Raw genomic sequence first — 57,671 nt, 5'->3', positions numbered from 1 at the left:
ATGTATTGCACGGGTTTTTTCTTGTTATTTTATTTAGGATTTCAAAGTGTAAAACAAGGAATTTTCGACTCGAATATGGAATATAAAAAAGAAGAGGTAGGTGGCCTTAAGCAATCGTTTATGGCAGGATTTTTAATTGCGATATCCAATCCATTAAATCTTGTTTTTTGGTTTGGTATATACGGAAGTACACTTAGCTCATTACTTACGAAGGTAACGAAACAAGAAGCTTTTTTGTACAGTCTTTGCATTATTGTTGGTATTATTTTATGGAATTTAAATATTGCTTTTTCTGTACATTTTGGAAGAACTTTATTAAAACCAAAAGCGCTTGGCTACATAACAGCCGGAGCAGGTATTATTTTAGTAGGTTACTCTATACATTTTGCATACAAAGCTTTACAGTTGTTCACATAAGATTGAAGGGGAGATTTTTATGTATCGAACCACTATTGACGGAAAAGAAATTATAATTACGTTAGCGCCAAAAATCCGAAAAGAAATTACTGATAGAAATCCACTATATGAAGCGGTATTTCATAATGCTGCAAGATTGTTACAAACAAAGCAACCGACGTTTGCAGTAAATCATGAAATATTTGGGCTCATTATTGGAGAAGTGCAAAGAGGAGAAGTAACAGTGTTTGCAGTGGAACATATTATTCCGAAGCAAAATATATTTGGACCAAACAATTTTTTCTCGACAATAGAACAGCAGGCAAATTTGTAAAGTGAATAGAATAAGAATAGAAAAGAAATAGTCGTAACGATATGTTGCGGCTGTTTTTTGGGAAAAGGGGGAAACAAGATGAAGAAAGTGGGGAAAGAGTTCTTTTTACAACATGATATCGTTATTATGTATAGCATTCTATTTGTTTTCATTATTATTTTAAAAATGCAATTTTTTACGTGGTTTGGCATGTTAGCATGTATGTTTGGGATTGTTTTCTATACACTTAATGAATATATGACACATCGTTTTTTATTCCATATAAAGCCACCTAAAAACACATTTCTATTAAAAATGTTAAGAAGATTGCATTATGATCACCACGTATATCCAGATGATTTAAAACTTTTGTTTTTACCTGTATGGTTTAGTATACCTAGTTTTACTATATATTTACTTATAGCATATGGTATTACAAAAAGTGTTACTATTACACTTTCATTTGGAATCGGAATGATTATTATGCTGCTCGTTTACGAATGGAAACATTATATTGCTCATAGACCGATTCGTCCCGTCACTAAGTTTGGAAGATGGCTAAAAAAACAACATATATTACACCATTATAAAAATGAAAAGTTTTGGTTTGGTGTTTCAAATCCAGTATTCGATTTTATATTTGGAACACTGAAAGACGGAAAAGATGTTGAGCTAAGCGAAACGGCTCGTAATTTAGAAAAGGAAAAAAAGACAAAAGTAGTGCGTTAAGCACTACTTTTGTCTTAATGAGGATAAATAAGTAAAGTGTCACTTTATTTTGAAAAAGTATATTAAAAATTTAGGGGAAATTGCCGAAAAATGTCTATCAAAAAATCTTTGCATGAATGCATGGATTGTCTAAAATGAATATAAGTTTCTGGATATTTATAAAATTTAGTCTTTAGGTATGCAAGGGGGAAGTGTATTTCAAGTAAGAGAGGGGATCGGTTAATGAAACGAGACGATACGTCAGCACGTAAGTTGCAAAATGAGGTGAATTATACAGAGGTCGTTCAGTCGGAAGAATTTCAATTGTTATTAAATACGAAAAAGAAGTTTATCATTCCAATGAGTATTTTCTTTTTTAGTTTTTTTATCGCATTACCTATTCTAACATCGTATTCAAAGGTGCTTAATACACCTGCATTTGGAGACGTTACATGGGCGTGGGTATTTGCTTTTTCCCAATTTATCATGACATGGGCACTATGTATGATTTATAGCAAAAAAGCAGAATCATTTGATGAAATCTCCCGAAAAATTCTGCAAGATATGCAAAAAGGGAGGGGCTGAACTTGAATACTACTGCATTTGCACTATTTTTAATTATTGTTCTTGGTACGCTCGTCATAACCTATTTTGCATCGAAAAAAACGAAAAATGCGAGTGAATTTTATACGGCTGGAGGGGGATTAACTGGTTGGCAAAATGGTCTGGCCATTGCTGGAGATTACATGTCTGCTGCTTCATTTCTCGGTATAGCTGGAGCAATCGCATTAACTGGATTTGATGGATTCTTTTATAGTATCGGTTTTTTAGTTGCTTATCTAGTTGTACTATATCTTGTTGCAGAACCGCTTAGAAATTTAGGAAAGTACACTTTGGCGGATATGATTGCAGCACGCTTTGATGCGAAAAAAGTTCGCGGAGTTGCAGCTCTTAATACGATGACGATTTCTATCTTTTATATGATTGCACAATTAGTTGGCGCGGGTGCACTTATTAAATTATTATTAGGGATTGAATATACGACATCTGTATTAATCGTTGGAACACTTATGACGGTGTATGTTATTTTTGGAGGTATGACAGCAACGAGCTGGGTACAAATCGTAAAGGCTGTATTACTTATGGCTGGTACGTTTATTATTTCTGTTATCGTTTTCGCAAAATTCAACTTCAGCGTGACTGAAATGTTCGCTCAAATGAAAACAGCTACACCTTTAAAAGATTCATTTTTAAATCCAGGTGTAAAGTATAAGGATGGTCTTGATACACTTTCTTTAAATTTAGGACTAGTACTTGGTACAGCTGGATTACCACATATACTTGTCCGCTTTTTTACAGTACGTGATGCAAAAACTGCACGTCAATCTGTCGTATATGCGACGTGGTTAATTGGTGCATTTTATATTATGACGATTTTCTTAGGATTTGGTGCGGCAGCGTTTGTAGGAAATGAAGCGATTATTAAAGCAAACCCAGCTGGTAATATGGCGGCACCTTTATTAGCCAAAGCGTTAGGTGGAGACTTCTTATTTGCTTTCGTATCAGCAATTGCTTTTGCAACGATTTTGGCTGTAGTGGCAGGTCTTGTATTAACAGCAGCATCAGCATTCGCTCATGATTTTTATAATGAAATCATTCGCAGAGGGAAATCAACAGAAAAAGAGCAAGTATCTATGGCTCGTTATGCATCTATTGGAGTAGCGATACTATCTATCATACTTGCATTATTTGCCCAAACATTAAACGTAGCATTTTTAGTATCATTAGCATTTGCAGTTGCAGCGAGTGCAAATCTACCAGTGATTTTATTTACAATATATTGGAAGCGTTTTAATACAACGGGTGCTATTTCTGGTATGATTGTAGGTCTCGTATCAGCTATTGTTCTCGTAGCGTTGAGTCCGAATGTTTGGAACCCTGTAGCTGGAAAAGCTATTTTTGTTGGGGAAGCGATATTTCCATATACAACACCAGGAATTATTTCAATTCCGCTCGGATTTCTTGCAGCATATTTAGGAACGGTTTTATCTAGTAAGAAAGAAGATGAAGCGAAATTTGATGAAATTCTAGTGAAATCTAATACTGGTCATGGCATTAGCGATGCGTCTTCACATTAAATAAAAGAGGAGCTTTTCGATAGATAAGAAAAGCTCTTTTTTCTTTTGTCATTTTCTTGTAAATATTACTGATTTGTAAGTAGGATTTGTCTTAATTTTGTGGAATGAAAATAGCAGGGAGAAATTTAAGTCATCATGGCACCAGCGCAGCTTTTGTGAAAAATAAGTTGTTATGGAAGGTGGAAGTAATGATGAAAACGAAGCAAACTGATGAATTATTAGCAAAAGATGAGCAATATGTTTGGCACGGAATGCGTCCCTTTAGTCCAAATAGTACAATGGTAGGGGCAAAAGCTGAAGGGTGCTGGGTTGAAGATATACAAGGAAAAAGATATTTAGATGGTATGAGTGGCCTTTGGTGTGTCAATAGTGGATATGGAAGAAAAGAGCTCGCAGAAGCGGCTTATAAGCAATTACAAACATTATCATACTTTCCAATGTCACAATCCCATGAGCCAGCTATAAAGCTTGCTGAAAAGTTAAATGAGTGGCTTGGGGGAGAGTATGTTATTTTCTTCTCAAATAGTGGTTCAGAAGCGAACGAAACAGCTTTTAAAATAGCAAGGCAATACTATGCTCAAAAAGGTGAACCACATCGTTATAAATTTATGTCACGTTACCGTGGGTATCACGGGAATACAATGGCGACAATGGCAGCGACGGGACAAGCGCAGCGTAGATATCAGTATGAGCCGTTTGCTTCAGGTTTTTTACACGTAACACCACCGGATTGTTACCGTATGCCTGAAATTGAAGGGCAGCATATTTATGATGTAGAATGTGTGAAAGAAGTCGATCGTGTTATGACGTGGGAATTAAGTGAAACAATTGCTGCATTTATTATGGAACCTATTATTACAGGCGGGGGCATATTAATGCCACCACAAGACTATATGAAAGCTGTTCATGAGACGTGTCAAAAACACGGTGCCTTGCTTATTAGTGATGAAGTGATTTGCGGTTTTGGACGTACAGGAAAAGCATTCGGATTTATGAATTATGATGTGAAGCCAGATATTATTACAATGGCAAAAGGTATTACGAGCGCATATTTACCATTATCTGCAACAGCTGTGAAAAAAGAAATATATGAGGCTTTTAAAGGTAAAGGAGAATATGAATTCTTCCGCCATATTAATACATTTGGTGGAAATCCAGCAGCTTGTGCATTAGCACTTAAAAACTTAGAGATTATGGAAAATGAAAATTTAATCGAGCGATCTGCGCAAATGGGTTCCCTTTTATTAGAGCAACTAAAAGATGAAATTGGGGAACATCCGCTTGTTGGGAATATTAGAGGAAAAGGTCTATTAGTTGGAATTGAATTAGTAAATGATAAAGAGACGAAAGAGCCAATTGATAACGACAAAATTGCAAGTGTTGTAAATGCTTGTAAAGAAAAGGGCTTAATTATAGGACGAAACGGTATGACAACAGCAGGATATAATAACGTTTTAACATTAGCGCCGCCTCTTGTTATTTCAAGTGAAGAGATTGCTTTCGTTGTTGGAACGTTGAAGACGGCGATGGAACGTATTTAATAAATAGAGAGAGGAGCGAGCTTTAATATAAGGCTCGCTTTTGTTTAGTAGGAGGGGACTTTTAATGGATAAATATGATCCGAACAAACATTATCACATCGGATATTATGAAGACGGATATGATTTAGAAGTGATGGCGTACAAAAGAATAAATGAACCAGTTTGGGATGCTTATATTCCGCACTATGAGGCAGACGATTTTTATAAGAAAGTGGAGGGAATGAAGCTAGGTAAATATATAGATGATTATGGCATTATGGTGTATTCATTTGGGAATGATATTGATGATGATGAAGCACGAATTATTTTTGAAAAATGGTTAAAAAAGAACGGGATTGTTTAAAGATAAAACAAAAAGGAGATTGCTATCTTATAAAATAGCAATCTCCTTTTATTATAGTAAATTTATTTACTTGCTTTCATTGCTTTATCTTTTGCACCAAAAGTGTATTTTAACATTGGTGGTGTAATCATTGTAGTTAAAATAACGACAATAACGATTGCTGTAAAGTAATCTTGTGCCAATAGACCTGAAGAAAGTCCTGTTCCTGCAATGATAAGTGCAACTTCACCACGAGAAACCATTCCAGCACCGATAATTGCAGAAGACTTAGCGTCAAATCCAGTCATTCGTGCACCGAATCCACAGCCGATTAATTTCGTTAATACAGCGATAACAGTTAATGCTAAGATGAACCAAATTTGATTGCCGATACCGTCAAATGTAATATTCATACCGATACTAACGAAGAATACGGGAACGAACATAGCGTAAGCAATTGGTTCTACTTTCTTTTCTACTTCATGTTTGTAGTTTGTTTGAGAAATTGCAATACCAGCAGCGAAAGCACCGATAATACCAGCAATTCCTAATAATTCGCCAAAATATGCGAATGAGAAACAGATGATAAGAGCCGCGCTTACGATAGACTCAGATACGCGCAGTGGTGATAACCAGCGCATAATCGCAGGAACACCTTTCCATCCGATTAAAATAATAGAAGCGAAGAATACTACTTTCTTCAAGATAACCATTGTTAAGTTAACATCATCAGTACCTAAGAAGCTCATTGCAAATGCTAATAAAATAACAACAAGAATGTCATCAAATACAGCGGCTCCAAGCATCGTCGTACTTTCACGTGTTTTCATTTTACCTAAATCACGAAGTGTTTGTACGGAAATACTAACACTTGTCGCACATAGAAGTAATCCTAAGAATACAGCGTTTCCTTGTTCCATTCCCATCACAAGACCGGAAACGTAACCACCTACGAATGGAAGAATGATACCTCCGAGTGCAACTGCTAAAGAAGAATTACGATTTGCGTTTAATTCTTCTAAGTCTGTTTCAAGTCCAGCCATAAACATTAAAAGAATAACCCCGACATTACTTAATTGAGTTAGAAGCTCTGAATTTTCAATCCAACCTAATACAGCTGGACCGATAACGATACCGACAATTAATTTACCTAGTACAGAAGGTTGACCTAATCTAACACTAAGATCACCAGCAAGCTTTGTACTTAATAAAATAAGTGCAATTTGAAAGAAAAATTCGAATTCCATCTGATCCTCTCCTCGTCATTTTTAATTTTATCATACGATTTCTCGGAATTTGCCTAATGAAAATATGTAAAACCCATTAAACAAAAGGGTCTGATTACAAGTTCTTTTGAACTCGTAATTTGAACCTGTAATTAATATATAATAGATTTTATAAAAAATCAATGAAAAAATGGGAGCTTTTTGAGGAAGAAGCTGCCTTATTGGGATATAGGTGTAAGAGTAGTGTGTGAATTTTATATGTATAAAATAGTATGAAGTCCTTTTCCATTACAAATAATAAATTCTACATACTATTTCACGAACTATAACTGTGAAAGGGAGGATTTATAATTTGAAGGCATTAAAAAATAACTTGTCTATTGTTGCTTTAGGTGGAGTAAATGAAATAGGAAAAAATATGTATGCTATCCAATATGAAAATGATATTGTCGTCATTGATTGTGGATCTAAATTTCCAGATGAAAGTTTATTAGGGATTGATTTAATAATTCCAGACGTCACATATTTGCAAGAAAATAAAGAAAAAATTCGCGGTTTAATAGTAACGCACGGGCATGAGGACCATATTGGCGGAATACCATATTTTTTAAAACAACTAAATGTACCAATCTATGCAACAAAGTTAACGTTAGGTTTAATTGAAATTAAATTAAAGGAACACAATCTTCAAAATGATACGGAATTAATCGTTATTCATTCAGAATCAGAAATTGATTGTGGTTCTATTAAGGCAACTTTTTTTAAAACGAACCACAGTATTCCGGATTGTCTCGGTATTGTTTTTCATACACCAGAAGGTACTGTAGTACATACAGGTGATTTTAAATTTGATTTAACACCAGTAAATAATCAACATCCTGATATTCATAAAATGGCTAAAATAGGAAGTGAAGGTGTACTAGCTTTATTATCTGAAAGCACAAATGCAGAACGTCCAGGTTTTACTCCATCAGAAAGGTCAGTAGGAGAACGGATAGAGGAAATATTTATGAAAGCAAATAGAAAAGTAATTATTTCTACGTTTGCTTCTAATGTGAATCGTGTTCAGCAAATAGTTGAAGCATGTATAAAAACAAATCGAAAACTAGCTTTGCTAGGGAGAAGTATGGTAAATGTAGTAGAGGTTGCTCTAGAGAAAGGTTATTTACATATTCCAGAAGGTATGTTGATTGAAGCAAATGAGGTAAATCGTTTAGATCCAAAGCAGGTTGCAATACTTTGTACAGGAAGTCAAGGAGAACCAATGGCAGCTTTAGCGCGTTTAGCTAGTGGAAACTATAGACAAGTGGATATTTTACCAGAAGATACGGTTATTATAGCCGCGACCCCTATCCCAGGAAATGAACGTAACGTTTCTCGAATTATCGATAATTTATTTGCATTAGGAGCAAAGGTGATTTACGGATCAGGTAGTTCTACTGGAGTGCATGTATCCGGTCATGCATATCAAGAAGAGTTGAAGTTAATGCTTACATTAATGAAGCCAAAATATTTTATTCCAATTCATGGAGAGTTTAGAATGCTACATCACCATAGTTTGTTAGCAGAATCAATTGGTATTGAAAAGGAAAATATCTTTATCGTACGTAATGGAGATGTTGTAGATATAAGTAATGAAGTGGCAATTCAATCTAGAAGAATACAGGCAGGAAATATATATGTAGATGGATTAGGAATTGGAGATGTTGGAAATGCATTATTACGTGATCGTAAACAACTTTCAGAAGATGGAATGCTCGTTATAGTTATTACTTTTAATAAAGTGGATGGAGAAATAATTTCAGGTCCAGATATTATTTCTCGTGGATTTGTCTATGTCCGTGATTCAGAAGAATTTCTAAGAGAATTAAATAAATTAGCTGTTATTACGATTAATAATTTAAAGAAAGAGAATGTGAATAGCTGGGGTATTTTGAAAAGGGAGGTAAGAGAAGCATTAGGGAAGTATATTTATACAAATACAAAACGAAAGCCGATGATTCTTCCTATAATAATAGAGGTCTAATAGTAAAAAAGAATTCTCGTATGGGAATTCTTTTTTGTTTTGAAGAGAAAATGAACATATAATGAAATAAATAGAAATGGAAGGAAATAAAAGATGTTATTAAATAAACGTTTTACAATTGGAGAAATGGCGAAAATGCATAATATCGCAGAATCTACATTAAGGTATTATGATGAAAAAGGAATTTTTCATCCGTCCATTGTGGATCCTCAAACGAATTATCGTTATTATACAATCGATCAATTTTCACTGTTAGATACGATTAAATTTTTACGCCAGTTAAATATTCCGTTAAAGGAAATTAAGAAATATATTGATGAAAGAAATCCAGCATACGCACTCAATTTACTGGAAAAACAACAAGAGATGATGCTGAAGAAACAAAGAGAAATTGAGTATGCTTTGGCGAAAATGGAGCATAGAATTCATTTAATTAAGAAAGCAACAAAAGCAAAAGCTGAACAAATGGTAATTAAAGAGATTCCGCAGCGAAAAATAACAGCTATTGCGGTTGCCCCGAATACGACGGATGATATGTTTGAGTACTACATTCATTCGTTGCAAAAAAATATGAGGCAAATGGATGATAGTCTATTTTCAGGAGATATAGGTGTGACAATTTCCAAAAAAGCATTAATGCAAAAGGAGTTTCAAGCATATAGCAGCGTATTTATTCTTTTGGATTATATGCCGTATGAAGTGCATACTTCAGATGAAATTAAAGAAGGTTTATATGCTTGTTCTTATCATCATGGACCGTATGAAGAAACAGATGCAACGTACAAGGAGTTACTTACATACATTGATAAAGAAGGTTACGAAGTACATGGAGATTCGATTGAGATTGGATTGATTGATTGGTCTGTAACAGAAAATCCAGAGGAGCAAGTAACAGAAATTCAAATTCCTGTAGTAAAAAAATAAGATGAAAACCTTTGAATTGATTACAAATTTACATTCATTAATATAATTCAGTTACCTATTTTTTAATTCTCTCTTGACCTTCAAGTTACTTGAAGGTTTAAACTGTGAACAGAGAGTTGAAAAAGGAGCATAATAGTATGGAAGCAACAGAAAAATTAAGAGAAAAACCAATTAAAAGTTTATTTATTTCATATTTAATACCAGCCGTTCTTGGAATGGTATTAATGTCAGTGAATATTGTAATTGACGCGGTCATGATTAGTAGAGGAGTTGGGGCGAACGGTTTAGCAGGAGTAAACGTGGCTATTCCAGCGTTTTCGATTTTCTTCTCTATTTCATTATGGATTGGAATGGGCGGGGCAACGTTATATTCCATTGCATTAGGTGAAAATAAACGAGAAAGAGCAAGGTCTATTTTTACTCAATCCATGACGGTAGCAGTTGTTATCGTAGGGATTTTAGCAGCGATTTGCTTATGGAGAATAGAAGATTTAGCATATTTATTTGGTGCAAATGAAGTGATTCTACCATATGCGTTAGACTATTTACACGTATTATTAACATTTGGAATGATATACGTTTTAGAAAATATTTTAAGTACATTCATACGAAATGATGGAAATCCTAATTTAGCAATGGCTGGTCTTGTTGTAACAGCTGTATTAAATATAGTGTTTGACTATATCTTTATTTTTATCTTTGGATGGGGTGTAACAGGTGCTGCTTCAGCGACTATTCTTTCGGCAGCGATTGGTTTCCTTGTATTATTAACTCATTTCTTTAGAAAAAATAGTATTTTAAAGTGGACGAAATTCCATTTTGAATGGGATACTGTCAAACAAATTATGGTGATTGGTTTCCCAAGTTTTACAGCAGAAAGTACGGTTGCAATCGTAACGATTGGTTTTAATATCGCATTCGTCCAATATGCAGGAGAAGTAGGAGTAGCTTCCTATGCGATGGTGAATAGTATTCATGCAATGACATTACTATTATTCTTTGGTGTTGGAGCAGCATTACAGCCAATTGCTAGTTTCCATTATGGGGCAAATTTATCAGAGAGACTTCGTGAAGGATTGAAGTTTGCTGTGAAAATTGCAGTTGTCCTCGGAGGCATTGCGATAATTGTCGGATTATTCTTCGGGAAATATATCATTGGTTTATTTGATGTTCAATCTCCAGAATTATTGGAGTTAACCTTAACAGGTATTAGCTTATTCTTTATCCAATACGTATTTTTAGGTTATAACATTGTGTATGGAGAGTATTTCCAATCAGTACGACAAACGAAGAAATCAGTACTTATTATAATGAGCCGAGGATTACTATTTATTATTCCATTGTTATGGATTATGCCGAAATTATTTGGTATAAATGGAATTTGGCTCGTTATGCCAGTTGCTGAAGTAATGACAGCAATTATCGTATTTACGATGAATCGCATGAAACATCCTGTGCCATTAAATATGGCAGGAGAGAAAGAAGCGATATGATGAAGAAAATCCCCTTAAGCAATTAAGGGGATTTTTTATTCCTTTAAACTAATCGCAAAAGATCCATCTGTTTCTTGAACAGAAGCAAAGGCAACGTTTTTAATATTTGTAATTCCTTTTTCTTTTAATTCTTTATATAACCATTTTTCATCTTTATGTATTAACTTTAAGTTATCGTATTGAATTTGTGAATCGACGATAAGTGCAATTGGTAATCCAGCATACTTAACTTCTATGTTTAAATCTTTTGGAGTTAATGGTACAAGTTCTCTTTTTGGTAAAATACTAATAGCGCCGTTCGCTTCTAAAATAGCGTATTCAATTTCATGAACACTTGGATATCCTGCAACGCGAAGATTAGAAAGTAGTTCTGCAATGGGGTATCTACTTTTTTGTAAGTTCTCAAAAATAATATCACCATGTTTAATTAAAATGATAGGGTGTCCAAGAATAAAACGATTTAGTTTGTTGAATAGGCTTAATTTTGTAAGAAGTAAATGTAAACATGTGATAACAACCATACCGAGAAATGCTTGTAAAGCACCAGAGACGGGTATGGCCTGGAAAGCTAAATAAGATAAAAAGATTATAGCCCCAAAATCATGAGGAGTTAGTTGTGCTAACGCGGATTTACCGAGTAACTTAAGCGATAGTAAAAATAAGATAAAAAAGAACGACACGTTACATAAAAAGAGAAGCAATAGAGACACTCCTTCGTGTAAAGTTGTACTTACTATTCCCGAAAGTAATATAAATATTACCTTTCAGAGGATAAATTAGGGTTTATTGGAATCTGTCTGTATACAAACAAATAAATGGATATTATCATGAAGGAAGTAAAAGAAAATAGGAGTATATGAATATGAGAAAGAAGAAAATAATGAAGGGCATTTTAGTTGTTATAATGATTTGCGCCGTGTATGCGGGTTTTTTACAATATCACATTTATAAGCATGGGCATATGAATGCAACCTACGATGCTGATTACATAATTGTACTAGGATCGAAAGTAAATGGGACGAAACCATCTTATTCATTGCAATATCGTATTGATAAAGCAGCTGAATATTTAAAATCACATGAGAAAACAATCGCTATCGTATCTGGAGGACAAGGAAAAGGCGAAGACATTTCAGAAGCATTAGCAATGAAACAAGGACTAATAAAACAAAATATCGCAGAAGACCGCATTATAATGGAGGACAAATCTACGAGTACAGATGAGAATATTACATTCTCAAAACCGTTAATTCCAGCCGATATGAAAAAAGGTATGATCGTAACAAACGATTTTCACATGTTTAGAGCGAAAAAAATAGCGGCAAAACAAGGTTTACAATTAGAAGGTCTTCCGGCAAAAACACCGAAACCAATCATCATTCCATCGAATGTACGAGAATATTTAGCAATCACACAGTATTGGTTTATGAATCGAATATAGTGAAAGTGATCCCGTCTGAAACTTCAGGCGGGATTTAGTTTGAGGAAAATCTTACAAATATGTCACGTTCGTGAAAGGTAAAGCGATAGTTTCTAGAATGATTTCCTGACATAATGAAGGTAACAAAAACTATTTAGAGGTGAATCGGATGAAAGGAAATAATATTTTATCTTCGTTATGTTACTTTAGTATCTTTTTTGCACCATTTTTACTACCAATTATCGTGTACTTTGTTGCAGAAGATGAAGTGAAGTATCACGCGAAAAAAGCATTTTGGTCACATGTTTTCCCATACGCAATCTTATTTGGAGGACTAGCAGTATCAGGCATGTACGGTTTAGGTTTCAATCAATCTGACGGTGCTGGAATTGGAATGGCTATCACATATGCAGTGTTCATTCTTGTAGGGATTTACTACTTCATTTGGAATATCGTAAAAGGTATTAAAGTTTTGAAAACGGCGTAATAAGATAAGTATAATTTCATTTACCGTATCGATAAACGTTTTAAAAAAGAGTAATTCAAAAAGAATTGCTCTTTTTGTGCTTATAAGTTGTGAAAATTGAAAAAGATATGTTAATTTTTCATTATGAAGAGAAAAAAGGAGTGATTTTCATGAATGAGATCATACATAAGATGGAGCAACATGTTTCAGTTCGTAAATATAAAGAAGAATCAATTCCGAAAGATGTAGTAGAAAAGATGGTGCACGCTGCGCAACATGCAGCTTCATCACATTTTGTACAGGCGTATTCTGTTATATATGTAACAGATCAGGAATTAAAGGCTAAACTAGCAGAGCTATCCGGAAATCGTCATGTGAAGGACTGTGCAGCATTTTTTGTTTGTTGTGCAGATTTAAAACGACTTGAAATTGCATGTGAAAAACATAGTACAGAGATAAAGCATGAGGGAGTAGAAGACTTTATCGTTGCGACGGTAGATGCTTCACTTTTTGCGCAAAACTTAGCACTAGCAGCAGAATCGTTAGGATACGGTATTTGTTATATTGGTGGTATTCGTAATAATCCGAGAGAAGTGAGTGAACTGCTTCATTTACCGGATAAAGTATATCCTGTATTCGGAATGACAGTCGGTGTACCAGATGAAGAACATGGAGTTAAACCACGTTTACCAGTAGCAGCAGTTCTTCATGAAAATGGATATGATGAACAAAAATATGATGAATTACTAAACGAATATGATGAAACGATGAACGCGTATTATAAAGAAAGATCATCAAACAAGAAAAACGTAACATGGACGGAATCAATGAGTTCGTTTATGTCTAAAGAAAAAAGAATGCATATGAAAGAGTTTTTAAGTGAAAAAGGATTAAATAAGAAGTGAGTAAAGAGGCAAACCTGTGATGCAGGTTTGCCTTTTTGAGAAGGAGAAATACCTAAGGCCAGAAAGTTGTTTATTCTTTCTGAACTTAGGTATTTTGTTTGTTATCATGTACATAGAAATAAAAATTAATAATTTTTTACAAAAGTGATAGAAAATGAGAATGAAATACCAATAGTAAGTAAAAGCGGCATAATAGCCGCTTTTTATCGTTTTATTTAGTATTTGATTTGAAATATTTTCCTTATGAAAGAAAGATTATTGCTAATTGTAAACTGTCAATAAAGTTATTTAAGTTTTGATATGGAATACCCCGCCGGAAAATACAGCAATAATTTCGTTTGAACATATCTGTTATTGCACGATCTAAAGCATCTTCTATAACAAGTTCAAACTTTCAATAAGAAGATAACCCCCTGTACAACTTAAAAGAATGTACGTAAATATTTTAAAAATCCGTTGATTAAGCCATTTAAAAATAATTTGACCTATAAACAAACCTAAAAATACAATTGGAATGGCATAAAAACTTGATTCCCAAATGGTTTTGTTTGTGCCAGTAAAGAGTATTTGAGTTACTAGACTAATGAAATATATAAACAGATAAAAAGCTAATGTAGTTGCTCTTAACTTCTCTTTTTCAGTATTAGTTCCTGTAAAATAAAGTAACAGGGGTGGACCTGGCATACCGATACTTGTCGTTAAAAGACCAGATAATCCGCCAACTATGAAATCTCTAGATTGTGTTGATCTAACCTTAACGTTGCATATTAGCAACAATGTTAATAGTAAGAGTAGGATGCTAACTGCTAATTTAAAAGTGTTTATGTTAACGGAAATGAAAATTAAAATGCCAAAAGGAACACCAACTATACTTCCAAAAATAAACCTTTTCAGTAGAACAAAATCAACGTCCATTCTTATTTTCCAAATGAGTGAAATGGAGATAATTAAAGATAAAATAATGTTTATTTGTATAGCTTCTTGTGGTAGAAATAACATAAGTAAGAAAGGGGTTGCCATTATGGAAAAGCCAAAACCTGTACTTGCTTGCAGAATAGAAGCCACTAATATAATACATATGAAAAAGAATGTGATACCCAAAACAGCCCTCCTATTTAATCAAGTTTAACTAGTTAAAGTCTATTATTTAAGTGCAATGTTTCACAAACTTATTTGTATTTTAACATAAATATCTAGTTTTTTCTCAAATAGTGTTGCCATATAAGGCTCTTTAACTAAAAAATCTGACTTGTATTTTTAAACAATTTTATTATGGGGAAACAAATAATGAATGGGATCAAAATGTATTGATTATCATTAAATTATTCACTGAGATCCCCGCGATAAAACAAGAACAGCCATATAAAACTTACAAAAATACAGCATGTAGCTAATAAACAGCCAATCATTTGAGGAGAAAGAATTTCTAACAGCCCTCCTGTAAAAAACATCGATAACTGAATAAGAGATCCGTAAATGGAATAATGGAATGAAAAAACTTTATCTATCATATTTTCGTGTATGTAAGTTTGAAGTAATGTCGTATCAAGTGGAACGATGATTCCTCCTGCTATGCGCATACAGAATAAAGTAATGATACCGATAATAAGTTGATCGGATAGAATGAGTCCGAGAAAGAAAATTCCTTGTAATAAGTAGGCCCAACCGAATACTTTTTTCATTTTTTCTTTATTATGGGATATATAAAGATTAACGAGAAGGCTTCCTATCATAAGCCCAGCCCCTTGAACCGTATATAAAATCCCAATGTTCGTATGGGAAATTTTTTCGGCATAGATCGTTAGAAGTAGTTGATAAGCACCTCCAATAATCCCCCATGAAATGCCGACAAGAATTAATGTTAAAATGATTTTTGTTTGTAATATGTATGTATAACCACCTTTTATATCAGTGAAAAATGCTTTGTTCTTGTTACAAGTATCATGAGCAGGAATACTCGTGTTATAAATAAAATAGGCTGAAATAAAGTATGATAGGCTATTTACTAAAAAAGCGAACTCAATATGTAAAGATTGTGCAATTACTCCGCCCAAAGAAGCCCCCATAATAGACATAAAACCATTAATTGTACTAGAAAGAGAGTTAGCAGTTACGAAATGATTTTGGTGTACGATATTTTTTAGGGTTGCTTGTTTAGCCGGTTCAAATAAACAAGAAAGTACAGATAAACATATATTAGCAATGAAAATAATCTCAATTTTATAGCCTGCGAGTAAGTATGTAAGGACTAGAATTCCCCGTGTAATATCGGTAAAAATCATAATATTCTTTAGAGAAACGATCTACAATTCCGCCTATGAATGGACTAAGAAGAAGCTGTGGTAAACTTTTACTTATAAAAGTAAGTACGATCATAAACGGCGATTCCGTTATGCTGTAGACAAATGTTAATAAAGCTACCGTATGGAACCAATCCCCAAGTACACTTAATGTTTGCCCATAAAATAGTTTATTGAAGTTTTTATTTGTTTTAAGAAGTGTGGAATAAGAAACTGACATAAATAGATTAATCCTTATGTATTGATGATGCTTGAACTTGTTTTTTCCATTCGCTTACATGCACTTTCTCCTCTGTAGGAAGTCCAACAGGTAATTGTGCTTCGTAAAGACCTTTAATCATTGTAATCCTCCTTAGTAAAATGTTTCTTCCTCCATATTAAACGATATTTTATTAGTTGAAATCGCAAATAAGAGGGATATAAATTCATACGAAAGTATGAAAAAAAACAGCTCATATTTGAGCTGTTTTTCTATAGTTTTTCGTTCATTTTTCAAGGATAGGATATATTAATATCCGTATCCGCCGCCACCCCAACAGCTACATCCGATGATGATTAGAAGGATGAATAGTACGATAAGCAAAGCAAATCCACCGCCGAAACCAGCGCAACTTCCACCATAACTCATATGTTTTCCTCCTTTTTAGTAAGTTAATCTATATGGTTCATGGACTACTATATACAGTATGTTTTTTGTATAGAAAACGAGCCAGTCTCATTTATAATTAGACAAATGCCTGTAGATTCATTAGGATTGCATGTTAGTGATTTGTAAATAAACCTTTACGTAATTCATAATTTAGGCATAAAAAATAAAAAATTGTAAAAAAAACCATTTTCTTATTTTTTTATGAGAGAATATGTACTATAATTTTACAAGTAATATTATGGGAAAAGGGAGTTTTAGTATAGAGATGGAGATGGGACAATTAAAAAATAAAATAGAAAACAAAAAGAAAGAGTTAATTCAACTTGTTGCGAGACACGGATTGGATCATGATAAAGTTTTGTTATTTAGTCGTGATTTAGATATACTTATTAATAAGTTTATGAACATAAAAGACAAAGTGCATAAATGAAATTTATAGTTTTTTATATTAAGATGTTTCACAGGAAGGAGAGGAAAGTAATTGGAACATTTACAGGAAGAATTGTATAAACAAATAAAAGAAGAAAAAGGTACAGTTACAATTTTCTTAAAGAGTGGCGTTAGAATAGTAGGAGAAATTGTTGGAGTGGATAAATTTACAGTTTTAATCTTAGTGGATGGAAAACAACAGCTTATTTATAAGCAGGCTATATCAACAATAATGAAATAAGACACTCTTGTTGAGTGTCTTATTTCATTATTGCTTGCATGCCTCAACATCAATGCCGGCAGCAATTAACTTCTTTTCTCCATCTTGTTCAATAATTTTTTGTAATTTAGATAGGAAAGAATCAAAGTTTGTATGCTTTGCTACTTGGAACGTCATTTTATGTTCAATTGGTAGCCACGTATCAATATCAGCTTCGTTATGCTGGATTTTCACCTCAAGTTTATCGAGTGCATTAGCAACTTGTGCTTCGTACGTTTCTTTCGCTTCAAACTCCATCCATAAGTCATATAATTCCTCGCCGAGAGAACCTGTTAACGTTTGTTTAATATTTAAAATAGCCTCCAGTTCATTTTTTTGTTTTTGTAGCTGTAATTCATGACTATTCATTGTATCAAATGCAGGGATATCACCAGCTTCGGCTTCGACTAGGTCGTGAATAATAACCATTTTAAGTAATTTCTCAATATTTACTTTTTGATCCAAATAAGGTTCAACTAAAATGGCCATTAGAGACATACGCCATGTATGTTCGGCAACACTTTCTTGACGTCCGTTGGAAAGCCAGCTATGTCGCATTTCATATTTTAGTTTTTCTGCTAATGCAATGACTTGTAAAATGTTGTGTTCCATCGTGATCCTCCTCATTTATTCATAATATAATTCTAATATAGAAATGAAATGTGTCAATTTCATGAGTATATTGCGATAAACAGATGATAAGCGTATAATACATGTTATATGTGAAAACGTATTATTAAAATAAAAAAATGTTATATAAAAATGGAAAGGAAAGGGCAGAAATATGGGAGAGAAAAATCAAGTATTAGCTAGACCACAAAGAAGAAAAAGGAAGTTTGATATTTCTAGCCCAGTGGGCATTATAGTAGGTTTCATTATAGTGATAGCGGCAATTATGCTTGGCGGCGGTGGAATAAAAGCTTTCAAAAACTTTTTAGATGTTTCATCTATTTTAATTGTCATAGGGGGAACAACAGCGACAATTGTTGTGGCATATCGATTTGGAGAAATAAAAAAATATACGAAAAGCATTTTTACTGTTTTACATAGAAGAGAAGAAGATTTAGAACAGTTAACGGATTTGTTTGTCGATTTTTCGAAAAAGTCTAAAAAGCACGGCTTGCTTTCTTTAGAGGTAGATGGAGAGCAAGTGGATAATCCTTTTATTCAAAAAGGAATTCGATTAATGTTAAGCGGTTACGATGAAGATGAATTAAAAGAAGTGTTATTGAAAGATATTGAAACGGAAGTGTATGAGTTAAGAAAAGGAGCAGCATTATTAGATAAAATTGGTGATTTTGCTCCAGCTTGGGGCATGATAGGGACTTTAATTGGTCTTATCATTATGCTCCAAAACTTACAAGATACATCGCAAATTGGTACAGGGATGGCAGTTGCGATGTTAACGACATTATATGGGTCTGTACTTGCGAATATGATTGCAATCCCTCTTGCGGAAAAAGTATATCGTGGTATTGAAGATTTATATACAGAGAAGAAGTTTGTAATAGACGCAATTTCAGAATTGTATCGTGGACAAATCCCTTCTAAATTAAAGTTGAAACTGGATACATACGTATACGAAACAAAGGTAAAAAAGGTAAAAGGAGCAGCCTAATATTTCAAGGAGTGGTATGATGAGTAAAGGACCGCAAAAGGGATCGCCTCGTTGGATGACGACTTTTACAGATTTAACGATGTTATTATTAACTTTCTTTGTATTACTAGTTGCTACATCAAAGCAAGATGCAGTAAAATTGTCAAAGATGCTTGAAAAGTTTAGTGATACGGGGCAAGTAGATGCAAAAGTAATGGAAAATACAATACCAGATATTTCACATGAAAAAAATGATGAAAAAATGATCTCAAAAAAGAGAATGGATGAATTATATAAGAAGTTAAAAGCGTATGTAGATAATAACGGTATTAGTCAAGTGAATGTATATCGGGAGGATACAGGGGTAAGCGTCGTTATAGTAGATAATTTAATATTTGATACAGGCGATGCAAACGTTAAGCCCGAAGCGAAAGGGATAATAAGTCAATTAGTTGGATTTTTTCAATCCGTACCTAACCCAATTGTTGTAGAGGGACATACAGATAGTAGACCTATTCATAACGAGAAATTTCCTTCTAATTGGGAGTTATCTTCAGCACGAGCGGCAAATATGATTCACCATTTAATTGAAGTGTATAATGTGGATGATAAAAGGCTAGCTGCGGTAGGATATGCAGACACAAAGCCAATTGTACCAAATGATTCACCGCAAAACTGGGAAAAAAACCGTCGCGTTGTTATTTATATAAAAGAGTAGTATATTATTATTTTAATAATAAAATAATAAAAATACGAAAATTCTTTTAAAAAAATATTAAATTTTATCATTTTATTTTGTATAATGAGTGAGAATGATAAGGTGAAATATTAAGATATATTTATACATAGAAGGAGAGAATTAAAAAGAATGGCACATAAAATTTTAGTAGTAGACGATGCGATGTTTATGCGAACGATGATTAAAAACTTATTAAAAAGTAATGCTGACTTTGAAGTTATCGGCGAAGCAGAGAATGGGGTAGAAGCGATTCAAAAGTATAAAGAACTTCAACCTGATATTGTAACATTAGATATTACTATGCCAGAAATGGACGGGCTTGAAGCATTAAAAGAAATTATTAAAATTGATTCAAGTGCAAAGGTTGTTATTTGTTCTGCAATGGGACAACAAGGTATGGTATTAGATGCAATTAAGGGCGGGGCAAAAGACTTTATTGTAAAGCCATTCCAAGCCGATCGTGTAATTGAAGCTTTAACAAAAGTAGCAAATAGTTAATATAGAAGGGGTGCCACAAGGAATCAAAACAGTGATAGCGGATCGACGTGTGGCCCCCTTTTTTCTCATTATAAAACACTAAATTGTTATACATAAATGAAATGTTTGTTAGACAGGTAGGGGATAAAAATGCAAACAGATCTATTAAATATATTTTTCGAAGAGTCAGAAGAACATTTACAGTCGCTAAATGAAAATGTGCTAGTGTTAGAGCAAAATCCTGCTGATATGGATGTTGTGGGAGAAATATTCCGCTCCGCTCATACATTCAAAGGTATGTCTGCGAGTATGGAATTTACGGAGATGGCTGATTTAACGCATAAGATGGAAAATGTGTTAGATGAAATTCGTCATGGAAATATAGTTGTAAATGCGGATATTATTGATGTGATTTTTGAGTGCATTGATAATTTGGAGAAGATGGTTGCAGATGTGCAACAAGGTGGAATGGGCAATATTGATGTAGCCTCAACTAAACAGAAATTAGAAGCGTTATTGAACGGCAATGTAGAAACTCCTACGGAACATATAGAGCAAAATCATATAGACAACGATGATGCAGTTTCGCATGAAGTGCATATAACAGTTGAACAGCAAGCGATTTTAAAAGCAGTACGTGCCATTATGTGTATTGAAGCATTGCAAAATGTAGGGAATATACAAAAAACAGCTCCGAGTATTGAAGAAATTGAAGCAGATGCTTTTGGATTTGAATTTACAGTATTTATGGATACGGATTGTAGTATAGAAGAATTGAAACAAGTAGTACTTCATGTTTCTGAAATTGAGAAAGTGGAAGTAAAGCAAGGAGAACCTATATCGAAGGAAGTAGCTTCTAAAAAAGTCGTTACACAAGAAGTTGTGCAAGTAGAAGAAAAGCTACAACCAGCTGTGGCTACGCAGGTAGAATCACCAATAGAGGTAATGAATCAACCTTCAAGTGCTATGCCAGCTAAAAGTACTACAAAAACGAAAAATGCTAAAGTGGAGAATCGTTCAATTCGTGTTCAATTAGAGAAAATCGAAAGATTAATGAATATGTTTGAAGAAAGTGTAATTGAACGTGGGCGCATTGATGAATTGGCTCAAACGATTCAAAACAAGGAGCTAATTGAACATTTAAATCGATTAGGCGATATTTCAAAAGATATTCAAAATGTACTATTAAATATGCGTATGGTGCCGATTGAAACTGTGTTCAATCGTTTCCCGCGTATGGTACGTATGTTAGCGAAAGATTTAGGGAAAAAAATCGATTTACAAATTACAGGTGAAGATACTGAAGTAGATAAAATTGTTATTGATGAAATCGGTGATCCGCTCGTTCATTTAATTCGAAATGCAATCGATCACGGTGTTGAAACTGTTGAAAAACGACGTGATGCAGGTAAAAATGAGACAGGTACGATTAAATTAGAAGCCTTTCATAGTGGAAATCATGTCGTTATTCAAATTACGGATGATGGAAACGGTATTAATAAAGGGAAAGTATTAGAAAAAGCGATTAAAAATGGCGTTGTAACTGAAGCAGATGCGAATAGATTAACAGATCGTGAAGTGTTTGATCTTATTTTCCAACCAGGATTTAGTACAGCTGAAGTTGTATCAGATCTTTCTGGACGCGGTGTCGGATTAGATGTTGTAAAACATACGATTCATAGTTTAGGTGGACATTTAATTATTGATTCTGAGGAAGGAAAGGGAAGTACATTTAGAATTGAACTTCCATTAACGTTATCTATTATTCAATCTATGCTTGTTCAAACTAATGATAAGCGTTATGCTTTACCTCTTGGAAATATCGTTGAAGCAATTCGAATTAAGAGAGAAGACATCCAATCCTTACAAGGAAAAGATGTGTTAAATTATCGTAATCAAATTATTGAAGTGAAACATTTAAGTACTGTATTTGGTGAAAAAACAGTAGATGAGGCGTTTGCGTCATATGATGGTCAAATGGTTCCTGTGTTAATTGTTCGTAATACACATCGCAGCTATGGACTTATTGTAAACACAATTATCGGTCAAAGAGAAATAGTCTTAAAGTCATTAGGTGACTTCTTTGCAGAGAGTTCTAACTATTTCTCTGGTGCGACGATTCTCGGTGATGGACGAGTGGTCCTCATTTTAAACCCAGAAGGTTTATAATAGGAATGAAGGAAAGCTCCCCACTTGTATACAATTGGGGAGCTTTTTGGCTAATCGCTACGAATCTAATAATGGGAATACATACATATTAACGTTTTATATAATAAGTTTGTTAAAATTAAATGAGAGTTTATATTATTTGATAGAAAAACAGAAATGAGGAGGCAGGGAAAATGCCTGAGCAACACACAAAAGGGGATACGAGCACGATTGTGCTAGAAAAAGAAAATGAGCATTTAACGCCTCAAGAATGCGATATTCTTGGCGAAATTGCAAATATATCATTTGGTTCAGCTTCGACTGTATTATCAACAATTTTAAATAGGCAAGTAAGCATTACTGCTCCTCGCATAGAGTTGGTAGATTTATATGATTCAAGAGATGTCGAAGTTCCACATGTTGTATTAAACATTCATTTTACAAAAGGATTAGATATGGAAAACCTTCTTGTCCTTAAGCAAGATGTTGCATTATCCATTGCTGATTTAATGATGATGGGAACAGGTGAAGTGGAGGACGGAAAAGAACTTGGTGAATTAGAGCTAAGTGCTGTACAAGAAGCGATGAATCAAATGATGGGATTCGCAGCTACATCTATGTCGGAATTCTTCCAAGATACAGTAGATATGTCTCCGCCGACGATTAAAGTTGTAAAGTTATCAGAAGAAATGGAGAAAATTTCTGAAATCGATGGGAATCATACGATTGTTAAAGTGTCGTTTGATTTAAAGATAGATAATCTTGTAAACTCTAAACTTGTACAAATTGTTTCAGTTGATCATGCGAAACAAATGGTAAATAAATTAATGCAATTATCTGGTGAAGTAGAAGAAACAGTCGAACCAGCAGAAGTAGTGGAAACTGAGATTGTAGAAGAACAAGTTGAAAAAGAGCATTTAACACAAGAAGAGAAAGATGTACTTGGTGAAATTGCAAATATTTCAATTGGTTCCGCTTCAACAGTATTGTCAACGCTTTTAAATCAGCCAGTTACAATTAGTACACCAAATGTGGAAGCAATCAATGTTCGTCATTATGATGGAGTACCAGTGCCATTTGTTATTTTAAATGTTGACTTTGTTGAAGGGCTAAAGAATGAGAATGTATTCGTATTTACGAAAGATGTCGCCTTAACAATGGTAGATTTAATGATGATGGGAACAGGGGAAGTTGATCCGGAAAAAGAGCTTACTGAATTAGAACTGAGCGGTATTAAAGAAATTATGAACCAAATGATGGGTCACGCTGCTACGGCGATGTCAGAAATGTTCCAAGAAAAAATGGACATGACGCCGCCAAATGTTAAATTTGTAACGTTAAAAGAAGAAATGGAGTATTTGGGAGAGTCAATGGAAGTGGACGAACTCGTTCAAATTACGTTCAATCTTGAAATTGGTGATCTGCTTCAATCGAAAATGTATCAAATTTTACCAATTTCTGAAGCGAAAGAAATGGTAAGGCGACTTCTGTATCCAATGGTGGAAGAAGAAGAGATTGCCACAGAAGAAATTGAAGAAGAAAAAATTGTAGAACCAGTTGTGCAACCTATTGAATTTAAAGAAGTAAAACAAATGGAACCAGTATATATGGACACGTCCATTCTACAAAATGTAGAAATGAACGTGAAATTTGTATTTGGAAGTACAGTGAAAACGATTCAAGATATATTAAGTTTACAAGAAAATGAAGCAGTTGTACTAGATGAGGATATTGATGAACCAATTCGTATTTATGTAAATGATGTATTAGTGGCGTATGGTGAACTTGTAAATGTAGATGGATTTTTCGGAGTAAAAGTGACGAAATCACTATAAGGCATTGAAATAGGAGTTTGAACTAGTAGATGAAAAACGTAAAGTTTTTTCTAATGAGTTGGCTATGCATACATGTGTGCTTGTTCTTCCCCTTGCAAAGTCAGGCTGAGGAACAAATTGAGTCAGATCAAAAAATAAATGAAGTGAATGTACAAGAAGAAAATAAGGAATCTCAAGAATCGTCAGAACAAGTGGAAACGAAACAAGATGAAGAGAAACAAAAAGAAGAGAAACAAAAAGAGGAGAAACAAAAAGAAGCAGAACAACAAGAAGTAGTAAATAAACAATTGAGTGAAAGAAAGATAGAAACAGAACAGGGAATTATTACAGTAAATAAGCCGGAGCTTAAAGTTGGCGAAGAGGTGCGAATTGCTGTAGAACCAAATGGGAAAAACATTCAAAGTATGGAAGGTATATTGCAGTTACAAAAAAATGGGGAGCAATATGCGCAAGAAAGAATGTTATCTTTTGAGTATGATGAAGAAACGAAGAGCTGGGTTGCTAACTATAAAGCAGGGGATTTTGATTTGCAAGGTGATTGGAATCTTCAGCTCGTTCAAAGTTACAAAGAGAATGAGAAAGAAGAGCTCATAAAAAATGAAGTGAAAGTCCCGCTCATTCGTATTAAAAATGAAACGCCAACTATAGATAAAGAATTGCCAAAGTTACAGAAAGTTACTATTGATGAAGTAAAAGAGAACTTAGTTGAACGAAAACAGGGAGATTCTATACATATACGAGTAAAAGCGTCAGATATAGAATCGGTTGTAAAAGAAGTGCGCGTTACATTAAAAGGGAAAGAAAATAAAGAGCTTTCCTTTTTATTAGACTACAACAAGCATGATATGGATTGGCAAAAAGTATTTGAAATAACAGAAGCATTGCCGGTTGGGCCATACGAATTACTTGTAGAGATAATAGATGCAGCAGGTAATAAACTTGTTGAGGAAAGTGAATATACCATTTCTGTTTTGGTGCCAAAAAACGAAGATGATAAAAAGATAGAAGAGAAAGAAAAAGAAGAAAAATTAGATAATAAACTAGAAAATGAATTAGAAGATAAGAAAGAAAATGAGAAACAAGAAGATTCGAAAGTCAAAAACCCGCTTCCAGAAGAAAATTTGCCAGTTGTTCAAATTCCGACGCAAGATGAGATAGTAAATAAGTTTATAAAAGAACCGTTGAAAGAGAAAGAGGAATTTACTTACGTTATAAAAGAGCCGTTCGAAGACAACAAGGAAGTACATAAGGGGAAGGACCAAAAAGAGAAAAATAACAAACAAGTTGCCTCTAAAAAGAAAGAACAAAAAGAAGAACCGAAAGACAAGAAAGAAGAAAAAGGTGAACAGGGAGTGCAAGCTTCTGATGTGTTTACTATCATGTCAGGTTTATTCGTACTGTTTTTAGTTTTAAAGAGTAATAAAGAATGGGGCTAATTATTTCATAGTAGTGGAGGCGCCTAAATGGAGATTAAACGTACGACAATTGAAGATAAGGCGTTACAACCATTAAAACAGCCTGCAGCTATTTCGGAGCATGAAATCCAGAAAGAACGAAAGCGTAGCAATTTAGTGTTTACTGGACAGTCTAAAATTATTTCGAAAAATAATGAAATAGGTATTTTACTTGCAAGTTTAAGTGATGGAAAGATTATGAAGGAAATGCTTTCTAAAGAGATGGATACAGTGTTACAACTTTTTAAAAAGTTACACATGTTATCTGGAGAAGGTAAGCAAACAGAAAAAATATTTGAACAAGTAATTAGAAGCCTACAAGGGCTTGTTAAGCAGGCGCATATAAAAGAACTTCCTTTGTTAGATGGAACATATGATTTCGCTGAAGTACAACTATCATTTGGTAGAAAAGTACATATTCCGTTACTAGATGTGAGTGCACTTATCTCTAGAGTGGAAAGTGATTCTTCAGAAGAAAATATAAATTTGATGGTAACGGTTATTACTGCTTATATAACGAAACTGTCTAACGAAACAATTTTAATTAGCGTTACAGACCGTATTGCTAAAAATCGGGATGTAAGTGTATGGAGAGCGCTTGCGGAAATGAACATGACACAATTGTCACAGGCGTTGAAACATACGGTGCAAGAACATAAATGGTCTATGACGTTTCTTTTTCTCTTTATATGGATTGTCGGTATTATTTTAATTCGAGTTATGTAAAAAGGTCGTCACTCCATTGTGACGACCTCTTTTATATTTTTTCGTAGAAGAATGTATCAAATCGCTGAAGATTGTAACGTTCGGGTGTTAAAATTTGTTCCGTACTACCAACAAATAGTACACCGCCTTTTCGTAAAGAACGACTAAATTTTTCATAAAGTTTTACTCTTGCTTCTTCTGTAAAATAAATCATTACGTTACGACAAATAATCAAATCATAATTTGTATCGAACGACTGCATTAAAAGGTCGTGCTGTTTGAACGTAACGTTTTGTTTAATGTTTTGATGCAATGAATATATATCATTCTCTTTTGTGAAATGACGTTCTTTCAAATCATTAGGTAATTCCTTCAGAGAACGTTCTGTATATTGACCGCGTTTTGCGGTTTCTAAAATATGAAAATCAAGATCTGTTGCTTGAATTTCAAAACGAAATGGAGCTAGATGCTTTGATAAAATTAAAGAGAGTGTGTACGGTTCTTCACCAGCAGCGCAAGCGGCACTCCATACCTTTAATTTTCCGCTATTTTGTTCGAGTAATTTTGGTAGTGCTTTCGACTCTAAAGTTTGCCAGCGTTCTTTATTTCTAAAAAACTCTGAAACGTTAATTGTAATATAGTCAATAAAATTTAAAAATAAATTTTGATCAGCGCGTAATTTGTTTAAAAAATTAGTGTAGTTTTCGAAGCCTTTTCTCGAAATGAAAGCATCGATTCTACGGCGCATTCTATCTTGTTTATAAGAAGCGATATCCATATTGAATTGTTGTTTAAAACTCGCGATAAAATGATCATAATCTTGTTCAATTATCATATTTACAATGGGCACAATAATGATATTGTGCCTCCCCCTTTACATCATACGAATTTTTTGTTCAAAGCTTTTTTTCATTTGCTTTTCATGTAATCCTGGTAAATCATAAATGACAGCATCAATACCTGCTTCTTTTGCAACATCGACAGGGATAACAGATGTATGTTTGTCCCCATTATAAAAACAGAGAACTAAATCAGTGTCTTCAATAATTTGTTTAACAAAAAACATATAATCTGATCGGTAAATGGAGTCAGAAGGATGATCAAAAGCAACATATTCGGCTCCGTGTTTTTTTAAGTAATCAACGACTTCTTGAAATTCATCTGTTATTGCTTGCAATGGTTGCAGCGTGTAAAGGCATAAATTTTGAGCGAGTCTTTCATTCTCAACGAAAAAACGAAGAACCTCATTTTCAATAGATTTATAACATAATATGTAAATTTTATGTTTGTGAGCATAGTCAGTTAGAAATTTTTTAATTTCTTCTTGATCTAATGCTGTTAATTGATTTGAACCACAAAGGAAAATATTCATAGAATTGTGCCACCTCATGCTAAATTGTAACATATCTTTTATAAAAAATAACTGCAAAATATTACTGTTCAGAGTATAATTATAAATAACTGGATTTTACGATTAAGTTTAGGAAGAAATAAAAAAATAAATAGGTGATATATATGCTACGTTCTATCTCGCATAATCCAATTTTATCGCATATACCGCCTGCTACTCAAATGCCGAAAGAAGCAAATGTCAGGACAGGACTTGCATTTTCGGATAATTTGCATGCAGATCCGAAAAAAGATAAATTACTAGAACAAATGGAAGCGTTTGTCGATAATATTGGAGAAATTAAAGAGAAAATTGAAATGGAATTAACGCTTGATAATGTAATGGAATACAAAAATACAGTAAAATCATTTTTGAATTTTTACGTTGATAATGTATTGCAGTATAAAGATGTCATGTCTCGTCACCCACGTTACGGATATTCACAGAAAATGACGATTGTGAAACAGGCAGAAATGGGATTGAATGAATTAGAAGATGTGATGAATTTAATTAATACGAAAACAGGACATTTAGAAATGTTAAATCAAATTGGAGAAATCCATGGTTTAATTGTGAATTTAGTCTTGTAAAAGGAAGGAAGCTATATGTACATACAATTATATGAAAAACTCGTTATTATTCAAAAAGCGTATGAAAATATTCAAGCGCTTGGAGAGCAAATATATGAGAATTTAAAAAATAAAAATGTAAATGCAGTTCAAAAGTTGCAAGTAGAGCAATTGCAGTACATTGATGGTTTAAAAGGGTTATCAAGCTCATTTGAAGAAATGGTTGTTCAGTTCTGTAAAGAACAAGGAGTTGAATCGTTTCGTGTAAGTGCGTTATTTTCGTATTTTTCTCAAGAAGAAATTGAAAAAATGGAAGAATTACAAAAAAACGTAACTGAATTAGAAGAGAATGTAAAAATGATTCTTTTGAAAAATCAATATTACTTAAACGTACTATTAAAAACTACAGAAAGTATTGTGGATTCTGTTTCTGAATATAACTTAGAGCGAAACAATAATTCGCAAATCTTTATGAACGAACTATTGTAAAGGAGAAGTGAAGCTTTATGAGATTATCTGATTATAATACACCGCTATCGGGCATGTTAGCGGCTCAAATGGGGTTACAAACAACGAAACAAAACTTGTCTAACATTCATACACCGGGTTATGTGCGTCAAATGGTGAATTACGGATCTGTTGGAGCAAGCAATGGTCATACGCCAGAACAGAGAATTGGTTACGGTGTACAAACGCTAGGTGTTGACCGTATTACTGATGAGGTAAAGACGAAGCAGTTTAATGATCAATTATCTCAGCTCTCTTACTATAACTACATGAATTCGACTTTATCACGTGTAGAGTCTATGGTTGGAACGACAGGAAAGAATTCATTATCTAGTTTAATGGACGGTTTCTTTAATGCCTTTCGTGAAGTGGCGAAAAATCCAGAACAACCAAACTACTACGATACATTAATTTCTGAAACTGGGAAGTTCACAAGTCAAGTCAATCGTCTTGCGAAAAACATAGATACAGTGGAAGCACAGACGGCAGAAGATATTGAAGCGCATGTTAATGAATTTAATCGTCTTGCTGCTAGTTTAGCAGAAGCGAATCATAAAATTGGACAAGCAGGTACACAAGTGCCAAATCAACTTTTAGACGAACGAGATCGCATCGTTACAGAGATGTCTAAGTATGCAAATATAGAAGTATCTTATGAATCTATGAATCCTAATATCGCGAGTGTTAGAATGAATGGTATTTTAACAGTAAATGGACAAGATACATATCCACTTCAATTAAATAAAGAAAAAGACCCAATGTCAGTTGAGATTTACGGTTCAGAAATCAATGTAACTAGCGGAGCGATAAAATCAGCGATTGACACGAAAGCGAAGATAGTTGATTATAAAAAAAATCTTGAAGACTTAATGAGTTCGATGAAAAATCAAGTGAATACAGTGATGGGAAAAGATTTCTTCGTTGGAGATCATGCGAAAGATATGAAGTTAAATCCAGAATTCCAAAAAGATATTTCGAAAATGAAAATATCTGCTGAAACAGCAAATAAACTAGCAGCAGTTACAGAGGACGATTATAAAGAAGGTCTTTCTTATAAACAAGCATTAGATCAATTTATAGTTCGTGTTGCATCTGATAAAAGTGCAGTAAATGGTTATCAAAAAATTCATGGCGACTTACTAGAAGGTATTCAACAAGAAAAAATGAGCGTTGAAGGTGTAAATATGGAAGAGGAAATGGTAAATTTAATGGCCTTCCAAAAATATTTCGTCGCAAACTCTAAAGCTATTACTACAATGAATGAAGTGTTTGATAGTCTATTTTCGATTATTCGATAAGTGATAATAATTGATTGGAAATATATAAGGAGGAGATAGAAATGAGAGTATCTACATTTCAAAATGCAAACTGGGCAAAGAATCAGTTAATGGATTTGAATGTGCAACAACAATACCATAGAAACCAAGTAACTTCAGGGAAGAAAAATCTTCTTATGAGTGAAGATCCACTAGCAGCGAGTAAATCATTTGCGATTCAACATTCATTGGCGAATATTGAACAAATGCAGAAAGATTTAGCTGACTCAAAAAATGTATTAACACAAACTGAAAATACTTTACAAGGTATTTTTAAATCTTTAACGAGAGCAGATCAATTAACGGTACAGGCATTAAATGAGCCAAATGGTGAAAAAGAATTGAAAGCCATTGGTGCAGAGATTGATCAAATTTTAAAACAAGTTGTATATTTAGCGAATACGAAAGAGCAAGGTCGTTATATTTTCGGTGGTGATAGTGCAGAAAAGTCACCATTTACAGAAGATGGTACGTACCAGGGCGGAAAAAATGATGTGAACTGGCAATTAAATGATGGTTATGAATTAAAGGCATTTCGTAACGGAGAAGCATTATTATCACCGGTTATAAAAACGTTAAAACAGATGAGCGAAGCGATGCAAAAAGGTGACCAAAAAGCGTTACAACCGTTATTAGGAGAAAATAAGAAAAACTTAGATGGCATCATTAACCGTACAACTGAAGTTGGTTCAACAATGAACACAATGGAGACGTTTAAAACAATTTTAAGTGAGCAAAATTTAGCGCTTCAAGAAAACCGTAAAGAAATTGAGGATGTCGATTTAGCGGTCGCGATTTCTGACTTGGCATATATAAATGCAACGTATGAAGCGACGCTTAAAGCGGTTAGTACGATGAGTAAAACAAGTATTTTAGACTACATGTAATCTATAAGGAGTGAGAAAAATGGCAGGAACAACGATGACAGGTATTGGTGGTAGACAACAAATTTGGAACCTCGGAAATAATATAATCGATACTTCTAATCTAGTAGAATTAGAGATGCAAGCGTTAGATATGAGGAAAACACCGTATGCTACTGAAAAGCAAAAACTTACGCAAGATAAACAAGTATATGCAAGTTTAAAGACACAATTTAATCCTTTTACTCAAGTGTTTAAAGATTTAGCAGCTTTTAAAGGGAATGAGAAAAAAGTAACGACAACACAAGAAGGCTACATTAATGTGAAAGCTGATGGTGGGGCGATTGCAGGAACTTTTAATATGACGATTACACAGCTTGCACAGCGTCATCAAATAGCTTCAAATGACATTAAAGATATAAATGCGAAGCTTCCTAAGGATGAAACATTAAAACTAGGCGGTAAAGAATTAAAAGTAACAACTGATATGACATATAAAGATTTAATTAATAAGATTAATGATGGAGATTATGGCGTATCAGCTTATACACTTGGAAATAAAATTTTCATGACCTCGAAAAAAGAAGGAACAGATGGAGTAATTAAGTTTGAGGGGAACACATCTACACTATTTCAAGATATTGGTTTAGCTAATGCGGATGGCCTAGCGCTTAATACAATCAATGAAGCACAAAATGCTAAATATAGTATTAATGGTATTACAGATGAAAGTTTTACTAATACAATTGAGGCTCTTCCGGGCGTGAAAATTGAATTGTTAAAAGTAACTGAGCCGAAAGTAGAAGGGACACCAGATACCGGTACAACCACAGATCCAAAAACAAAAGGTGTAGAATTAAAATTTACGGTAAGTGATTCCAATGTAACAGACACAGCCAATATTATTAAAAAGATGGTAGCAGAGTATAATAAAGCAGTTTCTACAGTTGACCTTTTTGCTGGGAAAGATGGAGTTTTCCAAGGGCAGGTAATTATGCAAAGCGTACGTCAAGCGATGAACAATGTTGCAACATTTTCTCAAGATGGTAATTATTTATTCACATTTGGTATTCAATTAAAGCAAGATGGAACGATGGAAGTTAATGATGAAAAATTAACACAAGCACTAAAAGAAAAACCCGATGCAGCGAAGCAATTTTTCTTTAGTTCTAACGGTTTAGGAAAAATGATGGAAGAACCACTTGATAAAATATTCGGTGATAAAGGTGTAGTTGGAGAACGTGTAAAAAACATTGATTCGCGTGTAAGTGATTTAGATAAAAAGATTAAAGATATTGAAACGCAAAACTTGCAAAAGCAAGATGAAATTGTGAAGAAGTATCAAAAGCTAGAGAGTACATTAGCAGCGCTTGATAGCCAACTAAAAACAATTAAAGCAATGACAAAACAAAAAAGTGATGATTAATGAAAGTTGAGGAAGTGATCGTATGCAAGCATGGCAACGTTATATGCAAAATGATATTATGACGAGTAATCCGATTAAAAATACAATTTTTATTTATGAAAGATGTATTGTAGAGTTTCGTAATTTAGAAGAACTTTTACATACTTTTAAACTTCAAGAAGGGGACGCACTTCTTGAAAAATTAGAACGTATTTTTGAAGAACTAAAGCTTCAATTAAATCCTGAGATTACGAAAGATTTATATGATAGTCTCTATGGTTTATATGATTGGATTAGCATTCAAATTCAAACGATGAAAGTAACGCGTGAAGCGAAAGATATTGATGCAATTGTGAAAGTGTTACAAGATTTAATAGACGGTTACCGCGGAGCACTTGAAAATGAACAATGATATTTATCGGACGTTTGTCAGCTGTTTTAATGAAATCGGTGAATTGCAAGTGTCAGACAGAGAGTTTGCTGAGAAGAGTGAGATGTTAAATCGCTGGATGATGACATTGGATGAAGAAACGCGTGCACAAGTTGCAGCAGAAGTAAGCCCGTTCATTATTAAGGCAGCACAGCATATTCGGGATAAGCAAAAGATTTTGGAAGAAATGATTATGACAAATGATGGGCGAATGAAGGCTAATTCATTTTACGGTAAATATTAATAATAACGTCTGGAAACAGGTTCCCCTTTTAAAAGGGGGTCTATTCCTTCGTTTACATAAAGAACCCGCTGATTGAGGTTTCATTTTATGACTGTGATGAAATAATAATTGTAATCTAAATAATAGAAAAATGGACTTTAGTTTATATATTGAAATGTTCTATAGATTACTGTGTGTATACAGTTTTTTGCATTCTTTTTTATATTTTTATATTTTTCTAAAGACAACAATGAAAAAATGGAATAAAATATGTAAGGGTACATAATAGTAAATATTTTAATAAATGCATATAAGAAAATAAATAATGAAGTGAAACTTCTATCAGTGGATCATTAAGTTAGAAAAGGAAGGGTGTGGAATATGCCAGATTTAGTGAGTGATGTAAGCCATTATATGAATTATTTAGTGACGAAACGAAATACGGTTTCTAGTAATATTGCAAATGCGAATACACCTGGCTATAAAGCACAAGATGTAACATTTGCTGAGCAGATGAATAAAAGTAGTGCGTTATATAAAAACAATGCGGCTGATTTAAAGAGTAATCCAGATTTATATCAAACGAATGAAATGCACTTGCCGACAGTAAATACGAAAAATACATATGCAAAGATTCAAACAAAATCAATGCAAACAAATAAAGACGGAAATAGTGTGGATGTAACGACAGAAATGCTAGATTTAATGAAAGCAAATCAGTTATACGGTATTTCAATTAACGCAATTAATACACAATATGCAATTAACCAAGCGGCACGCGGACGTTAAAAGTAGAAGGAGAGACAACGGATGTTTCAGGCAATTAATGCAAGTGGCTCAGGACTAACGACAGCGAGAAAGTGGATGGAAGTTACTTCTAACAATATTGTAAATGCAAATACGACGGCGGCTCCGGGGGCAGATTTATATGAGCGTCGTAGTGTGGTGCTAGAATCAAACAATAGTTTTGCAAGTATGCTAGATGGGGCTCCTACTAACGGAGTAAAAATAAAAAGTATTGAAGCAGACAAAACGGAAAATTTAGTGTATGATCCGACGCATCCGCACGCAAATGAAGAAGGATATGTACGTTATCCCAATATTGATGTAACTGCTGAAATGACGAATGTAATGGTTGCTCAAAAAATGTATGAAGCGAATACGAGTGTATTAAATGCGAATAAAAAAATGCTTGATAAAGATTTAGAAATCGGCCGAGGATAAGGGGGAAGATAGTAATATGAAAATTCAACCAATGTTACATACACAACCATTTGGAGCAATTCAGTCAATTGGTGCACCGAAAACTTCTCAAACATCTGTAGTTGAGGGGGAAAAGTTTATTGATTTATTGGAAGATATGAATCAAACGCAAAACAATGCACAAACAGCAGTATATGATTTATTAACTAAAGGGGTAGGAGAAACACATGACGTTTTAATTCAGCAAAAGAAAGCTGAATCTCAAATGAAAACGGCTGCTCTCGTACGTGATAATCTTATTGAAAATTATAAGTCACTAATTAATATGCAAATTTAGGAAAGTGGACGGGTGTGTTTAAATGGAAAAGATGAAAAATGTTATCCAATCGTTAAAAACGTGGCATAAGTTAGTAATCGGTGCTGCGCTTTTAGCGATTGTAACAGGAGCACTTTTATACTTCACCTTGCCAGATAAATATGTTGTTGTATATCAAAATTTAAATGATGCAGATAAACAAGAGATTACAGCAGAATTATCGAAGTTAGGTGTCGATTACCAATTAGCGGCCGATGGTTCAATTCGTGTGCAAAAGAATGATGCTCCATGGGTTCGAAAAGAAATGAATGGGATGGGCTTACCGTTTAATTCGAAAAGCGGTGAAGAAATTTTATTAGAAAGCTCTCTCGGTTCAAGTGAACAAGATAAAAAAATGAAGCAAATTGTCGGTACGAAGAAGCAATTGGAACAAGATATTGTAAGAAACTTTGCGACAGTTGAAACGGCAAATGTTCAAATTACATTGCCTGAAAAAGAGACAATTTTTGATGAAGAAAAAGCGAAAGGAACAGCGGCGATTACGGTTGGAGTGAAACGTGGACAATTGTTAACAGCTGATCAAGTTGCAGGTATACAGCAAATGATTAGTGCAGCGGTTCCTGGTGTGAAAGCAGAAGAAGTAAGTGTTATTGATAGTAAAAAAGGTGTTATTTCAAAAGGAGCAGATGAAGCACATTCTAGTAGTTCCTCTTCTTATGAGCAAGAAGTAGAGATGCAGCACCAACTTGAAGGTAAATTAAAGCAAGATATTGATGCAACGTTAATGACGATGTTTAAACCGAATGAATATAAAGTGAATACGAAAGTATCTGTAAACTACGATGAAGTTACACGTCAGTCAGAGAAATATGGTGATAAAGGTGTACTTCGTAGTAAACAAGAGCAAGAGGAAAGCTCTACTGCGCAAGAAGGGGCAGATACGAAGCAAGGTGCTGGTATTACAGCGAACGGTGAAGTGCCAAACTACGGTACGAACAATAATCAAAATGGTAAAGTTGTCTATGATAATAAAAATGGCAACAAAATCGAAAACTATGAAATAGATAAAACAGTTGAAACAATTAAGAAACACCCAGAATTAACGAAAACCAATGTTGTTGTATGGGTAGATAATGATACGTTAGTAAAACGAAGAATTGATATGACAACTTTCAAAGAAGCAATCGGAACAGCGGCAGGACTTCAAGCTGATCCGAACGGTAACTTTATAAATGGTCAAGTTAACGTTGTAACTGTTCAGTTCGATCAGCCGAAAGCTGAAAAAGAGAAAGAGCCAGAAAAAAGTGGTATGAACTGGTGGTTATTCGGTGGAATTACAGCTGGCTTATTAGCAATCGGTGGTCTAGTATGGTTCTTATTAGCAAGACGTAAGAGAAAGAAAGAAGAAGAGGAATATGAAGAATACTTAGCAGAAGAGGAAGTGGCTGCAAGTAATGAAAGTATCTTGGAAATTCCTGAAGAAAAAATAGTGCCAGAGCCAAAACCTGAACCAGAAGAACCGAAAGAACCAACGTTAGATGAACAAGTGCAGGATGCTACGAAAGAACATGTAGAAGGTACTGCAAAAGTAATTAAAAAATGGTTAAACGGACAGTAAGGGAGGAACAACGATGTTAGATGAAATCTCCTCCAAAGAAAAAGCTGCCATCCTCATTCGTACATTAGACGAAGGGGTGGCAGCAAAAGTCATTGAATATATGACAGCTGAGGAAAAAGAAGTATTACTTCGTGAAATTGCGAAGTTTCGTGTATATAAACCAGAAACGTTAGAGAATGTACTAGGAGAGTTCTTATATGAATTAAATGTAAAAGAATTGAACTTAGTCACTCCAGATAAAGAGTATATTCGTCGCATATTTAAAAACATGCCAGAAGACGAACTGGAAAAATTATTGGAAGACCTTTGGTATAACAAAGATAATCCATTTGAATTCTTAAATTCACTTACAGATTTAGAGCCACTTCTTACAGTGCTTAATGATGAGTCACCACAAACAATTGCAATTATCGCTTCTTATATTAAACCGCAACTTGCGTCTCAATTAATTGAGAGATTGCCAGATCATAAGCGAGTAGAAACGGTAATGGGTATTGCGAAGTTAGAACAAGTTGATGGTGAATTAATTAATCAAATTGGTGAATTGTTAAAAACGAAATTAAATAATATGGCATTTAGTGCAATTAATAAAACTGATGGCTTGAAAACAATCGTAAACATTTTAAATAATGTTTCACGAGGTGTTGAAAAAACAGTCTTTCAAAAGCTGGATGAAGTCGATTATGAGTTATCTGAGAAAATTAAAGAAAATATGTTTGTCTTTGAAGACTTACTTGGTCTTGAAGATCTTGCGCTTCGCCGTGTATTAGAAGAAATTACAGATAACGGCGTTCTTGCGAAAGCACTTAAAATTGCAAAAGAAGAAATTAAAGAGAAATTATTTACATGTATGTCTTCAAACCGTAAAGAGATGATTCTAGAAGAATTAGATGGCTTAGGACCGCTTAAGATGACGGATGCTGAAAAAGCGCAGCAAACGATCACTGGTACAGTGAAAAAGCTAGAGAAAGAAGGAAGAATTATCGTTCAAAGAGGTGAAGAGGATGTCCTTATTTAAAAACAGAATTCCGAAGAATTCTGTTTCTTTTTCTGAAGAAACGTATGAATTACAATTTCCAAAACCAGCTTCAGTCCAAATAGAAGAGGAAGAATTACAAGCTGATCATGCAGAGCTTCGTGCCCAACAAGAATCATTACATATGGAAATGAATCAGCTAAGGCAAGAGCAGCAAATGCTAGAACGAGAGCGTCAGCAGTTATTACAAGATAAAGAACAATTTCAAATGCATATTCATGAACAAATGGAACAGATGGAAGCAGCGCGTGTGCAGTTTCAAAAAGAACAACAAGAAATAGCGTATGAATGGACAGAGTTATTATGGGATCAATCATTTCATTTAGCAGAAAAAATCGTGAATCAAGCGGTAGATTCACGATTGCTTGATGTGTTACCTATTTTAACTGGCATCGTGCAAACATTGCCAACTTCGTTTGAAAAATTAATCATTACAGTACATCCAGAAACGTTTGAACGTATTCAAGAAGAGAAGGAGAATACGAAAGAATATTGGTTACTACAATTAGTAGAATGGAAATATGATTTCTCCCTGCAGTTTGGTGAATTTGTTCTGGAAGAAGAGAAAGAGTTCTTTGAATTTAAATTTGCACCTATATTTGCGAAACTTCGTCAGAAATGGGAAGAAGAGAAGTTATTTGAGGAGCAAAATGTATGAGCCGCCTGTTAATGAATGAGAACGAAAAATGGAATAAGTTCATTGAAACACCGCTGTATACAAAAGTAGGCAAAGTTCATAGTGTACAAGAACAGTTTTTCGTAGCAAAAGGGCCGAAAGCGAAGATTGGTGATGTTTGCTTCGTTGGAGAACATAACGTCTTATGTGAAGTGATTGCCATTGAAAAAGAAAATAATATGCTACTTCCATTTGAACAGACAGAAAAAGTATGTTATGGAGATTCAGTGACATTAGTTTCAGAAGATGTTGTTGTACCACGTGGTAATCACTTGCTCGGAAAAGTGTTAAGTGCAAATGGTGAAGTGTTAAATGAGGAAGCTGAAAACATTCCATTACAGAAAATCAAACTAGATGCACCGCCTATACATGCATTTGAACGTGAAGAGATTACCGATGTATTTGAAACAGGAATAAAATCAATTGATTCTATGCTAACAATTGGTATCGGTCAAAAGATTGGTATTTTTGCTGGGTCAGGTGTTGGTAAATCAACTTTACTTGGAATGATAGCAAAAAATGCAAAAGCTGATATAAATGTTATTAGTTTAGTAGGAGAACGTGGCCGGGAAGTAAAAGACTTTATTCGAAAAGAGTTAGGCGAGGAAGGTATGCGAAAAAGCGTCGTTGTTGTAGCGACTTCAGATGAAAGTCATCTTATGCAACTTCGTGCAGCGAAACTCGCAACGTCTATTGCTGAATACTTCCGTGATCAAGGTAATAACGTATTACTTATGATGGACTCTGTTACTCGTTTTGCCGATGCACGAAGAAGTGTTGATATTGCTGTTAAAGAGTTACCGATTGGTGGTAAAACACTGTTAATGGAAAGTTATATGAAGAAGTTGTTAGAGCGGTCCGGGAAAACACAAAAGGGATCTATAACAGGTATTTATACGGTACTTGTTGATGGGGATGATTTAAATGGCCCTGTACCAGATTTAGCACGTGGTATTTTAGATGGACATATCGTATTAAAGCGTGAGCTTGCAACGCTTAGTCATTATCCTGCAATTTCAGTATTAGATTCAGTAAGTAGGATTATGGAAGAAATTGTTTCACCACATCATTGGCAACTTGCAAATGAAATGAGAAAGATTTTATCAATTTATAAAGAAAATGAATTGTATTTTAAGTTAGGAACGATTCAAGAAAATGAAGAAAATGCTTATATTTTTGAATGTAAAAATAAAGTAGAAGGCATAAATACATTTTTAAAGCAAGGCCGATCGGATAGTTTCCAATTTGATGATATCGTTGAAGCGATACAGCATATAGTATAAGGCCTCTGCCCAAGAGGTCTTATTTTTTTGTTTTTTAATATTTCACAGATTTTTTTGGAAAAAAACTATATAATAGAAAAAGAGAACGTTATAATAGGAAGGGGCTATGAAAACAGGTGGATAAACAGCAGTACGACACAATAAAATTGCAAATAAATCAAGAAAAAGAACATATTTTAAAAGAAGTGTATGAATTAACAGCTGAAAAAAGAAAAATAGAACAAAAAAAAGAATATGATTTATATGTTGTGAAATCGCGTAGTAAAGTCGTACAAACTGGGCAACGTATTATGGCTGGCATGCTTTCTTCACATACGTTTTCACCTGAAAGAATAGAAGAATGGAATCGAAAAATTAAAAAAACGGAAGGTTTTATTCAAAAAAATGAAAGCCTTTTAGAGCAAGTAAAAGAAAAAGAACGTGTCATTGATGAGATGTATCAAGAAGATTGCAAAAAGCTTGCGAAAGCACAAGAAAAGCTGGAAGAAAAAATGCTTCTGGATTTGAAAATGTGTATGAATGGATGAGGTGAATGTAGTGATACAGTCTGTATTACCGGTGCAACAAAGTTTACCTCCGCAAAAAGAAAAAGGGCTAGAAGTACAATCGAAAAATGAAGATTCTTCATTTGATCGTACGATGAGAATGGAAAATAAAAAGCAGCCGAAAACGGAGAAAACGAAACGAGAAGAAGCACCAAAAGAAGAGAAAAAAGAATATAACCTTTCTAAACCATCGGTAACGAAAGAAGAACCAATTGTAAAGAAAGAAGAAAAAAAAGAGACAGAACAGTTGTTATTAGCTGTATCTGAGCAAATGGTTGCAATTGAGCAATTACATGTGCAGCCGGAATTGTTATATCAATACATACAAAAAATACAAGAGCTATATAAAGAATATGGCAATATTAAACTTAATGAATTACCTGCAGCTGAATTACAACAATTACAAGAACTTCTTTCAAATATGAATATCAAAAATGCTATATGTTTAGAAGATACAATGCAAATGGTATTAGACAAAATGAAGATGCCAGAGCAAACGATGCAAGCATTGAAGGTTGTAGAAACAGAAACTTGTAATATTGCAAAGGAACAAGAAGAGTCTAAAGAGGTAGATCTTCCGAAACTTGAGAGCGATGATGCAAAGGTAGAGTTGCCAGAAGTTGATGCATTAAACGATTCGAGCTCTGCAGGTGCAGAATTATTAAATAAAACGACGAGTACCGAACAAATAGGGAAATCAAATAGTGGTGCTGAGAAAGTTTCATTACCTGACTTAGGAAAGAAAATGGAAGCGCAAGTAGAAGCGCTGCAAAAATTTGTAGTGAAACAAGAACGTGTTTTATTCCAGTTAAATCCAGAAAAACTTGGTACATTAACAGTGTTTATGAAAAAACACGGAGATCAAATTGACGTTCACGTAGAAATGGAAAAACACGATGCGAAAAAACGTGTTGAAATCATTTTTGATGAATTGAGATTAAAGTTAAAAGAAAAAGAAATCAATATTCAAATTAGCTATTCAGATAAAGATGAAAATCGCAAAGAACAGCGAGAACAAGAGCAAAGGCAAAAACAGAAATTAGCAAATACAAATCATGAAAAACAACAATCAACAGAATTTGCGGGATTATTGGAGGAATAAAGCGTGCCAACAGTTGGATTAAATACAACGAGTACAAATCATATTCCGTTACAAGCAGGAGCGCAAAAAAGTAATGTACCTATTAATGGAGTACAGTCGCCAGTGCAACAAAGTAATGGAGTTTCAGCAGGAGCGCAAAAGACTCCTGGGGTAATGGGGAAAGATGATTTCTTAAAATTGTTTTTATCAAGTTTCCAACATCAAGATCCATTTAATGCGATGGATATGAATCAAATGATGAATCAGACAGCGCAGTTATCTCTTATGGAACAAGTACAGAATATGACGAAAGCAGTAGATAAGCTGCAATCAACGATGTATTCAACAGCACTTGATGGTGGAATGAAGTTTTTAGGGAAATACGTAAGAGGTGTTGACGGTGACGGAAACAAAGTAACCGGTCAAGTAGAAACGGTTCGTCTTGCGGAAAATAACGATGTACAGCTCGTTATTAATAATAAAGTTGTCTCTCTTCGTTTCGTTGAGAGAGTGTCTGATAAACCGATTGGGGAAACGAATCCAGAAGACGCAAAGAAAGACGATCAAAAAGTAACTGAAGAAGTAAAAACTACAAATTCATAAGGAGTGTCCATACGTTATGATTAAAGCGTTATATACAAGTATTACAGGGATGAATGCAACACAAAATGCATTAAGTGTAACTTCAAATAATATTGCCAATGCACAAACAGTAGGTTATAAAAAACAAAAAGCAATGTTTGATGATTTACTATATAACAATTCGATTGGTGCAAAAGGTGACGGTAAATACGCAGGAACGAATCCGAAAAGTATTGGTAACGGTGTGAAAATGAGTGGTACGGTTACGGATTATAGTGATGGTACAATTACGTTAACAGGTGGCAAAACACAAGCAGCAATGGAAGGTAATGGTTTCTTCGTTGTAGGTGATTCAAAAGGCGGAAATATGGAATTTACTCGTAAAGGTACGTTTGGGATATCTTCAGATTACTATATTACGAATACTGAAGGTCAATACGTGTTTGCATACCCTGCAAATGAGGCAACTGGTGAAGTTGATTTATCTGGAATTCCAGGACCGTTGCAAATTCCAATGGGAACAGCAATTGGTGGTATTCGAACATCGAAAGGGACAATTAAAGGGAATATTCCAACTGGTGAAAAACAAATTACACAAGATTTACCTGTATATGATAATGCGGGGAATACATGGACAATGCGTGTAGAGTTTAAACAAACGAGTGAACATAACTATACATATAAAGTACAAATGCGCAATGACTCGAAAAAAGAAACAGAGTTTAAAGATGTTCCAGGTGCAGGTGGTAATATGACATTTGATGCTGTTGGAAATCCAAATCCGAAAGAGCAAGGAGCCAATATTCCATTTGATGGCGGCTCTATTAAATTAGACTTAAGTCATTTAACAAACCATCCAACAGATAAAACATTATCAGTAACAGACGTAGATGGTAGAGCAGCAGCGACGGTTAAAGATTGCTTCATTGCTGACGGTGGATACGTAATGGTAAAATATTCTGATGGAAGTATGAAATCTGCAGGTCAATTAGCTGTTGCAATGTTCCCGAACGAAGGCGGACTAATGAAAACAGGTAATGGTAACTATACAGCAACGAATACAACAGGTATTTTAGCTCTTGGTACATCTGGTCAAAACGGTGCAGGTAAAGTACGCGGTGGTGCACAAGAAGGTGCTAACGTAGATTTATCTGTAGAATTCGTTGACTTAATGTTATACCAACGCGGATTCCAAGGAAATGCGAAAGTAATTAAAGTTTCAGATGAAGTATTAAATGAAGTTGTAAACTTAATTCGATAATATATCGCATGGAAAAAATGTAATGGAGTAGAAAGGGTTTTTTATTCGTATGACAAGACAAGAGCGAATTTTACAATTGCCTTTTTTCGAAAATAAACGTGAACTTGCCGAGCAAGTATTAAAAATAGAACGAGAAGAGCATGTATATTTACCAGATCAATTTGAAATTAAGCAAGTGCCTCCGTATTCATTTGGTGAAAAACAAGCAATCATTGGCCGTATCCATGAGTTTTATTTCATAAGTGTTGGTAGCGATAGCGTTTGGAAGTATCAACTGTTTAAGGATGAGATGAAGTGTCGTGAGTTTTTTGTTATGTTGCCAAATATTACGGATCAGCAAATAGCGTTTTGGTTTAATAACATAGAGTTATTGAAAGGTTCTTAAAAGCACTTTTTAGGTTTTGAGAGAGGACCTGGCGATGTTTTGGAGCGGTTAGTGCCTAATAGAGTCCCGACCGATGTGTAAGACCAGAGATATGTAGCGTTACTAGAGTAGTATGGTAGTGTAAGAAGTGGTAATATAAAATAGTTTTAAGTTAATTTAAGGTAGTTTTAGTATACAATTAGACTGAATTTCTATAAAAGGAGAGGTGAGGAGGATGGCGCAAAATAAGTATCGCGTTACATTCATTTCGCCGAGTGAGGTTGAGCAGCGGACTGTAATGGCGGCGAATAGTTTGCCAGATTTAATTCGTAAAGTAGAGAGTATTATTGCAGATCCAAACGGTTATTTTGTGAATGATAAAAAAAATAATTGTTATTTTAAAGTGATTAAAGAAAATGTTACGTTTATTCAATATGAGTTACTATTTTCGGATAAGGAAATTCATATTGAAAAATTAAAACATATAGCACCGGTAGTATTAAAACGATTATTCGAAGAAATAAATGACCCGGAATTATATGCACTTGCGCTACTTGATGTTGATATAGCAACGAAAGAATATGTGCTAGCAGAAATGAATTCTGAGCTGAGAATAAGAGTAGAGACGGAGCTTTCGAAAAAATGGGAAGCAATGCCGACGGAAATTGTAGGAGCACAAGAAGTGTTATTAGAGGCACTTGCTTCGTTTATACAAGATTAATTGTTTTTGAATAAAATGAATCGTTCGACTATCTATATTTTTTATATAGGTAGTTGACTTTTTCGCTTTTATAAAGCTTAATAATTAGATATACGGAATTAATGGAAGGGGAGCGACACCTTTATGTCACAAGCACAAAGTATTTTATTAGAAAGCGGAACAAATGAATTAGAGATTGTTACGTACACTGTTGGTGAAAACCTATTTAGTATTAATGTAATGAAAGTACGTGAAATCATTAATCCATTCCCTGTTACAACTGTGCCAGAATCTCATCATGCAGTTGAAGGTGTTGTTCAAGTACGTGGTGAAATTTTACCTGTTATTAACTTGGCAATGGCTCTTAATTTAAAGTCAACAAAGCCACTTGATCAAACGAAATTTATCATCTCAGAATTAAACCAAATGAAAGTTATTTTCCGCGTTGATGAAGTGCATCGTATTCAACGTATTTCGTGGGAACAAATTGATGAACCAGCTTCATTATCTATGGGACTAGAAGAAACGACATCTGGTATTGTAAAACTAGATGGAAAAATCATCTTACTATTAGATTATGAAAAAATTGTATGTGAAATTAGCGGCACTGGTTATGACAATAAATCAATTGCAGGATTAGAACAAAAAACAGATCGAGCTGAAAAAGTAATTTACATTGCAGAAGATTCAGCGATGCTTCGCCAAATATTAGAAGAAACATTATCATCAGCTGGATATACGAAAATGAACTTCTTCAGCAATGGTGCAGAAGCGTTAGCACAAATTGAAAAATTAGCGAAAGAGCAAGGCGAAAAAATGTTTGAACATATTCACTTGCTAATTACGGATATTGAAATGCCAAAAATGGATGGACATCATTTAACGAAAGTGGTTAAGGATAGTGAAGTAATGAATCGTTTACCAGTCATTATTTTCTCTTCATTAATTACAAATGAATTATTCCATAAAGGTGAAGCTGTAGGAGCAAATGCTCAAGTAAGTAAGCCAGATATTCAAGAGCTAATTGGTTTAGTTGATAAGTTAGTACTTTAAAAGTTTCTATTTAGCCGGAATAGAAGCTCTAGCCAAGTGTTGAGCGATCAGCGCTTAATAGAGCCCTATGCGATGTTGAGAACAGAGATATGGAGTGGTTATAGGTAAGTAGAAGAGCTGGTGTATAACATTTTTCTATTTAGTAGGAATAGAGGAACTACTTATGTAAGAAAGTTTTCAGTGCTTAATAGAGTCTCATGCGATGTGAGTTCAGAGGTATGAAGTAGTTTTAGGTAAGAAGAAGTGAGACTTCGATTGAGGATTTGAAGACTGGGTTTATAACTCTATTCTGTTAGAGAGAGGAAGGAATTAGCCATGTGTAGCATTGGCTAGTTCCTTTTTAGTATTCTATACTTTAAGCTGGCAGAAAAATAAAAGGTTTCTGAGGTGTTTGTCGCTGAATGTAAGTAAAATCTTCATTTGAAGATTTTTGATTTGAAAATATAAGAGAACGTATTTTTTGGATTATTTTAGTAATATTTTCGTGGTAACGCAAATTTTTTCGGTGAAAAAACATTTAAAATACCATATAATATAATTAAATGTAATTAATATGCAATTTTACATATTAATTAAAAAATATTTTCCAAATTTTTATACTTTCTATACATTTTTGTATGTTTATTATTTGACAGATAATTTCGAACTGTTATAATATGGATATGTAAAAATTGCTATTTTCTTAAAAGACATGGGAGTCAGATGAGAATTGTGAAAGGATGAGGGGGAGTGGCACAGATTATGTATCACCACACAGCAATTAATGTATTAGGTCTTTTACAAAACATGTCAAATAATAAAATGAACGATATGCAACTAGAGGCGGAATTAAAAAAAATAGAAAAAGAATTCCAAGTAAAGTATGAAGAATTAGTTGATTTACATAATAGAATGGTATTATTCCAAATAGATATAGAAAAAAATGGCGGGATGCGAGCATATGAAAAATCAACAATTACATGGCTGAAGTCTGAACTAGAGCTACTGTATGAAGTGTATCAATTTTGTCAACGTCACGGTTTAAACATTTTAAATATTTCAAAATACGTAAGTAAAAATGAACTAAATCTTTTTCCTAAAACGGAAAGTCAATTGCAAAATACGTATTATAAATTGAAAAAACGTGAAATACCGTTTGAAAATATTGAAAAACAAAAACCGGGACGAAAGCGAAAATATATACCAGTAAAAGAGACAATCGTTGCAAGAAAACAAGAAAACGAGTACGAATTAAAAGAAGAAATCCAGCATAAAGAGGATGAAAAAAATCTTGTAACAGTTATATCTGGTATCGTTGATAACTTTGAAACAATTAATCAATGTAGTGAAAGGAAAGAAGACGAACTACATCAGTTTATGGAAGGTATTTATAAGCTTTCTAGCATGGCGGCAGGGCGTTCTAGAGAAGCAAAGAATACACGTAGCTTAGAAGGTGAATTGCAGTCGTTACAACTAGAAAATGAAAGGCTAAAACGAGAGAAAGAAGAGCTTGTACAAGATATTAAAGGTATGACGCAGCTTTTAATTCATTTCATTACAAGTTCTGATATCGATCAAATTCGTAAATTACCAACTTTCGTACAAGATTGTAAAATGGAATTACATAAACTCGGGCTATATAATGCACAAGACGGAAAAATGAAAATAATGGTTGACCGTAGCGGACAAGTTATGACGGTAACACAGTAATAAAATTTGGGTACAAAATAAAAGGGAGATACATAGTTTATATGTATTTCCCTTTTATTTTGTATGGAATCGTTCCAAAGAAGGAAGATGAATTTTTATGATTGTAGTAGTTTAGAGACTATTTGTGGAATTTGGTTCGCTTGTGAAACCATACTAGTTGCAACTTCAGTCAATAATTTGAACTTTAAAAAATCACTCATCTCCTGCGCCATGTCTGTATCTTCAATTAGAGATGCAGCATCTGTTAACGCCATACTTTGGCTATTTAAATTTTCAATATTAAACTGTAAACGATTTATCATAGAGCCAAGGTCGGCACGATGAAGTGACACACTTTGCAAAGCCTCTTCGATTTTACGAATTGTCGTTCTTGCTTCTTGTTCCGTTGAAATCTTGATGTCATGTTGTGTAGGGGAAGGGGGAATAGATTTTGATATATGTACCGTATGACCGATATCGTCTAATGTAACACGGCGGTTTTGACCGTCAAATACAGATAAATCATTAAACTCAGTCGTCTCGCCAATATAGCCAATTTGTTCTGTTAAAGACTGAAACTCTTTATTCAGCGAATGACGGTTTTTATTTGAATTTGTACCGTTCGCAGATTGAACGGCTAAATCACGCATACGCTGTAAAATATTTGTCACAGTTTGAAGGGCAGCTTCCGCCGTGCGAAGCATCGATATCGCATCTTCATTATTACGAATCGCCACACGCATACCACTTGCTCTCGCATGCATCCGAGTAACAATTGCGATATTTGCGGGATTATCCGAAGCGTTGTTCAACTTCTTACCAGTCGCCAAATGCTCCATTGCAACATTCATATGCTTCTCATTCTCATACAACGACTGCCTAGCATTCATACTCAAAACATTCGTACCAATACGCATAATAGACACTCCTTATAGATTGATATAATCAATATTCAAAAGCTAATAAACGGCTATGAAGAGAAAAAGAGACTTATTCTCACTTTATCTTTTTGTTTTCATACACCGAACGAGAATAAAATAGGCCCTGACCGCTACTAAATATGGCTAGAGCTTCTCTTTAAGTTAAAAAATCTTTCAATCTATCTATATAGAAAAAATAAACCTCTCCGCAAGCAGAGAGGTTTATTCAGGAAACTAACTCAAATGGCTTATTGTAATAATTTAGAAACCATTTGTGGAGTTTGGTTTGCTTGAGAAAGCATGCTGATTCCAGCTTCGTTCAAGATTTTGAACTTAGTCATTTCAGACATTTCTTTCGCCATGTCAGCGTCTTCGATTTGAGAAGCAGCTGAAGCCATAGAAGAAGATTGGCTCTTCAGGTTGTTTACGTTAAAGTCTAGACGGTTTAATGTAGCACCTAGAGTTGCACGGTTAGAAGCAATATTTTTTAATGCTGTATCGATAGATGCGATTGCACCAGAAGCATTAGCTTTAAGATCTGTAGTCTCAAGTTTTGTTAATGTAGCAAATTCTTTACCAAGTGCTTGTGCAGCAGCTTGTGCACCAGCATCATTTGCTTTATTGTAGTCTTCAAGTTTCGTTTCAATTTTCTTTACATCGTCTGCAGACATGAATGGTTTAACCTTATCGAATTCTTTCATAGCAGCAGTTACATCTGCATCAAATGCGGCCTTATCAGCACCTGTTTTTGCTCCAAGATCAGCAAATGCTTTTGTAGTTGCATCATATACTGTTTTTTCTACTTTATCAGTTCCAATAGATAAAGTATCAAGTCCTAATTCTTTAGTAGAAACATTAGATAAGTTGATGTTGATTTGCTTACTTGTATCAGCATTATCTAATGTTTGAACTGCGATAGTTTTATTTGAACCATCTAATAATTTTTTATCATTGAACTCAGTGTTTGTAGAAATATAATCGATTTGTTCTTTTAATGCATCAAACTCTTTGTTTAATGCAGCTTGGTTTTCGTTAGTATTTGTACCATTTGCAGATTGGTTTGCAAGGTCACGCATACGAAGTAAGATGTTAGATACTGAGTTCATTGCTGAATCAGCAGTACGGATTAATGAAATACCGTCTTGCGTGTTATTAGCTGCTACTCCTAATCCACTTTCACGAGCACGCATACGAGTTGCGATTGCAAGACCTGCTGCATCGTCAGAAGCGTTGTTGATACGTTTACCGCTTGATAAACGGTCCATAGCGTTGCTCATTTTAGCTTGGTTTTGGCGCATGTACTCTTGAGTACGCATGCTGTTAATGTTTGTATTAATTCTCATGTTAAGAAACCCCCATTTTTTTATATTGACTTTTCTGCAAATTGAAAAACGATAATATGCGAAAAAATCAATTTCGAGATTTATTGTAATCCCTGTCATAGCGGGTGTCAACTAAAAATTCGAATTAATAAATATAAAAAAATAACAGTTTAACAATATATTCATTTTTTTATTACATAATTATTAAAAGGATTATTGCAAACTTTAAAAAAAAACTCTAATATTAGATTATCTTTGTTTTCCGAAAAGGTGATATTATGATAGTTGGAAATATAGTAAAAGAAGTGCTTGCATATAAGAAAGGGCAAATTCAGCAAAAGCTAAGTAGTCCACAAGCATTTGTTAGTAGTCGTTTTCAAGAGAAGTTGCAGAGTGAGCCTGCGAAGGAGACGAAAGAAACTACGCAGCCGGCAAAAGTAGAGGATATGAGTCAGCCGGTACAATCTACGAAAATAGAAACGGTTGTTAATAAGCCGGAACAATCTATTAATAAAGTAGATGAAGCGAGTAAGCCCGAAGAAAAGGGTGAAACGAAGAAAGCAGATGAAGTGCAAGTTGCGCAAAAAGAGTTTGAACGACGTTTCCCAGAAACGAAAAATGAGGCTGCTGATACGTGGGGATTAACGAAGAAGTATAATATTCAAAAAATACGTTCTTCCAATGAAGGGAAGTATGAGGATATTATTGATCGTGTAAGTCGTACATATGGAATTCCAAAAACGTTAATTCAAAAAATGATTGAAGTAGAGTCTAATTTTAATCCAAAAACGGTGTCACATGCCGGTGCGATGGGTCTTATGCAGCTTATGCCAGCGAATGTGAAGGAGATGGGTGTGAAGAATCCCTTTTCACCAGCTGAAAGTATTGAAGGTGGCGTGAAAGAGTTAAGCGGTTATTTAAAGAAAAATAACGGCGACTTAGTATTGGCGCTTGCTTCTTATAATGCTGGTCCTGGTAATGTGAGAAAGTACGGAGGCGTACCGCCATTTAAAGAAACGCAAGGATATATTAAAAAAATATTAAATATCGACGTTTCAAAATAAGAAGTTTCATATATAGAGAGAACATGAAATTTTCGTGAACATGATATGGGAGTTGGCTAGATTTGAAATTACAAGATGATATTCCGTTAACAATTTATTTTGAAATCGGAAATACGAAAAAGAAAATTGAAGATCTGCTTCATATTACGAAAGGTACATTGTATCGTCTTGAAAATTCAACGAAAAATACGGTGCGTCTTATGCTTGAGAATGAAGAGATTGGAACCGGAAAGATTTTGACGAAGAATGGAAAGATGTACGTTGAAATCGTTGAATTGAAAAGGTAGGGAAGGGGATTGTCATGAGTGGCGAAAAATTAAGCCAAGAGCAAATTGATGCCCTGCTGAAGGCGGTAAATGAAGGCGAGGAAATGCCAGCTTTCGCACAAGAAGCAGGAAAGCAAGAGAAATTTCAAGAGTATGATTTTAATAGACCAGAGAAGTTCGGTGTTGAGCATTTACGTAGTTTGCAAGCGATTGCTTCTACGTTTGGGAAACAGACGTCACAGACGTTATCAGCGCGTATGCGTATTCCAATTGAACTAGAGCCTTCAACGGTTGAGCAAGTTCCATTTACGAGTGAGTATGTGGAGAAAATGCCGAAAGATTATTATTTATATTGTGTAATTGATCTCGGTTTACCAGAGCTTGGAGAAATTGTTATTGAGATTGATTTAGCATTCGTTATTTATATTCATGAATGTTGGCTTGGCGGAGATAGTAAGCGTAACTTTACGATGCGCAGACCGTTAACAGCATTTGAGTTTTTAACGCTTGATAATATATTCTTGCTTCTTTGTAAAAATTTAGAGCAATCATTTGAAAGTGTTGTTGCGATTGAACCGAAATTTGTAACGACAGAAACAGATCCGAATGCACTAAAGATTACGACAGCGAGCGATATCATTTCATTACTTAACGTAAATATGAAAACAGATTTTTGGAATACGACGGTGCGTATCGGGATTCCATTCTTATCTGTTGAAGAAATTATGGATAAGTTAACGTCTGAAAATATTGTCGAACATTCTTCAGACAAGCGTAAAAAGTATACGTCTGAAGTGGAAGTGAAAGTAAATCAAGTGTACAAACCTGTTCACGTTGCAATTGGCGAGCAGAAAATGACAATGAGTGAGATTGAACAAATTGAAGAAGGCGATATCATTCCGCTTCATACGAAAGTTTCGGATGAATTACTTGGTTATGTAGATGGAAAGCATAAATTTAATTGTTTTATTGGAAAAGATGGAACGCGTAAGGCGCTCCTATTTAAAAGTTTTGTAGAGTAGGAGGATCCATATGAAGCATGAAGTATCTCCCGTGTCATTAATGGGATTAGAAGATTTTGCAGGAAAGCGAAATGAAGCAGGCAAAGCACATATTGATACTGTTTCAGATATTTCGATTGAACTTGGTGTAAAGCTTGGAAAGTCATCTATTACACTTGGTGATGTAAAGCAGTTAAAAGTTGGTGATGTTCTTGAAGTAGAGAAAAACTTAGGACATAAAGTAGATGTGTATTTAAGTAATATGAAAGTCGGCATCGGTGAAGCAATCGTAATGGACGAGAAATTCGGTATTATCATTTCTGAAATTGAAGCTGACAAGAAACAAGCGGCGCTTATGAAAGCGCAAAGTCAAATGCAAGATAAAGAGTAGAGGAGGAGTCATATGTCGTATATGACGACCTTATTTCAAGTCGTTTTACTGTTTGGTGCGCTCGGTTACGGTGCATATTATATGACGAAAAAGACGCGCAAACAGCAGTTTTTTAAGCAGGGTGAAAATGGCCATATACAAGTAAAAGACGGCGTTTATTTAAATCATCAAACGAGTGCCTTTTTATTTGAAGTGGACGGCAAGCAAGTGTTCACTGTTATTAGTAATAACGGTGTACAGTCTGTGCAATTAACCGGAACAGGAAATCAGTTTCAACAAGCACTAGAAGACGCGGTGAAGAGTGAAACGAAAAAAGTAGAGGATCCATCATGAGAATAAAGAAACAGTTATCATTATTAGCCGTTATTTTCGTATTTTCTATCGTTTTTTCAATTATTTTTGTAAATCCAGCGTATGCAGCACCGAACGGTTTTATTAATTTCGAAAATGGAAAAGAGTTTACGAGTAATTCAAGTGTACAACTATTTGCGCTCGTTACCCTTTTATCATTATCTTCTTCTATCGTTCTATTATTTACACATTTTACTTATTTTATGATCGTTCTAGGGATTACACGTCAAGGACTTGGGGTAATGAATTTACCACCAAACCAAGTGCTTGTTGGACTTGCATTATTTTTATCACTCTTTACGATGCAGCCTGTACTTGGGCAACTGAAGAGTGATGTGTGGGATCCGATGACGAAAGAGAAAATAACAGTAAGTCAAGCTGCGGAAACGACAGCTCCTATTATGAAAGAATATATGTCAAAGCATACGTATAAGCATGATTTAAAAATGATGTTGAAAGTACGCGGAGAAGAGTTGCCGAAAGATTTAAAGGATCTTTCACTATTTACGCTCGTACCATCCTTTACGTTAACGCAAATTCAAAAAGGTTTACTAACAGGGATGTTCATTTATTTAGCGTTTGTATTTATAGATTTGATTATTAGTACACTTTTAATGTACCTCGGGATGATGATGGTACCGCCGATGATTTTAAGTTTACCGTTTAAAATACTCGTTTTCGTATATTTAGGTGGATATACAAAAATCGTCGACATTATGTTTAAAACGGTCGCCTGAAGCGTTTGATGCTATGTGATAGGAGTCATATAAATGAATACGTCACCAATTATAGATATTTTTCAAACCTTTTTTTATAAAGGGGTTATGATTTTAATGCCGGTTGCCGGCGTAAGTATGATTGTCGTTATTATCATCGCTGTCATTATGGCGATGATGCAAATTCAAGAGCAAACGCTGACGTTTTTACCGAAAATGGCGAGTATTGTCCTCGTTATTATCATTTTAGGTCCGTGGATGTTCCAAGAGTTAACGACGCTTATTTTAGATTTATTTGATAAAATCCCATCGCTATTGCGTTCGTACTAAGATAGGTGAACTGAAATGAATATGGAATTATGGGCGGCAACGTTTTTTGCGTTTTGCCGCATTACTTCATTTTTATATTTTTTACCGTTTTTCTCAGGACGATCCATTCCAGCAATGGCGAAGGTTACAGTTGGACTTGCTCTTTCAATTACAGTGGCTGATCAAGTGGATGTCTCTCACATCAAGACAGTTTGGGACGTTGCAGCTTATGCAGGAACGCAAATTGTAATTGGATTATCACTTTCAAAAATTGTAGAAATGCTGTGGAACATTCCAAAAATGGCCGGGCATATTTTAGACTTTGATATCGGTTTATCACAAGCAAGTTTGTTTGATGTAAATGCGGGCTCACAGTCTACTTTACTATCAACCATTTTTGATATATTTTTTCTCATTATTTTTATTTCACTTGGCGGCATTAATTATTTCGTTGCCACGATTTTAAAGTCGTTTCAATATACAGAGGCGATTTCAAAATTGCTGACGACTAGTTTTTTAGATAGTCTACTCGCAACGCTATTATTTGCGATCACATCAGCGGTTGAAATTGCTCTTCCGCTTATGGGAAGTTTATTCATCATTAACTTTGTTCTAATTTTAATTGCAAAAAACGCTCCGCAATTAAACGTTTTTATGAATGCATACGTAATTAAAATTACGTGCGGTATTTTGTTTATTGCGATGAGTGTACCAATGCTCGGTTATGTGTTTAAAAATATGACGAATGTATTACTTGAAGAGTATACGAAACTATTTAACTTTTTCTTAACGAAGTAGGGGGACGCGCATGGCAAAGGATAATAAAACAGAAAAGGCCACCCCGCAGAAGCGTAAAAAATCGCGTGAAGAAGGGAATATTGCCCGGAGTAAAGATTTAAATAATTTATTTTCCATTCTCGTATTAGCAGTTGTCGTTTATTTCTTCGGAGATTGGCTAGGGTATGAGATTGCAAATTCCGTAGCGGTGCTGTTTGATCAAATTGGAAAAAATACAGATTCAACCGAGTATTTTTATTTAATGGGGATTTTATTACTGAAAGTATCGGCTCCGATATTAATACTCGTATACGCTTTTCATTTATTTAATTATATGATTCAAGTCGGCTTCCTATTTTCTTCTAAAGTCATTAAACCGAAAGCGTCACGTATTAATCCGAAAAACTATTTTACGAGACTGTTTAGTCGTAAAAGTTTAGTAGATATTTTGAAATCACTATTTTATATGGGATTAATCGGTTACGTCGCTTACGTTCTCTTTAAAAAGAATTTAGAGAAAATTGTCAGTATGATTGGATTTAACTGGACTGCATCACTTACTGAAATTATTAGGGAAATTAAATTTATTTTCTTAGCAATTTTAATTATTTTAATCGTTCTTTCTATTATTGATTTCATTTATCAAAAATGGGAGTACGAGCAAGATATTAAGATGAAAAAAGAAGAAGTGAAACAAGAGCATAAAGATAATGAAGGGGACCCGCAAGTTAAAGGAAAACGAAAAAACTTTATGCATGCAATCTTGCAAGGAACAATTGCGAAGAAGATGGATGGCGCAACATTTATTGTAAACAACCCGACTCATATTTCGGTCGTACTTCGTTATAATAAACACGTTGATGCAGCACCAATTGTCGTTGCAAAAGGGGAAGATGAGCTCGCGTTATATATACGAACGCTTGCCCGTGAACAAGAAATACCAATGGTGGAAAACCGTCCGCTTGCTCGTTCTTTATATTATCAAGTCGAGGAAGATGAGGCGATTCCAGAAGATTTATATGTAGCTGTAATTGAAGTTATGCGCTATTTAATTCAGACGAATGAACTTGAAGTATAATAGCGCGTTTGGAGGAGATCTCTTTGTTTAAGATAGATTCTGCAAGAACCTATTTTTCTATCTTTTTAGCAGCGTCATTCGTAGTGGCGCTCTTAATTCCACTTCCACCATTTATACTTGATATTATTATCGTTTTTCTACTAAGTATGTCAGTGCTTATTTATATGCGAGCGACAAGTATTAACGAGTGGGATGAATTAAAGTCATTTCCAACGATGCTGTTATTAATCGGGATTTTCCGCGTATCGATTAACGTTTCGACGACGCGAGCGATTTTGACAGATGGAAATGCTGGTCATGTTATTGAAGAGTTCGGTCAGTTCGTAATTGGCGGAAACTTATTAATTGGTATCGTTATTTTTACAGTATTAATCATATTTCAGTTTATCGTTGCAAACGGTGCGTCTCGTACAGCTGAAGTAGCAGCTCGTTTTACACTTGATTCTTTACCAGGGAAACAAATGTCTATCGATGCTGATTTAAACCAGCGTATTATTTCAGAAAAAGATGCACAAGCAAAACGAAAAAAATTAAATATGGAAACAGAGTTTTACGGGGCGATGGATGGTGCCGGAAAGTTCATTAAAGGGGACGTTATTTTCGGGATTGTCATTTTATTCGTAAATATTATTTTCGGTTTAATTGTCGGAATGATGCAGCAAGGGATGAGCTTTGCAGATGCGGCTCTTCATTATACACAGTTAACTGTCGGTGACGGAATCGTAAACCAAATTGGATCGCTAATGCTTGCAATTTCAACAGGTATTATCGTAACGCGTGTATTTGACGGCTCACCGGATACAGTAACAGAAGGTATCTTTAAAGAGTTATTAGCGCATGAAGTCGTTGTATATGCGCTCGGTGGTTTATTTATCGCAATGGGTATTTTTACTCCGCTACCGTTTCTACCATTCGCACTCGTTGGCGGAACAATTATCTTCTTAGGTATTCGTAATAAAAATCGAATAAAGAAAGAAAAAGAAGACGAGCTTCAAAAAGAAATAGAAATGATTCAAGGCGAAGATGAGCAACTGCAACAAGTGGAAGATTCATTCGGAGTATTTACGGATAAATATCCAATTATAGTAGAACTCGGTTTAGATTTAGCAGCACTTGTAAAGCAGAAAATTAACGGGGAAACAGCTCGTGATAAAGTTGTTCTTATGAGGAAGTCGATTATTACTGACCTCGGTATTAATGTTCCTGGAATTAACTTTAAAGATAATACGAGTTTTAGACCACGCGGACGTTACATTATTCGAATTAAAGGTGCGAAGGCGGCTGAGGGTGTTTTAAAATCAGGTTATTTATTAGCATTGAAAACACCAAACGTAATGGCTGATTTAGATGCAGAGCCAGCGAAAGATCCAATTTTCGGTGAAGATGGATATTGGATTTTAGAGCATATGGTGCAAGATGCACAAATGAAAGGCTATCAAGTGTTAGAGCCACTTAGCATATTAATTACACATTTAGATGTTGTCGTTAGACGTAATCTTCACGAATTAATTCAGCGTCAACATGTAAAAGACTTAATTAACTCGCTTGAAAATGATAATGGCGTTCTATTAGAAGAGATTAAGAAGAAAGAAATTGATTTATCACTCGTTCAAAATGTTATTAAACAACTTCTAAAAGAAGGTATTTCTATTCGTGATTTACCAACAATTATTGAAGGTATTATTGACGGCAAAGAAATTTATCAAAACCACGTTGACGGTGTGACATCATTTGTTCGTGAATGTATTTCAAAAGTTATTTGTGAAAATGCGAAAAATCCGGACGGAAAAATATATGCAGCGCTCTTCTCTGATTCAATTGAGTTAGATGCGGATGTTGTGAATAATTCATATCAAGGTTACTTATTAAACTGGGATTTAGATTTAGAAACACGTGTCGTTGAGCAAGTGCAACGCGTCTTTAAACAAGCACGTTTAATGGGAAGAGAACCAGTGTTATTAACACGTAGAAAAGATTTTAGATTTGCGATTGTAAGACTGCTAGAACGTTATCAAGTGGAAGCACAAGTACTTTGTATTAGCGAATTAGCACCAGAAATTGTTGTGGATCAAATTGCCTATATTGAATAGTAGGGGGTGAAGTAATGGAAAGTACAGAAAAGAAAGAAGCGTTAATGCGAATAAAAGCAGCTTCGAAAAATGAATTGTATCGAAAGTTATTTGACCAATATGGTACAGATTATTATTACGTTGTCGATGAAAGTGTAAAACGAAATATACCGTTTTTTTGGAAAAAGGATTATGAAATGTTAGTTGCTTTTCCAGAAGAAAAACAGGAAGAAGTGAATGAAGGTACAGCTCAATTTCATGAACAGTTAATGGATGTTGTGAATGACCCTTCAGAACAAATTGTGAAGGCAAATGGAATTCAATCAGTACTGCACAATTTAGAAAACGTAACGACTCCTATGTCATACGCGGCGATGCAAACAGGAAATAGTGAAGAATGGGCAAGAAAAAAAGAGAAACTATTAAAGCTGTTTGAAAAAGGAATTGTCGTGGTGAAACAGACGAAAGAAACGGAAGTACAGAAAAAGAAAAAAGTTGTGAAACAAGTCCTTCCGGTAAAGAAAGAAGAAGTAGTTCCAAAGAAAGAAAATCAAGAATCTGTACCGTTTATTATTCAAAAAGTAATTCGGATGCTAGAACAAAACGATGTGGAACAATATTTCATTTATGCATATGCTGAAAAGTTAAAAATAAAGTTTGAAAATGCAACGATGATTACAGAAGAAGAAGTTATTAGGTACATATTGGAAGATATGAAATCACATTTCAATACGGAAAATGTCTTTGAAAAAGAAGTACAAACAATTGCATTAATCGGTCCAACTGGCGTTGGTAAAACGACGACACTCGCGAAAATGGCATGGCAATTTCACGGTAAGAAAAAAACA

General features: G+C 34.4%; 64 protein-coding genes and 1 pseudogene (2 of these 65 running past the window's edge). 55 read left to right on the top strand and 10 right to left on the bottom strand.

From position 1 onward, the window contains the following. The 7 genes from ACUN13_RS07425 to ACUN13_RS07395 all read left to right on the top strand — a co-directional run. Window positions 1-417 carry the 3' portion of a LysE family transporter gene (locus ACUN13_RS07425; protein ID WP_025688360.1) on the top strand. It extends 327 nt beyond the left edge of the window, so the window shows 417 of its 744 coding nt (coding positions 328-744); its start codon lies off the left edge, out of view; it ends in the stop codon at window positions 415-417. 19 nt (window positions 418-436) lie between these two features. After that, window positions 437-730: a hypothetical protein gene (locus ACUN13_RS07420; RefSeq protein ID WP_000286361.1), complete on the top strand. Its 294-nt coding sequence runs from the start codon at window positions 437-439 to the stop codon at window positions 728-730. A 78-nt stretch (window positions 731-808) separates the two neighbouring features. Next, on the top strand, window positions 809-1,438 hold the full coding sequence (locus ACUN13_RS07415; RefSeq protein ID WP_000755401.1) for a sterol desaturase family protein: 630 nt from the start codon (window positions 809-811) through the stop codon (window positions 1,436-1,438). A gap of 222 nt (window positions 1,439-1,660) precedes the next feature. Continuing rightward, a complete protein-coding gene (locus ACUN13_RS07410) occupies window positions 1,661-2,002 on the top strand; it encodes a DUF485 domain-containing protein (RefSeq protein ID WP_000817366.1) in 342 nt (113 codons plus the stop codon). Window positions 2,003-2,004: 2 nt separating this feature from the next. Beyond that, window positions 2,005-3,555: a sodium:solute symporter family transporter gene (locus ACUN13_RS07405; RefSeq protein ID WP_025688354.1), complete on the top strand. Its 1,551-nt coding sequence runs from the start codon at window positions 2,005-2,007 to the stop codon at window positions 3,553-3,555. 191 nt (window positions 3,556-3,746) lie between these two features. Continuing rightward, on the top strand, window positions 3,747-5,096 hold the full coding sequence (locus ACUN13_RS07400; protein WP_000850962.1) for an aspartate aminotransferase family protein: 1,350 nt from the start codon (window positions 3,747-3,749) through the stop codon (window positions 5,094-5,096). Between the two features lie 64 nt (window positions 5,097-5,160). Further along, window positions 5,161-5,439 carry a DUF3986 family protein gene (locus tag ACUN13_RS07395; protein WP_025688352.1) on the top strand — a complete coding sequence of 93 codons (279 nt, stop codon included), beginning with the start codon at window positions 5,161-5,163 and terminating at the stop codon, window positions 5,437-5,439. Window positions 5,440-5,501: 62 nt separating this feature from the next. Here ACUN13_RS07395 and ACUN13_RS07390 read toward each other — a convergent pair whose 3' ends face one another. Continuing rightward, on the bottom strand, window positions 5,502-6,665 hold the full coding sequence (locus ACUN13_RS07390) for a cation:proton antiporter (protein WP_000393901.1): 1,164 nt from the start codon (window positions 6,663-6,665) through the stop codon (window positions 5,502-5,504). Between the two features lie 331 nt (window positions 6,666-6,996). On the opposite strand from ACUN13_RS07390, the gene ACUN13_RS07385 reads away from it, so the two are divergent. From ACUN13_RS07385 to ACUN13_RS07375, 3 genes are all read left to right on the top strand, one after another. Beyond that, window positions 6,997-8,670 carry a ribonuclease J gene (locus ACUN13_RS07385; RefSeq protein WP_000645618.1) on the top strand — a complete coding sequence of 558 codons (1,674 nt, stop codon included), beginning with the start codon at window positions 6,997-6,999 and terminating at the stop codon, window positions 8,668-8,670. A gap of 93 nt (window positions 8,671-8,763) precedes the next feature. After that, on the top strand, window positions 8,764-9,594 hold the full coding sequence (locus ACUN13_RS07380; protein ID WP_000925932.1) for a MerR family transcriptional regulator: 831 nt from the start codon (window positions 8,764-8,766) through the stop codon (window positions 9,592-9,594). A 137-nt stretch (window positions 9,595-9,731) separates the two neighbouring features. After that, window positions 9,732-11,087, top strand: a complete 1,356-nt coding sequence (locus ACUN13_RS07375) for an MATE family efflux transporter (protein ID WP_025688347.1) — start codon at window positions 9,732-9,734, stop codon at window positions 11,085-11,087. A 35-nt stretch (window positions 11,088-11,122) separates the two neighbouring features. Here the strand turns inward: ACUN13_RS07375 and ACUN13_RS07370 are convergent, their stop codons facing one another. Further along, window positions 11,123-11,788 carry a DUF421 domain-containing protein gene (locus ACUN13_RS07370; protein WP_000923924.1) on the bottom strand — a complete coding sequence of 222 codons (666 nt, stop codon included), beginning with the start codon at window positions 11,786-11,788 and terminating at the stop codon, window positions 11,123-11,125. Window positions 11,789-11,949: 161 nt separating this feature from the next. Between ACUN13_RS07370 and ACUN13_RS07365 the strand changes: the two genes are divergently transcribed. The 3 genes from ACUN13_RS07365 (at window position 11,950) to nfsA (ending at window position 13,878) form a co-directional block, all read left to right on the top strand. After that, complete coding sequence (locus ACUN13_RS07365; RefSeq protein ID WP_001227676.1) at window positions 11,950-12,528, top strand: YdcF family protein; 579 nt, start codon at window positions 11,950-11,952, stop codon at window positions 12,526-12,528. A 148-nt stretch (window positions 12,529-12,676) separates the two neighbouring features. Further along, window positions 12,677-12,994, top strand: coding sequence for a DUF4870 domain-containing protein (locus tag ACUN13_RS07360; RefSeq protein ID WP_000678055.1), 318 nt, complete (start codon window positions 12,677-12,679; stop codon window positions 12,992-12,994). Window positions 12,995-13,143: 149 nt separating this feature from the next. Further along, window positions 13,144-13,878 (top strand): oxygen-insensitive NADPH nitroreductase, encoded by a 735-nt coding sequence (gene nfsA, locus ACUN13_RS07355; protein ID WP_001002392.1) that lies wholly within the window; start codon window positions 13,144-13,146, stop codon window positions 13,876-13,878. Window positions 13,879-14,253: 375 nt separating this feature from the next. Here the strand turns inward: nfsA and ACUN13_RS07350 are convergent, their stop codons facing one another. From ACUN13_RS07350 to ACUN13_RS07340, 3 genes and pseudogenes are all read right to left on the bottom strand, one after another. Beyond that, window positions 14,254-14,979 carry a sulfite exporter TauE/SafE family protein gene (locus ACUN13_RS07350; RefSeq protein WP_000513081.1) on the bottom strand — a complete coding sequence of 242 codons (726 nt, stop codon included), beginning with the start codon at window positions 14,977-14,979 and terminating at the stop codon, window positions 14,254-14,256. Between the two features lie 221 nt (window positions 14,980-15,200). Next, window positions 15,201-16,398, bottom strand: a pseudogene (locus tag ACUN13_RS07345) (MFS transporter). A gap of 288 nt (window positions 16,399-16,686) precedes the next feature. Beyond that, on the bottom strand, window positions 16,687-16,806 hold the full coding sequence (locus tag ACUN13_RS07340) for a YjcZ family sporulation protein (RefSeq protein WP_000120179.1): 120 nt from the start codon (window positions 16,804-16,806) through the stop codon (window positions 16,687-16,689). Between the two features lie 232 nt (window positions 16,807-17,038). On the opposite strand from ACUN13_RS07340, the gene ACUN13_RS07335 reads away from it, so the two are divergent. Together ACUN13_RS07335 and hfq are read left to right on the top strand one after the other, a co-directional pair. Then, the gene (locus ACUN13_RS07335; protein ID WP_000291688.1) at window positions 17,039-17,257 is read left to right on the top strand and encodes an aspartyl-phosphate phosphatase Spo0E family protein; all 219 of its coding nucleotides are present in this window, start codon (window positions 17,039-17,041) and stop codon (window positions 17,255-17,257) included. A gap of 51 nt (window positions 17,258-17,308) precedes the next feature. Beyond that, window positions 17,309-17,497, top strand: coding sequence for an RNA chaperone Hfq (gene hfq, locus ACUN13_RS07330; RefSeq protein WP_025688342.1), 189 nt, complete (start codon window positions 17,309-17,311; stop codon window positions 17,495-17,497). Between the two features lie 27 nt (window positions 17,498-17,524). On the opposite strand, the gene ACUN13_RS07325 is transcribed toward hfq, so the two are convergent. Next, on the bottom strand, window positions 17,525-18,127 hold the full coding sequence (locus ACUN13_RS07325; protein ID WP_025688340.1) for an HD domain-containing protein: 603 nt from the start codon (window positions 18,125-18,127) through the stop codon (window positions 17,525-17,527). A 172-nt stretch (window positions 18,128-18,299) separates the two neighbouring features. Between ACUN13_RS07325 and ACUN13_RS07320 the strand changes: the two genes are divergently transcribed. The 7 genes from ACUN13_RS07320 to ACUN13_RS07290 all read left to right on the top strand — a co-directional run bounded on the left by ACUN13_RS07320 (window position 18,300) and on the right by ACUN13_RS07290 (window position 26,491). Further along, window positions 18,300-19,133: a flagellar motor protein MotP gene (locus tag ACUN13_RS07320; RefSeq protein ID WP_445423742.1), complete on the top strand. Its 834-nt coding sequence runs from the start codon at window positions 18,300-18,302 to the stop codon at window positions 19,131-19,133. A gap of 19 nt (window positions 19,134-19,152) precedes the next feature. Continuing rightward, window positions 19,153-19,830: an OmpA family protein gene (locus tag ACUN13_RS07315; protein ID WP_000033627.1), complete on the top strand. Its 678-nt coding sequence runs from the start codon at window positions 19,153-19,155 to the stop codon at window positions 19,828-19,830. Between the two features lie 150 nt (window positions 19,831-19,980). Further along, window positions 19,981-20,349: a response regulator gene (locus ACUN13_RS07310; RefSeq protein ID WP_000940565.1), complete on the top strand. Its 369-nt coding sequence runs from the start codon at window positions 19,981-19,983 to the stop codon at window positions 20,347-20,349. A gap of 129 nt (window positions 20,350-20,478) precedes the next feature. Then, window positions 20,479-22,497: a chemotaxis protein CheA gene (locus ACUN13_RS07305; RefSeq protein ID WP_025687636.1), complete on the top strand. Its 2,019-nt coding sequence runs from the start codon at window positions 20,479-20,481 to the stop codon at window positions 22,495-22,497. Between the two features lie 173 nt (window positions 22,498-22,670). Continuing rightward, window positions 22,671-24,311 carry a flagellar motor switch protein gene (locus tag ACUN13_RS07300; RefSeq protein ID WP_001115002.1) on the top strand — a complete coding sequence of 547 codons (1,641 nt, stop codon included), beginning with the start codon at window positions 22,671-22,673 and terminating at the stop codon, window positions 24,309-24,311. 29 nt (window positions 24,312-24,340) lie between these two features. After that, complete coding sequence (locus ACUN13_RS07295) at window positions 24,341-25,747, top strand: hypothetical protein (protein ID WP_025687637.1); 1,407 nt, start codon at window positions 24,341-24,343, stop codon at window positions 25,745-25,747. A gap of 27 nt (window positions 25,748-25,774) precedes the next feature. After that, window positions 25,775-26,491, top strand: a complete 717-nt coding sequence (locus tag ACUN13_RS07290; RefSeq protein ID WP_445423741.1) for a hypothetical protein — start codon at window positions 25,775-25,777, stop codon at window positions 26,489-26,491. 31 nt (window positions 26,492-26,522) lie between these two features. On the opposite strand, the gene cheR is transcribed toward ACUN13_RS07290, so the two are convergent. Together cheR and ACUN13_RS07280 are read right to left on the bottom strand one after the other, a co-directional pair. Further along, entirely contained in the window at window positions 26,523-27,305 is a 783-nt protein-coding gene (gene cheR / locus ACUN13_RS07285; RefSeq protein WP_000582875.1) for a protein-glutamate O-methyltransferase CheR, read from the bottom strand. Between the two features lie 39 nt (window positions 27,306-27,344). Further along, window positions 27,345-27,842: a flagellar motor switch protein FliG gene (locus ACUN13_RS07280; protein ID WP_001020110.1), complete on the bottom strand. Its 498-nt coding sequence runs from the start codon at window positions 27,840-27,842 to the stop codon at window positions 27,345-27,347. 143 nt (window positions 27,843-27,985) lie between these two features. Here ACUN13_RS07280 and ACUN13_RS07275 point away from each other — a divergent pair, with 143 nt between their 5' ends. The 22 genes from ACUN13_RS07275 (at window position 27,986) to ACUN13_RS07170 (ending at window position 46,580) form a co-directional block, all read left to right on the top strand. Next, window positions 27,986-28,450: a YaaR family protein gene (locus tag ACUN13_RS07275; protein WP_000946323.1), complete on the top strand. Its 465-nt coding sequence runs from the start codon at window positions 27,986-27,988 to the stop codon at window positions 28,448-28,450. Between the two features lie 15 nt (window positions 28,451-28,465). Then, the gene (locus ACUN13_RS07270) at window positions 28,466-28,918 is read left to right on the top strand and encodes a hypothetical protein (protein ID WP_000275878.1); all 453 of its coding nucleotides are present in this window, start codon (window positions 28,466-28,468) and stop codon (window positions 28,916-28,918) included. Window positions 28,919-28,935: 17 nt separating this feature from the next. After that, window positions 28,936-30,234, top strand: a complete 1,299-nt coding sequence (gene flgK / locus ACUN13_RS07265) for a flagellar hook-associated protein FlgK (RefSeq protein ID WP_025687639.1) — start codon at window positions 28,936-28,938, stop codon at window positions 30,232-30,234. A 41-nt stretch (window positions 30,235-30,275) separates the two neighbouring features. Next, on the top strand, window positions 30,276-31,139 hold the full coding sequence (locus ACUN13_RS07260) for a flagellar hook-associated protein 3 (protein ID WP_001266403.1): 864 nt from the start codon (window positions 30,276-30,278) through the stop codon (window positions 31,137-31,139). A 19-nt stretch (window positions 31,140-31,158) separates the two neighbouring features. Beyond that, a complete protein-coding gene (locus ACUN13_RS07255; protein WP_025687640.1) occupies window positions 31,159-32,541 on the top strand; it encodes a flagellar hook-associated protein 2 in 1,383 nt (460 codons plus the stop codon). A 22-nt stretch (window positions 32,542-32,563) separates the two neighbouring features. Further along, entirely contained in the window at window positions 32,564-32,932 is a 369-nt protein-coding gene (locus ACUN13_RS07250) for a flagellar export chaperone FliS (protein ID WP_001149516.1), read from the top strand. Further along, window positions 32,922-33,194 carry a hypothetical protein gene (locus ACUN13_RS07245; protein WP_001058088.1) on the top strand — a complete coding sequence of 91 codons (273 nt, stop codon included), beginning with the start codon at window positions 32,922-32,924 and terminating at the stop codon, window positions 33,192-33,194. Before ACUN13_RS07250 ends, ACUN13_RS07245 begins: the two co-directional genes overlap by 11 nt. Before the next feature lie 360 nt (window positions 33,195-33,554). Then, window positions 33,555-33,962 (top strand): flagellar basal body rod protein FlgB, encoded by a 408-nt coding sequence (flgB, locus tag ACUN13_RS07240; RefSeq protein ID WP_001113108.1) that lies wholly within the window; start codon window positions 33,555-33,557, stop codon window positions 33,960-33,962. Window positions 33,963-33,983: 21 nt separating this feature from the next. Next, on the top strand, window positions 33,984-34,397 hold the full coding sequence (gene flgC, locus ACUN13_RS07235; protein ID WP_000484680.1) for a flagellar basal body rod protein FlgC: 414 nt from the start codon (window positions 33,984-33,986) through the stop codon (window positions 34,395-34,397). A gap of 16 nt (window positions 34,398-34,413) precedes the next feature. Beyond that, a complete protein-coding gene (gene fliE / locus ACUN13_RS07230) occupies window positions 34,414-34,713 on the top strand; it encodes a flagellar hook-basal body complex protein FliE (RefSeq protein ID WP_025687641.1) in 300 nt (99 codons plus the stop codon). A 22-nt stretch (window positions 34,714-34,735) separates the two neighbouring features. Then, window positions 34,736-36,310: a flagellar M-ring protein FliF C-terminal domain-containing protein gene (locus tag ACUN13_RS07225; RefSeq protein ID WP_025687642.1), complete on the top strand. Its 1,575-nt coding sequence runs from the start codon at window positions 34,736-34,738 to the stop codon at window positions 36,308-36,310. A 13-nt stretch (window positions 36,311-36,323) separates the two neighbouring features. Further along, window positions 36,324-37,328 carry a flagellar motor switch protein FliG gene (gene fliG, locus ACUN13_RS07220; protein ID WP_000883356.1) on the top strand — a complete coding sequence of 335 codons (1,005 nt, stop codon included), beginning with the start codon at window positions 36,324-36,326 and terminating at the stop codon, window positions 37,326-37,328. Continuing rightward, complete coding sequence (locus tag ACUN13_RS07215) at window positions 37,315-38,004, top strand: FliH/SctL family protein (RefSeq protein WP_000051695.1); 690 nt, start codon at window positions 37,315-37,317, stop codon at window positions 38,002-38,004. Before fliG ends, ACUN13_RS07215 begins: the two co-directional genes overlap by 14 nt. Beyond that, the gene (fliI, locus tag ACUN13_RS07210; RefSeq protein WP_000088693.1) at window positions 38,001-39,305 is read left to right on the top strand and encodes a flagellar protein export ATPase FliI; all 1,305 of its coding nucleotides are present in this window, start codon (window positions 38,001-38,003) and stop codon (window positions 39,303-39,305) included. Before ACUN13_RS07215 ends, fliI begins: the two co-directional genes overlap by 4 nt. 116 nt (window positions 39,306-39,421) lie before the next feature. Then, window positions 39,422-39,832: a hypothetical protein gene (locus ACUN13_RS07205; RefSeq protein WP_000360855.1), complete on the top strand. Its 411-nt coding sequence runs from the start codon at window positions 39,422-39,424 to the stop codon at window positions 39,830-39,832. A 10-nt stretch (window positions 39,833-39,842) separates the two neighbouring features. Then, a complete protein-coding gene (locus tag ACUN13_RS07200) occupies window positions 39,843-40,952 on the top strand; it encodes a flagellar hook-length control protein FliK (RefSeq protein WP_142292916.1) in 1,110 nt (369 codons plus the stop codon). 3 nt (window positions 40,953-40,955) lie between these two features. Continuing rightward, window positions 40,956-41,534 (top strand): flagellar hook assembly protein FlgD, encoded by a 579-nt coding sequence (locus ACUN13_RS07195; protein ID WP_025687644.1) that lies wholly within the window; start codon window positions 40,956-40,958, stop codon window positions 41,532-41,534. A 16-nt stretch (window positions 41,535-41,550) separates the two neighbouring features. Then, window positions 41,551-42,774 carry a flagellar hook protein FlgE gene (locus ACUN13_RS07190; RefSeq protein ID WP_000588321.1) on the top strand — a complete coding sequence of 408 codons (1,224 nt, stop codon included), beginning with the start codon at window positions 41,551-41,553 and terminating at the stop codon, window positions 42,772-42,774. 49 nt (window positions 42,775-42,823) lie between these two features. Then, window positions 42,824-43,159 (top strand): DUF3964 family protein, encoded by a 336-nt coding sequence (locus ACUN13_RS07185; protein WP_000198166.1) that lies wholly within the window; start codon window positions 42,824-42,826, stop codon window positions 43,157-43,159. A 214-nt stretch (window positions 43,160-43,373) separates the two neighbouring features. Then, window positions 43,374-43,859, top strand: coding sequence for a hypothetical protein (locus ACUN13_RS07180; RefSeq protein ID WP_000068298.1), 486 nt, complete (start codon window positions 43,374-43,376; stop codon window positions 43,857-43,859). Between the two features lie 123 nt (window positions 43,860-43,982). Beyond that, the gene (locus ACUN13_RS07175) at window positions 43,983-44,891 is read left to right on the top strand and encodes a chemotaxis protein (protein WP_000075943.1); all 909 of its coding nucleotides are present in this window, start codon (window positions 43,983-43,985) and stop codon (window positions 44,889-44,891) included. A gap of 741 nt (window positions 44,892-45,632) precedes the next feature. Further along, the gene (locus ACUN13_RS07170; protein ID WP_000274677.1) at window positions 45,633-46,580 is read left to right on the top strand and encodes a DNA-binding domain-containing protein; all 948 of its coding nucleotides are present in this window, start codon (window positions 45,633-45,635) and stop codon (window positions 46,578-46,580) included. Between the two features lie 95 nt (window positions 46,581-46,675). On the opposite strand, the gene ACUN13_RS07165 is transcribed toward ACUN13_RS07170, so the two are convergent. Both ACUN13_RS07165 and ACUN13_RS07160 read right to left on the bottom strand, forming a co-directional pair. After that, window positions 46,676-47,476, bottom strand: a complete 801-nt coding sequence (locus ACUN13_RS07165) for a flagellin N-terminal helical domain-containing protein (RefSeq protein WP_025689628.1) — start codon at window positions 47,474-47,476, stop codon at window positions 46,676-46,678. A 251-nt stretch (window positions 47,477-47,727) separates the two neighbouring features. Next, window positions 47,728-48,822 carry a flagellin N-terminal helical domain-containing protein gene (locus tag ACUN13_RS07160; RefSeq protein WP_001222338.1) on the bottom strand — a complete coding sequence of 365 codons (1,095 nt, stop codon included), beginning with the start codon at window positions 48,820-48,822 and terminating at the stop codon, window positions 47,728-47,730. 257 nt (window positions 48,823-49,079) lie between these two features. Here ACUN13_RS07160 and ACUN13_RS07155 point away from each other — a divergent pair, with 257 nt between their 5' ends. From ACUN13_RS07155 to flhF, 11 genes are all read left to right on the top strand, one after another. Next, window positions 49,080-49,865 (top strand): lytic transglycosylase domain-containing protein, encoded by a 786-nt coding sequence (locus ACUN13_RS07155; protein WP_025687743.1) that lies wholly within the window; start codon window positions 49,080-49,082, stop codon window positions 49,863-49,865. A 62-nt stretch (window positions 49,866-49,927) separates the two neighbouring features. Continuing rightward, window positions 49,928-50,152 carry a flagellar motor switch protein FliN gene (locus ACUN13_RS07150; RefSeq protein WP_000775712.1) on the top strand — a complete coding sequence of 75 codons (225 nt, stop codon included), beginning with the start codon at window positions 49,928-49,930 and terminating at the stop codon, window positions 50,150-50,152. Window positions 50,153-50,166: 14 nt separating this feature from the next. Beyond that, the gene (gene fliM, locus ACUN13_RS07145) at window positions 50,167-51,153 is read left to right on the top strand and encodes a flagellar motor switch protein FliM (protein ID WP_000012360.1); all 987 of its coding nucleotides are present in this window, start codon (window positions 50,167-50,169) and stop codon (window positions 51,151-51,153) included. 10 nt (window positions 51,154-51,163) lie between these two features. Further along, window positions 51,164-51,523, top strand: coding sequence for a flagellar motor switch protein FliN (gene fliN, locus ACUN13_RS07140; protein WP_000680010.1), 360 nt, complete (start codon window positions 51,164-51,166; stop codon window positions 51,521-51,523). Window positions 51,524-51,535: 12 nt separating this feature from the next. Further along, entirely contained in the window at window positions 51,536-51,856 is a 321-nt protein-coding gene (locus ACUN13_RS07135; protein ID WP_000121176.1) for a hypothetical protein, read from the top strand. Next, window positions 51,853-52,611: a flagellar type III secretion system pore protein FliP gene (locus tag ACUN13_RS07130; RefSeq protein WP_001220582.1), complete on the top strand. Its 759-nt coding sequence runs from the start codon at window positions 51,853-51,855 to the stop codon at window positions 52,609-52,611. The genes ACUN13_RS07135 and ACUN13_RS07130 overlap by 4 nt, the downstream gene beginning before the upstream one ends. A gap of 33 nt (window positions 52,612-52,644) precedes the next feature. Further along, window positions 52,645-52,920: a flagellar biosynthetic protein FliQ gene (locus ACUN13_RS07125; protein WP_001098085.1), complete on the top strand. Its 276-nt coding sequence runs from the start codon at window positions 52,645-52,647 to the stop codon at window positions 52,918-52,920. A 15-nt stretch (window positions 52,921-52,935) separates the two neighbouring features. After that, window positions 52,936-53,697: a flagellar biosynthetic protein FliR gene (locus ACUN13_RS07120; RefSeq protein ID WP_025687744.1), complete on the top strand. Its 762-nt coding sequence runs from the start codon at window positions 52,936-52,938 to the stop codon at window positions 53,695-53,697. A 10-nt stretch (window positions 53,698-53,707) separates the two neighbouring features. After that, window positions 53,708-54,754: a flagellar type III secretion system protein FlhB gene (flhB, locus tag ACUN13_RS07115; RefSeq protein WP_001030110.1), complete on the top strand. Its 1,047-nt coding sequence runs from the start codon at window positions 53,708-53,710 to the stop codon at window positions 54,752-54,754. Window positions 54,755-54,777: 23 nt separating this feature from the next. Next, a complete protein-coding gene (gene flhA / locus ACUN13_RS07110) occupies window positions 54,778-56,844 on the top strand; it encodes a flagellar biosynthesis protein FlhA (protein WP_000472534.1) in 2,067 nt (688 codons plus the stop codon). 14 nt (window positions 56,845-56,858) lie between these two features. After that, window positions 56,859-57,671 carry the 5' portion of a flagellar biosynthesis protein FlhF gene (gene flhF, locus ACUN13_RS07105; RefSeq protein WP_025687745.1) on the top strand. It continues 498 nt past the right edge of the window, so only the first 813 of its 1,311 coding nucleotides appear in the window; its start codon is at window positions 56,859-56,861; its stop codon lies beyond the right edge, outside the window.

The sequence above is a fragment of the Bacillus cereus group sp. Bce041 genome (assembly GCF_052646455.1).
The sequence above is the reverse complement of the archived record's forward strand: the minus strand, read 5'-3'. Positions and strand labels throughout refer to the sequence as shown.

Excerpts from the sequence above, each read along its gene's own strand:
- ACUN13_RS07275 (WP_000946323.1), top strand. The coding sequence starts at position 27,986 with ATGCTACGTTCTATCTCGCATAATCCAATTTTATCGCATATACCGCCT.
- ACUN13_RS07300 (WP_001115002.1), top strand. The coding sequence starts at position 22,671 with ATGCCTGAGCAACACACAAAAGGGGATACGAGCACGATTGTGCTAGAA.
- ACUN13_RS07190 (WP_000588321.1), top strand. The coding sequence starts at position 41,551 with ATGATTAAAGCGTTATATACAAGTATTACAGGGATGAATGCAACACAA.
- ACUN13_RS07290 (WP_445423741.1), top strand. The coding sequence starts at position 25,775 with ATGGAGATTAAACGTACGACAATTGAAGATAAGGCGTTACAACCATTA.
- ACUN13_RS07420 (WP_000286361.1), top strand. The coding sequence starts at position 437 with ATGTATCGAACCACTATTGACGGAAAAGAAATTATAATTACGTTAGCG.
- ACUN13_RS07395 (WP_025688352.1), top strand. The coding sequence starts at position 5,161 with ATGGATAAATATGATCCGAACAAACATTATCACATCGGATATTATGAA.
- ACUN13_RS07325 (WP_025688340.1), bottom strand. The coding sequence starts at position 18,127 with ATGGAACACAACATTTTACAAGTCATTGCATTAGCAGAAAAACTAAAA.
- cheR (WP_000582875.1), bottom strand. The coding sequence starts at position 27,305 with ATGATAATTGAACAAGATTATGATCATTTTATCGCGAGTTTTAAACAA.
- ACUN13_RS07185 (WP_000198166.1), top strand. The coding sequence starts at position 42,824 with ATGACAAGACAAGAGCGAATTTTACAATTGCCTTTTTTCGAAAATAAA.
- flgB (WP_001113108.1), top strand. The coding sequence starts at position 33,555 with ATGCCAGATTTAGTGAGTGATGTAAGCCATTATATGAATTATTTAGTG.
- ACUN13_RS07335 (WP_000291688.1), top strand. The coding sequence starts at position 17,039 with ATGTACTATAATTTTACAAGTAATATTATGGGAAAAGGGAGTTTTAGT.
- ACUN13_RS07165 (WP_025689628.1), bottom strand. The coding sequence starts at position 47,476 with ATGCGTATTGGTACGAATGTTTTGAGTATGAATGCTAGGCAGTCGTTG.
- ACUN13_RS07155 (WP_025687743.1), top strand. The coding sequence starts at position 49,080 with ATGATAGTTGGAAATATAGTAAAAGAAGTGCTTGCATATAAGAAAGGG.
- ACUN13_RS07170 (WP_000274677.1), top strand. The coding sequence starts at position 45,633 with ATGTATCACCACACAGCAATTAATGTATTAGGTCTTTTACAAAACATG.
- ACUN13_RS07125 (WP_001098085.1), top strand. The coding sequence starts at position 52,645 with ATGAATACGTCACCAATTATAGATATTTTTCAAACCTTTTTTTATAAA.
- ACUN13_RS07120 (WP_025687744.1), top strand. The coding sequence starts at position 52,936 with ATGAATATGGAATTATGGGCGGCAACGTTTTTTGCGTTTTGCCGCATT.
- ACUN13_RS07410 (WP_000817366.1), top strand. The coding sequence starts at position 1,661 with ATGAAACGAGACGATACGTCAGCACGTAAGTTGCAAAATGAGGTGAAT.
- ACUN13_RS07400 (WP_000850962.1), top strand. The coding sequence starts at position 3,747 with ATGAAAACGAAGCAAACTGATGAATTATTAGCAAAAGATGAGCAATAT.
- fliI (WP_000088693.1), top strand. The coding sequence starts at position 38,001 with ATGAGCCGCCTGTTAATGAATGAGAACGAAAAATGGAATAAGTTCATT.
- ACUN13_RS07310 (WP_000940565.1), top strand. The coding sequence starts at position 19,981 with ATGGCACATAAAATTTTAGTAGTAGACGATGCGATGTTTATGCGAACG.
- fliG (WP_000883356.1), top strand. The coding sequence starts at position 36,324 with ATGTTAGATGAAATCTCCTCCAAAGAAAAAGCTGCCATCCTCATTCGT.
- ACUN13_RS07270 (WP_000275878.1), top strand. The coding sequence starts at position 28,466 with ATGTACATACAATTATATGAAAAACTCGTTATTATTCAAAAAGCGTAT.
- ACUN13_RS07250 (WP_001149516.1), top strand. The coding sequence starts at position 32,564 with ATGCAAGCATGGCAACGTTATATGCAAAATGATATTATGACGAGTAAT.
- ACUN13_RS07180 (WP_000068298.1), top strand. The coding sequence starts at position 43,374 with ATGGCGCAAAATAAGTATCGCGTTACATTCATTTCGCCGAGTGAGGTT.
- fliE (WP_025687641.1), top strand. The coding sequence starts at position 34,414 with ATGAAAATTCAACCAATGTTACATACACAACCATTTGGAGCAATTCAG.
- ACUN13_RS07280 (WP_001020110.1), bottom strand. The coding sequence starts at position 27,842 with ATGAATATTTTCCTTTGTGGTTCAAATCAATTAACAGCATTAGATCAA.
- nfsA (WP_001002392.1), top strand. The coding sequence starts at position 13,144 with ATGAATGAGATCATACATAAGATGGAGCAACATGTTTCAGTTCGTAAA.
- ACUN13_RS07260 (WP_001266403.1), top strand. The coding sequence starts at position 30,276 with ATGAGAGTATCTACATTTCAAAATGCAAACTGGGCAAAGAATCAGTTA.
- ACUN13_RS07415 (WP_000755401.1), top strand. The coding sequence starts at position 809 with ATGAAGAAAGTGGGGAAAGAGTTCTTTTTACAACATGATATCGTTATT.
- ACUN13_RS07360 (WP_000678055.1), top strand. The coding sequence starts at position 12,677 with ATGAAAGGAAATAATATTTTATCTTCGTTATGTTACTTTAGTATCTTT.
- ACUN13_RS07160 (WP_001222338.1), bottom strand. The coding sequence starts at position 48,822 with ATGAGAATTAATACAAACATTAACAGCATGCGTACTCAAGAGTACATG.
- ACUN13_RS07135 (WP_000121176.1), top strand. The coding sequence starts at position 51,536 with ATGTCGTATATGACGACCTTATTTCAAGTCGTTTTACTGTTTGGTGCG.
- flgC (WP_000484680.1), top strand. The coding sequence starts at position 33,984 with ATGTTTCAGGCAATTAATGCAAGTGGCTCAGGACTAACGACAGCGAGA.
- ACUN13_RS07245 (WP_001058088.1), top strand. The coding sequence starts at position 32,922 with ATGAACAATGATATTTATCGGACGTTTGTCAGCTGTTTTAATGAAATC.
- fliN (WP_000680010.1), top strand. The coding sequence starts at position 51,164 with ATGAAGCATGAAGTATCTCCCGTGTCATTAATGGGATTAGAAGATTTT.
- flhB (WP_001030110.1), top strand. The coding sequence starts at position 53,708 with ATGGCAAAGGATAATAAAACAGAAAAGGCCACCCCGCAGAAGCGTAAA.
- ACUN13_RS07255 (WP_025687640.1), top strand. The coding sequence starts at position 31,159 with ATGGCAGGAACAACGATGACAGGTATTGGTGGTAGACAACAAATTTGG.
- ACUN13_RS07380 (WP_000925932.1), top strand. The coding sequence starts at position 8,764 with ATGTTATTAAATAAACGTTTTACAATTGGAGAAATGGCGAAAATGCAT.
- ACUN13_RS07175 (WP_000075943.1), top strand. The coding sequence starts at position 43,983 with ATGTCACAAGCACAAAGTATTTTATTAGAAAGCGGAACAAATGAATTA.
- ACUN13_RS07305 (WP_025687636.1), top strand. The coding sequence starts at position 20,479 with ATGCAAACAGATCTATTAAATATATTTTTCGAAGAGTCAGAAGAACAT.
- ACUN13_RS07320 (WP_445423742.1), top strand. The coding sequence starts at position 18,300 with ATGGGAGAGAAAAATCAAGTATTAGCTAGACCACAAAGAAGAAAAAGG.
- flgK (WP_025687639.1), top strand. The coding sequence starts at position 28,936 with ATGAGATTATCTGATTATAATACACCGCTATCGGGCATGTTAGCGGCT.
- ACUN13_RS07215 (WP_000051695.1), top strand. The coding sequence starts at position 37,315 with ATGTCCTTATTTAAAAACAGAATTCCGAAGAATTCTGTTTCTTTTTCT.
- ACUN13_RS07340 (WP_000120179.1), bottom strand. The coding sequence starts at position 16,806 with ATGAGTTATGGTGGAAGTTGCGCTGGTTTCGGCGGTGGATTTGCTTTG.
- ACUN13_RS07225 (WP_025687642.1), top strand. The coding sequence starts at position 34,736 with ATGGAAAAGATGAAAAATGTTATCCAATCGTTAAAAACGTGGCATAAG.
- fliM (WP_000012360.1), top strand. The coding sequence starts at position 50,167 with ATGAGTGGCGAAAAATTAAGCCAAGAGCAAATTGATGCCCTGCTGAAG.
- ACUN13_RS07315 (WP_000033627.1), top strand. The coding sequence starts at position 19,153 with ATGAGTAAAGGACCGCAAAAGGGATCGCCTCGTTGGATGACGACTTTT.
- ACUN13_RS07365 (WP_001227676.1), top strand. The coding sequence starts at position 11,950 with ATGAGAAAGAAGAAAATAATGAAGGGCATTTTAGTTGTTATAATGATT.
- ACUN13_RS07295 (WP_025687637.1), top strand. The coding sequence starts at position 24,341 with ATGAAAAACGTAAAGTTTTTTCTAATGAGTTGGCTATGCATACATGTG.
- ACUN13_RS07375 (WP_025688347.1), top strand. The coding sequence starts at position 9,732 with ATGGAAGCAACAGAAAAATTAAGAGAAAAACCAATTAAAAGTTTATTT.
- ACUN13_RS07130 (WP_001220582.1), top strand. The coding sequence starts at position 51,853 with ATGAGAATAAAGAAACAGTTATCATTATTAGCCGTTATTTTCGTATTT.
- ACUN13_RS07390 (WP_000393901.1), bottom strand. The coding sequence starts at position 6,665 with ATGGAATTCGAATTTTTCTTTCAAATTGCACTTATTTTATTAAGTACA.